Below are 57,671 nucleotides of genomic sequence, written 5' to 3' on the forward strand. Positions count from 1 at the left end.
GCTAATGTTTCAAGCGGCTCAATGGCTGCAAAAAGAATTCCGATCGCTTGTGATACTCCCGTTAAGAGAAGAAACATATGACAACCATAGAGATCATCCACCCTTAGATACAGCGCTGAAAGATCTTGTATTTAGGATAGAGCCGCCGTTGTTTCAGAGTGTTCTTGCCAAGCGCGTACAGCTTGCCTTAAGGGCTCTGGATGGTAACGGTGGGCAAAATATGCTGACTTATGAACTGCCAAATGGGTATACGGTTGAATATAGTAAGAATGATACCTCGTTTTATTTGACGTGTATCTTAAAGTCTATCTTTGAAAATGATAAATATGTGCGTAGGATTATAGTTGGGTTATCGGCTCGTAATATTAGGAGGGCGCTGGAGATATTTCTGGAGTTTTGCACAAGTGGGCATATTGCGGAAGATGAAATATTCAAGATTCGACAGTCACAAGGGATGCATACCTTACCGTTACATATTGTGTCCAGAGTTCTCTTGCGGATGAATAGAAGATATTATGATGGGGATCATTCGCATGTTAAAAATCTTTTTACTACTCTGTCCTTTGGTAAGAGAGGTAACTATTTCTCTCGGCTTATGATTCTTAGGTGGTTAAAGCAAAAGTTTCATAATATTGGTCCTTCCGGTGTTCAAGGATATTTTCCGGTGATCGAATTGAAGTCAGAGTTGATTCCGCTTGGGCTTGAATCTGATGTGATTATAAGAGACTTGGAGTTCTTGCTTGCTGGACACTGTGTTGTCTCCGAGGATTTCACAGTTTCAGAAATTACTGATAGCAACTTGATTAAGCTTGCGCCCGCAGGCTTCGTGCACTTAGATTTGTTGACTAATGTTAGTTATTTGGCTGCACTTGCTGAGGACACCTTGTACACTGAAGAGAAAACGGCCAGAGAAATAGCCGAGAGGATAAAGTCACTTGAGTTGCAGTACAATCAACGCACCGCATATCAGAATGCAGTAGATTTTTATAACTATATCAAAAAGCAGTACGAGTCTTTGTTGGCTAGTACTTCTAGTTATTTGGAAAATAGTAGTCTTGCTAGTCTGGCTTCTATATCGGAAATGGAGCCGAGCCTTAACGCTTTTAAAAGAAACGTTCTACCAGCTATTTGGCAAGATGCTGAGTTGCTGTATACGCCTGGAAAGCAATACACATGTGAGGTTGTAAGGTATGCGAAGAATGGTTTGATAGTTAAAATGAACTTAGGGATGACCGTGTATGTGCATCCCAATCAGTTGCCAAAGGACTTTGTTGAAAGAGATTACAAGCGTGGTGATAAGGTTGATTTTTTAATTAATTCCATAGACGTTTTTAGTCAAAAAATACGCTTGGATTCTGTAGATGTCTCTACTGGTTAATAGTTAGCTCTACGCTTTAATGAGATTTAAATTAGGAGAGGATTGTATCAGGGACGGTGGATCTGAGTCACAATCACCGTCTAGTACTAGCTAGTTTATGTTGAATGTTTTTTACTTTTTTATCCCTCTGTGACAAAAAATAAATTTATTTGGCATAGAGGGACTATTTTTAGTCTAAAGGCACAAAATTATCCAACGCCTGATTCACCGCCAGTTCCCCCAGCATCACCACCTGCGCAATGCCCAGCAGCGTCTTGCGAATCGGCCCCTCTACCAACGCCGCCACATCCCCCAACATCACTGTCGCTGAACCCAGTGATTCACTGGCGTTCGCCAGCAATTCCTCGGTGGCGATTTTGGGGTTGGCGAGGAACATGGCGTTGGGTGTGTAGGGCGTGGCCATGATCTGGCTGGCGGGGTTGAGGTAGTGGTCGAGGGCGCGTTCGGCGGCTTCGCTGAGTTTTCGGGAATCGGGGGATTCGTAGGGGGAGACCGTTTCGGTTTCGGGTGGGTTCGGTGTGACTTTGAACATGATGAAACTCCTGGGAAAGCGATTAAGGAGCCATCACGCTTCGCTACCAAACGAAGGGTGGCGGCCATGCACAGGTTGGTAGACCGGCCCAGGAGCCCGGCGCGCCCTAAGACGCCCTACGCATGACCACCATAAAACAGGGACGAGAAATCGACCTCTGCATAAGGGGAGCTATGCGACCTGGAAGTGCCGGGCTACCAAACCCGATCGCTGCTTTTCAGCGACCGACCCACGATAGAACCCGCACCCTGGGCGCACAAGCCGGCGGATTCTGGCGTAGTCGTAGGCAATGGCGCAAGGCGTTGTAGCCTGGGATGACGTAACACTGGGTGTCTTTAAACGGCTTTGGCAAAACCTTAAACACGAGCGAGAAACTGACCGATTCGCGGCTTGAGCATTTCGATCGCGGTGATACGATCGTGGCGCGCCACCCACACCAAAGAGCAGAATCGGTCACCATGAAACCCAGTTTCGAAAAGATCCCCACCGAAGCCACTGCTTCCTGGACGCTGCTGAACCGGCGTCTGCCGGAGGCGATTCCGTTCGAATGGCATCACCATCCCGAGTACGAGCTGACGCTGACGTTGAACAGTCGTGGCCATCGCTACATCGGCAATGACGTGGCGCCTTACGATGACGGCGATCTGATTCTGGTCGGGCCGAATGTGCCGCATAGCTGGTCGTCGGCGGAGCGGGTCGACCATGGGCAACCGCATGTAGCGCTGGTGATCTGGTTTTCGACGGAGTGGGCGGAGTCGTTGGTGACGTTGTTTCCGGAAATGGGATCGGTTCGGCAATTGCTCGCGGCGGCGCGGCAGGCGTTGAGTTTCAGTGCGGCGACGTCGCGGGAGACTAGGCCGCTGATTGAGGCGATGGTCGAGCAGGAGCCGGCCGAGCGTCTGATCGCGCTGTTGACCGTGTTGAGCAAACTGACGCGGGACGTCGATGCCAGGCGAATCCCCTCTGCGTCGAGCTCGCAGGCTGGCAGTCAGATTGTCGAAGACCCGCGAATTCATCGGGTTCTCGATTACGTGCACGGTCACTACACCGAGGCCATCAGCATTCCAGCGTTGGCCGAGATGGCCTGCGTCAGTGTGTCGGCGTTCCATCGGATGTTCCGCCGTCATACGCGCTGTACGGCGCTGGACTACATCGTACGGCTAAGGGTCGGACATGCCTGTGCGCTGTTGATGCAGGGGCACTCGACGGTTTCGCTGATCGCCGAGGCAGTGGGGTATTCGTCGCTGGCGCTGTTCAATCGCCAGTTCAAGGCGTTGAAGGGGCTGACGCCTTCGGAGTTTCGTCGTCAGCACGGTCATCACTTTCTGTAAGCGGCGCGCTGCTAAACGCCACAATCGTATTAGCCGACGCGGCAAATCAGGCTGCCGCCGCCACCCTCGGAAGTGATCCCATACCTGCACCAACAACAAGGTCTGCAGGTCCCCCGATGAGCAAATACCAGGCATTCGAGAGCGCAACGCTGCCGGAGAATTACCGCGACAGTGTCGTCAAAATGAAACGCATCTTGCGCGCGCAGATCGGCGATGTGCAGGGGCTGTTCGCCGAGGTCAGTGAGTTTATTGCCGGCGAGATTGCGTCGATCAAAGCGCAGGAGGCACAGACCGGGTCGGGCTGGCCGGTGCTGGAGTTCGCCGACATCGCCAGCGGCACAGTGACTGGCGAGCAGTTGGCGTTGATCAAGCGTCGCGGCTGCGTAGTGATCCGCAATCACTTCCCCCGCGAGCAGGTGCTGCAGTGGGATCAGGGGTTGCTGGATTACCTCGACAAGAATCGATTCGATGCGCTGTATCGCGGGCCGGTCGACCAGTTTTTTGGCAATCTGGAGGCGTCGCGGCCGGAGATTTTTCCGATCTACTGGTCGGCGTCGCAAATGCAGTTGCGCCAGCATGAGCGGATGGGCACGACGCAGGCGTTTCTCAATCGATTGTGGAAGACTCATTCGCACGGTCAGGACTGGTTCAATCCGGACATCAATGCGCTGTATCCGGATCGGGTGCGCCGGCGTCCGCCGGGTACACACTCAAAAGGCCTTGGGCCGCACACCGATTCCGGGGCGTTGGAGCGCTGGCTGCATCCGGCGTATCTGAAGGTCTTCGACAAAATCTACAGCAATGACTTCGCGGCCTACGACCCATGGGATGCGGCGTTTCGTACCGAGGTCGATGAGTACGCCTACAAGGACACGGTCAAGTGTTCGGCGTTTCGCACATTTCAGGGCTGGACTGCGCTGTCGGATATGCAGGCCGATCAAGGCGTGCTGCACACCTTGCCGATCCCCAAGGCTATGGCCTATCTGCTATTGCGGCCGCTGCTCGATGACGTGCCCGAAGATGAGTTGTGTGGTGTGGCGCCGGGCAAGGTGCTGCCGGTATCGAGGCAATGGCATCCGCTGTTGGTGGAGGGCTTGAGCCCGATTCCGGATGTGCAGGCCGGTGATTCGGTGTGGTGGCATTGCGATGTAATCCATAGCGTCGCGCCGGTGCAGAACCAGCAGGGCTGGGGCAACGTGATGTACGTGCCGGCGGCGCCGATGTGTCCGAAGAATCTGCGTTATGCGCGAGATGTGTTCAGGGCATTCGAGCAGGGCGCTTCGCCGGATGATTTTCCGCGTGAGGATTATGAGCGGTCGTGGGAGGAGCGTTTTAGTGTGGAGAGTCTGAACCCGCTGGGGCGTGCGGGGCTTGGGCTGGAGTGAGGGGGATTGCATCTTCGCTCGGCAAAGGCCGGGCGAAGATGCTTTGCGCCATCGCGATCAATAATCCCAGATTGCCGGAATCCAGCGGAATGCTTCGCCGTTGACGGAGACACGGCCAACCGAAGGGAAGGGCAGGTGCGTGGCGACAAACAGTTCGCCGCTGGCGGCGGCTTCCTGCAGCAGCCGTACGCGCACGCGCACCGCTTCTTCGGGGTCGTGCTCGAAGCCGTTGTGCCAGTCCGGGTGGTCGAAGGCTACCGGGAACAGGGCGTCGCCGGCAAAGGTAAGGCGTTCGGCGCCGGACGTCACGTAGACCACGCAATGACCCGGGGTGTGGCCGCCGGTGAGCCTGGCGACCACGCCGGGGGCCACTTGGTATTGGTCTTCGAAGATACGCAGCTTGCTTTGGTACTGGTCGATGAACGCGTTGGCGGTGGAGCGCAAGACGTCCGGCACCGGCGCGGGCATGTCGGTATAGGTGAAGTCCGGCGAGGTCCAGAAGTCGACTTCGGTGGCGGTGACGTGGATACGCACGTCGTCGCGCAGACGGTTTTTCACCGCGTCGACGAGCAGGCCGCCGATGTGGTCCATGTGCATGTGGGTGATCACGATATCGGTGACATCCGCGAGGTCGATCCCGGCCGCCGCGAGGCGTTTGGGAAACTGCCCGGCACGCGGGAAGCCGGGGAACTGGCCGCCGAGGCCGGCGTCGACGAGGATGACTTGCTCGCCGCTGCGCACCACCAGCACGTTGAGTGCCCAGTCGAACGCGTCGGGGCCCAGGTACATCTCTTTGAACCACGCAGCGCGGTCGGCGGGATCGGCGTTGGTCGACATGGTCTGGGTCGGCAGCGGCAGCACGCCGTCGCTGATGACCATGACGTCGATGTCACCGAGGCGCAGTGCATAGCGCGACGGCACCAGTTCTTCGGTCGGGGTTTGCAGGGTTGCGCGGTTGGCGGTGAAGGAATCCAGAGGCAAGGTCATGGTGTTCTCCTTTTTATCAGGCAAGGTAATCCGGGTTGAGATCAGGCCACGGGGATCATCGGGTCGGCAGCGGCGAGGGCGGTGCGCCGGTCAGCGGCTGGCGGGTAGATCCACACGCTGTTGATTTGTGTCTTCAGTTCCTTGGCTTCGGCTCGCACCAGTTTCAGTTGGCGGTCCCAGCCTTCGGTGTACACCGCGCCCCAGGCACCCAGGTCCAGGCAGGTCACGTACTTGGGCTGACGGTAAGTGGTTGGCGCCACACCCAGCAGATCGGCGACGGCATTGTTGCCGGCATGCCGACCGAGGCTGATGGCGTGCTGGCAGGACATTACCGAGAAGTTGCCGACGTCGTCGGTGGCGGCGCGGGCGACGTCGCCGGCCGCGAATACGTGATCAAGGCCTTGTACTTTGAGGTTGCCATCGACGTGCAGACGCCCCTGGCCATCGCGCTCGGCGGCGAGCTGTTCGGTCAGCGGGCTGGCGCGGAAACCCACGGTCCAGATCACCGTGTTGCTCTCGATGTGGCGACCGTCAGCGAGCGTGACGCCGTTGGCATCCACGGCGGCGACGGTCGCGTCGACGATCCATTCGATGCCCAGGTCTTTTGACGCCTCGATGATCGACGGACGAATGCCGTCGCCCATGGTCGCGGCGATGTCTTTGCTGCGATCAACGATGATCACCCGAACGTCTTGCTCCGCACCGAGAATGGCGCGCAGACGGCTGGGCATTTCGGTCGCGGTTTCGATACCGGTGAAGCCACCACCGGCGATTACCACGGTGTTGCGCGCAGCGCTGACAGGTTGCTTGGCCAGCGAGTGGAGATGGCGCTCGAGGCGGGCCGCCGATTCGATCTGGTCGACGTCGAACGCATGTTCTTTCAGGCCGGGTACCGGCGGACGGGCCAGTTGGCTGCCGCTGGCCAGCACCAGGCGATCGTAGGTCAGTTCACCGGGGCGGCCGGCCTCATCGCGATAACCGACACGCCGCGCCTGGCTGTCGACGCTTTCGGCGCTGCCTTTGATGAAGCGTACGCCCACGGCATCGAGCAGCGCATCCAGCGGCGCGCACATGCTCTGAACATCGGGCTCGTAGAAACGCGGACGAATGCGCAGTTCGGCTTGCGGGGCGAGCAGTGTGATCTGCACATCGTGGCGGTCATGCATATCCAGCAAGCGCGCGGCGCTCAACGTGCTCCACAACCCGCCGAACCCCGCACCGATCACCAATAATTGCTGTTTCATAATGTGCTCCCTGACGCAGATGGATGGATAAACCGAGTCGTGATTGCGACTCTGGCGTGACGATCACCGGCCGCCGCAAACTGCTTGCCGTACTGCATGGCGCTTAATCGCCCGCTGTCGAAAGCAATGCTATGGCGCAAAAGCTGCGGGCGCAGTTGTCCATCGGTGTATGCGGGTTACGCATGGGTCGAAGGGGGGTATACGAAGGTATCGGGCGGGTACGCCAAACTGTAGATACCGTCTTGCCCCTTACCGGGCAAGTGCCAATTTCGGGTCAAATGGTTGGCCCGATTTGAGCACTCCGTAAACGAAGTGCAGCAACTTGCGCATGGCTGCACAGATGATCTGTTTGGGCGCCTTGCCATTGGCCTTCAAGCGTTCCTTCATGGCGATGATCGCCTCGTTGTGCTTCAGCGCTACCAGGCCTGGCATGTACAGACCCGCGCGGACGCGAGCCGATCCGATCCTGGAAATCACTGTTCTGCCTTTGAGCTTTCCCGAGTCCTGCAGCTTTGGGTTCAACCCCGCAGCAGCGACCAGTTTGCGAGGGTCGTCATATTTGCGCAGGTCGCCCAGTTCGGCCAGCAGCCGCTCAAGGGTTTTCTGCCCGATACCGTCGATGGTCACGATCAAGTCGCGCATCTGGCGCATGTCCGGATCATCGTCGATGTGTTTCTTGATCGCTTTGTGCGTTTCAGCGATCTCTTTTTCGATGTGGCGCAGAACGGAGTTGATCGAGTCTTTGACCTTTTCGTCGGACACATCCAGACGATTGAGCTCCATCTGTTCCATTTCCTGAAGATCATCCAGCCGACGCACCATCGCCTTCAGTTGGCGGTATTTCAGTGGCTCCGGTGCCCAAAGCTGAAGCTTTTCAGCCTTTTCCCGAGCAAAATCAGCGATCAGTTTGGCGTCGCTTTTATCGGTTTTGATCCGGCGTAACTCGCTGTCGGCGTAAGCATGGGTCGTGGCCGGATTGACGACACAGACCCGGTAACCCTTGCTGTAGACGAACTCGGCAAGTTCCAGGTGATAGATGCTGGTGGCTTCCATCACGATCAAGGCTGTAGGCTCGACCTGCTTGTTCAACCAAGCTTCAAATTCTTTGAAACCCTTCGAGTTATTAGGCAGCTTGGCCTTGGTTTTGTGCTTGCCGTTCGGCAAGTGCGTGGCGATATCAAAGGTATTTTTAGCGACATCGACACCGACGAAACTGGACATGACTGTCTCTCCATTGATCCGTTTTCGATCATCACTGCACTCTGTCCAACCTTGCGAATGCGAGCTCTCGCCAGAGACGGGCCCAAGATACCGTTCGAACTATATGAGTGAGTGTGGAGGGCTGGAGCACGATCTACATCACAGGCAAAAAGCCTAAGGAGCTGCACGGCTTCCAAGTCCCTCCCTCGATGATCAGTCGAGAACTATCGCTCCTGACGGAGCGATAGTCGAGATACAAGGAGCTGCCGAAGGCTGCGATCTTTTGATCTTGTTTTTTGAAGATCAAAGTCAAAAGATCGCAGCCTTCGGCAGCTCCTACTTGGGAGGTGTTTGGTTCAGGGCGATCGCGATGTGCCTGAGCAGGTCTTCGGCGCGGAAGGGTTTGGCCAGGCAGGCGATGACGCCGGGGGGACGGTTCTTCATTTCATCGGGACAGGCGGTGACAAAAATCACTGGAATGCGCCAGCCTTGCGCGTGTAATGCGGCATGCATTTGCGGGCCGCTCATGCCCGGCATCTGGATATCGGAAATCAGACAGTGCGTCTGCGCCGGACCTTCCGACTCAAGGAAAGCCTGCCCTCCCGAATAGCCAAGCACTTGATAATCACTGGCGCGCAACAGGCTTTCCAGCGCACGGCGAATGGCCTCGTCGTCGTCAACCACGGCAATGACAACTTTATGTTGCATAGGGCTCCCTGGCCGGATGGGCACGCATGGCGACTCCTGTCGTTCTTGCACCATACGCCGTCGGCAGCGGCGCAAAACTATACCTAGGTATAGCGCGGCCAGCCCCTTTGCCAGTCAGTGCTGACGGCGTCAGCCTTCGCGGCTGAAGCGGCTGCGATAGTCACGCGGTGAAATCGACAGATGACGCTGGAAGCAGGTGCGCAAACGCTCTTCATCGCCGAAGCCACTGAGACGCGCGACCTGGTCGATGTTGTGCGTCGAGGTCTCCAGCAAACGCCTGGCTGCTTCGAGGCGAAACAGCTCGATGGCCCTGGAGGGCGTGTGACCGGTGCTCTGTTTGTAGACCCGGGTGAAATTGCGCAGGCTCATTTTGGCCTGTTCGGCGAGGCGTTCCACTGTCAGCTTCGGATCGCTTGAGTGATCCATCAGCCACAGGTGCAACGAGTCGAACTGCGGGCTGCCCTGCATCTGCGATTGCAGCAAGGTGCTGTATTGCGCCTGGCCACCGGGACGCTTGAGGTACACCACCAATTCGCGGGCGACCTGCAACGCCACCTCACGGCCGCAATCAGCCTCGACCAGTGCCAGAGCCAGATCGATTCCTGCCGTGACCCCGGCCGATGTCCACACCGCGCCCTGTTGAATGAAGATCGCATCGGCATCCACCTCGACCGCCGCAAAGCGCTCGCGCAACGTGTCGCACATGGCCCAATGCGTGGCGGCGCGGCGACCGTCGAGCAAACCGGCCTGAGCCAGCAGAAAGGCGCCGCTGCACACCGAAACCACACGTCGCGCGGCCTGGCTTTCATGCCGTAGCCACGCGGTGAGTCCGGCGTGATCGTCGAGGGTCTGGCAAATATCGGGCGCGCCGGGCACGACCAGGGTGTCCAGCGCGGCCATGTCGAGCTGGTGCAGCGCCCGGGTGTCCACGGCCAGGCCTTCGATGGTGTTGACCAGGCCGCCTTCAAGGCTGGCGGTGTGCAGTTGATAACCGGGTTGGCCGCGTTCGGCCAAGGCTTTGCTCGCCGCCCAGAACACGGTTTGCGCACCACTGAGGTCGAGCAGACTCATTCGCGGGTAGGCAATAAACACCACGTCGCGCGGCTCAGGCCTGGGCCAGGTGAGGGTTTGCAGAGAAACGCTGGACATGGAAATCGGGCCTGTTCAAACGGTGGCAGAGGGGCGGCGGTGTGGCCGATTTTCAGGGGTTTCTGGCCTGTCGGCAATGCGTCCCCACTGCTAGCCTGTGGCGCGACCGTTTGGCTGGCCTCTGGCTGCGTTCGCCATCATGGACTAGATTTATTCACCTGCACATCGCACGCGTTGCGATCTCGCCGAGGACTCACGATGACCCTGTGGTCGCATTCCAGCCCCAGCGCAACACCGCCCGCGTTGGGGGAGCCGGTGGTTTATGTGGTCGACGACGACGCGTCCATGCGTCAGGCCCTCGACGGTTTGCTGCGCTCGATCGGGCTGCAGGTGCAGACGTTCGAAACCTCCCGGGACTTCCTCACGTCGGCCAGACGTGACGCGCCCGGTTGCCTGGTGCTCGATGTGCGTTTGCGCGGTGAAAGCGGCCTGATCGTTCAGGAACAAATGGAGAAAAACGGTCTGCGCATTCCCGTGGTGTTTATGACCGGCCACGGCGACATTGCCATGACAGTCAAGGCGATGAAGGCCGGGGCGGTGGATTTTCTGGCCAAGCCTTTTCGTGATCAGGACATGCTCGATGCGGTGGCCAGCGCATTGGCCCGTGACAGTGCGCGACTGATCGCCGAACAATCCGGTGCGGCCCTGCGTCTGGCCTACGAGACACTGACGGTGCGTGAGCGCGAGGTGCTCGGTTTTGTCATCAGCGGGCTGATGAACAAGCAGATTGCCGCTCAACTCAACCTCAGCGAAGTGACGGTTAAAGTCCATCGCGGCCAGGTGATGAGGAAACTTGCCGCACGTTCGGTGGCCGATCTTGTGCGTATCGCCGAGGCGTTGGGCATCGAGCCGGCACGGCGCTCCAGTTGAGCTGAATACGCGGGGGAGATTCACCGCGTGGCAAAAACCCTTTGACGGTGTCGACCCGTATGGCCAGCAAACAGCAGATTTTGTGGAGTGACGGCGAGCGGGTGTTTTCCCGTGGGCGCGGTAAGGGTGAGGGCAGTCCCAGTGTGCTGGTGATGCGCCCGACCCTTGATCAGCCGTTGCCTGCAACCCTCGACCGATTGGCACACGAATACAGCCTCAAGGACTCTCTCGGCGATCAATGGGCGTTGTCGCCGCAAACCCTGGAGCGTGCCGGCGGGACAACGCGCCTGGTGTTCGACGACCCCGGCGGCGAGCCACTGTCACGCTTGCTCGTCGCACCGCTGGACACGGAAACCTGCCTGTCGCACGCGATCAACATCGCCGTCGCGCTCGGCCATGTGCATCAGTGCGGGCTGGTGCACAAGGATCTCAAGCCTCAGCATATTCTGGTCAATTGCCACGACGGTCAGGCGCGTCTGACTGGCTTCGGCCTGGCCTCGCGTCTGCCGCGCGAACGTCAGGCGCCTGCGCCGCCGGAAACCATCGCCGGCACACTGGCCTACATGGCGCCCGAACAGACCGGGCGAATGAATCGCTCGATCGACTCACGCAGCGATTTGTACGCCTTCGGCGTGACGTTGTATCAGATGCTCACCGGCTCGTTGCCGTTCAGCGCCAATGACCCGATGGAGTGGGTGCATTGCCACATTGCGCGGCTGCCGATGCCGGCCTGTGAACGGGTGGCCACGGTACCGGTGATGTTGTCGCGTGTGGTCATGAAGCTGCTCGCCAAGACGGCCGAAGCACGCTATCAAACGGCCGCCGGCGTCGAACATGATCTGCGCCGTTGTCTGGACGAGTGGCGGCGGACGCGGCAGATCCAGGTGTTCACGCTGAACGAGCAGGGCGCGAACGACCGCTTGTTGATCCCGGAGAAGCTCTACGGGCGTGAGCGCGAAGTGCAAACGCTGATCGACGCCTTTGCCCAGGTGGTAAAGACTTCTTCGCCGAGGCTGGTGCTGGTTTCGGGTTATTCGGGCATCGGCAAGTCCTCGGTGGTCAGTGAATTGCACAAAGTGTTGGTGCCGTCGCGGGGGCTGTTCGCTGCCGGTAAGTTCGATCAATACCAGCGCGACATCCCCTATGCGACGCTGGTTCAGGCTTTTCAGGGATTGGTGCGCACGCTGCTGGGCAAGCGGCGTGAGGTGCTGGCTGACTGGCGCGCGGCGTTGTTGCAAGCACTGTCACCGAACGCGCGGTTGATGACCGAGCTGATCCCGGAACTCAAACTGATCATTGGCGAACCGCCGCCGGTGCCGGAACTTGAGCCGCAGCAAGCGCAGCAGCGTTTCATGGCGGTGTTGCAACGCTTCATCGGCGTGTTCGCCCGGCCCGAGCACCCGCTGGCGTTGTTCCTTGATGACCTGCAATGGCTGGATGCGGCAACACTCGATCTGCTGGAAGACCTGCTGACTCGCTCGGACCTGGGGCACTTGTTGCTGGTGGGGGCTTACCGCGATAACGAGGTCGATGCCGATCACCCGCTCAACGGCAAGCTCCGGGCCATGCGCACTGCCGGCGTGCACATTGATGAGATCCGCCTGGCGGCGCTCGCCGGCGTGCACATCGAGCAACTGATTGCCGAATCCCTGCGCTGTCCTCCCGCAAGCATCGTTGCATTGGCACGGCTGGTGCTGGACAAGACCTACGGCAATCCCTTTTTCGTCATCCAGTTTCTGCACGCGCTGTTCGAGGAGCAGTTGCTGGTCTACGACCATCAGTTCAGCCGCTGGCGCTGGGATCTGGCACTGATCAACGCCAAGGGCTACACCGATAACGTGGTCGATCTGATGCTCGGCAAACTGGCGCGCCTGCCGCTGGACACTCGCCAGGCGCTGCAACAACTGGCCTGCCTGGGCAACGTGGCGCGGATCGACACGTTGGCGACCGTGCTCGACCTGTCGACGGTGCGCGTACGCGCGGTGCTGTGGCCGGCGGTGCGTCAGGAACTGATCGAGTTGCACGAAGGCACCTGTGCCTTCGCCCATGACCGCATTCATGAGGCCGCGTATTCGCTGATCGCCGACGCTGAACGCGCGCAACGGCATCTGCGCATCGGCCGCTTGCTCGCTCTGCAAACGCAACGCGAAGGGCGCGAAGAGGCGATCTTCGAAATCGTCGGCCAGCTCAATCGCGGCGCCAGCCTGATCAGCGCCCACGCCGAACGCGAACAGTTGGCCGAATTCAACCTGCTCGCAGGCCAGCGCGCCAAGGCGTCGACCGCTTACACGTCCGCGCTGACTTACCTGGGCGCGGGGGCGGCGATGCTTGGCGAGCAGGACGGTGACAGTCGCCATGAACTGGGGTTTGCCCTGGCGCTGAACCGCGCCGAGTGCGAGTTCCTCACCGGGCAACTGCCGCTGGCCGAGGCGCGTCTGGCCGCGCTGGCCGAGCGCGCCATAACCACCGTGGAACGGGCGGCAGTCACCTGTTTGCAGATGGATGTCTACTTGCTGCTCGATCGCAGTGATCGCGCAGTTAGCGTGTGCCTGGCGTATTTGCGTCAGGTCGGCATTGACTGGACGGCGCATCCGGACGATCAGCAAGTGCGTTTCGAGTACGAACAGATCTGGACGCAACTGGGTGAGCGCAGCATCGAGCAGTTGATCGACCTGCCACTGATGCAAGATCCGGCCGCGCTGGTCACGCTGGATGCGTTGAGCAAACTCTTCGCACCGGCGTTGCAGTCGGATGCCAATCTGGCCTGCCTGACCATCTGCAAGGCCGTCAGTCTGAGTCTGCAACACGGCAACTGCGATGCCTCCTGCATGCTCTACGCCAACGTGATGCGAGTCGCCGGCCCGCGCTTCGGCGACTATGCCGCCGGTTACCGCTTTGGCCGTTTGGGCTGCGATCTGGTCGACCGCCGTGGACTGACGCGATACGAAGCGCGTACCTACCTGTGCTTCTCGATTTTTGTGGTGCGCTGGATGCGACCGGTGCGTGAGTGCCGCGAATTGCTGCGCCGAGCACTCAGCGCCGGCAACCGCATCGGCGATTTGCCTTATGCGGCCTATGCCGGTAATAGCCTGATTTCCGATCTGTTGTTTATTGGCGAGCCGCTGGCGCAAGTGCAGGTTCAGGCCGAGACAGGGCTGGCTTATGCGCAGAAGATTCGCTTCGGTCTGGTGGTGAGTTTCATCAGTTGCCAACGCGCGCTGATTCGCATGCTGCGCGGGCAGACGCCGCAGTTTGGCTGTTTCAACGACGAGCACTTTGATGAGGCAAGTTTTGAGACGAACCTTGCCGCCCCGGATCTAGCGCTTGCTCGCGGCAAATATTGGGTGCGCAAGCTGCAGGCGCGCTATCTGGCCGGGGATTATCCGGCGGCGGACGCCTGCGCAGCGCAGGCAAAGGTTTTGTTGTGGGTGATCTCCTCGTTTTTTGAAGAGGCCGAATATCACTTTTACGCCGCGTTGACTCTGGCCGCTGCCGCCGAATCAGACCCTGATCAACGGCAACGCCTGAAGGAACACCTCGATCAACTGCAAGTCTGGGCGCAACAGTCTGCGCAGACTTTCGCCAGTCAGACGGCGCTGGTCGCTGCTGAAATCGCTCGGGTTGCAGGGCAGTCGATCGAAGCGCAATCATTGTACGAGCAGGCGATTCAACTGGCCCGGGACAGCGGTTTTGTGCATGTCGAAGCCTTGGCCAACGAACTCGCCGCGCGCTTTTACAGTGCCCGTGGTCTGGACAAGATCGCCCGTCTGTACCTGCAAGACGCGCGCTACGGTTATCGGCGTTGGGGCGCCGAGGGCAAGGTGCGACAACTGGAACGATGCCATCGCTATTTGCGCAATGAAGAGGCGTCGCCCAACCCGACCGCGACCATCATCACCCCGGTCGAGCATCTTGATCTGGCCACGGTGCTCAAGGTATCCCAAGCCGTTTCAAGCGAAATTGTCCTGAATCGATTGATCGAAATGGTCATGCGCACCGCCATCGAACAGGCTGGCGCCGAGCACGGTCTGCTGATTTTGATCGAAGACGAGACGCCCTATATTGCCGCGCGAACCAGTCTGGGCGCCGACCGCACGCAGTTGTGCAACGAGCCGGTGAGTACGACAGCGTTGGCCGAATCAGTGCTCTACCGGACCCTGCGCACCGGCGAAAGCCTGTGCCTGGACGATGCCGTCGCCGATCCGGCCATTGCCGCTGACCCGTATATTCATCAGCGCGGCGCGCGTTCGATCCTGTGCCTGCCATTGATGAATCAGGGGCGGATTGCCGGGGCGCTGTACCTGGAAAACAACCTGTCTGGCGGCGTGTTCAGCCCGGCACGTTTTGCCGTGCTGCGACTGGTGGCTTCACAGGCGGCGATCTCGCTGGACAACGCGCGGCTGTATCGCGACGTCGCCGAGCGTGAGGCGAAGATTCGGCGGCTGGTCGACGCCAACATCATTGGCATCATCGTCTGGAATATTGAAGGGGAGATTATTGAAGCCAACGACGCGTTTCTGCGCATGGTCGGTTACGAACGCGAAGATTTGCTCTCGCGCAGGGTGCATTGGCGGGACATGACTCCGCCGCCATTGCGCGAGGAAAGTGAAGTTGCGCTGGCGACCGCGATCCGCACCGGGCGCGCGCAGCCGTTCGAAAAGGAATACATCCGCAAGGACGGCAGCCGCCTGCCGGTGATCGTCGGTCTGGCCGCGTTCGAAGCCAGTCAGCAGCAGGGCGTGGCGTTCGTCCTCGACCTGAGCGAGCGTAAACAAGCTGAAGAACAAGTACGCGAGAGCGAACGCCGATATCGTCAGGTCCAGGCGGAACTGTCCCACGCCAACCGCGTGGCGACCATGGGCCAGTTGGCAGCGTCCATCGCCCACGAAGTCAACCAGCCGATCGCGGCCACCGTGACCAATGCCAACGCCGCGTTGCGCTGGCTCGGTGCGCAACCGGCGAACATCGACGAGGTTGAGCAGGGCCTCAGGCGCATCATCAACGATGGCAATCGCGCGGCCGAGGTGCTCGGACGCATCCGCGCACTGATCCGCAAGACGCCACCGCAACGCCAGGCGCTGAACCTCAACGCGGTAGTGGGCGAAATGGTCGGGTTCACGCGCAGTGAGGCGGCACGATGCGGGGCAGTGGTCAGCACACAATTGGCCAGCGACTTGCCTGCGGTATTGGCCGACCGGGTCGAATTGCAGCAGGTCCTGCTCAACCTGATCATCAATGCCCTGGAAGCAATGGAGGTGATGGAGGCGGGCGAGCGCAGACTGCTGATCAGCAGCGAATCCGTAGCAGAAGACGTTCGGATCATGGTCAGCGACTCCGGGCCGGGATTCGCCTGCGAGCGTGCAGAGGAAGTGTTCACTGCGTTCTACACCACCAAATCGACCGGGCTGGGCATGGGACTGTCGATCTGCCGCACCATCATCGAAGCCCATGGCGGACGCTTGTGGGCAGAGGCCAATTTGCCGTTGGGTGCGCGAGTGTTATTTACGCTGGCGGCGTGCAACCGCGTTGCAACCCTTCAGCGATCGTAGCCGGGGAGGCAGGTGACGGTCGTCTCGGGTTCTTTGTTGACTGGGCTGGCGCCTTCGCGAGCAAGCCCGCTCCCACATTGGGTTTTGCGGTGTTCGAGAATACTGTGGCGGACGCAAAACCTGTGGGAGCGGGCTTGCTCGCGAAGGGGAATCCACGCGATTCCCAGTACTTGGTCGAAACTTACCGTCCACTGCAATTGGCGTCGTCAGCGCCGAAAATCTAAACACCGCAACTGCGCAAAAAGTTGCGCAGTTGCTTCGCCAATTTCACCCGAGAATTCCCTTCAAGCCTCTCTAAACCAAGCCCTCCAGCCAAGTGCGCAAGAAGTTGCACAGTACTGCGCAACTTCTTGCGCACTTTTTTCTGTTTATCGAAGTTTAAAACGCCGGAACGCGAAGGTATTGCCGCCAACCCATTGATCCGAAATGGCTAGATGATGGCTGGCACGGAACTTGATATTCGAGCAGGTACCCGGGCAGGCAATGGTGCCTGTCGGTTGTGTTTTTTCAGGCAAGGAGAGCATCCCCATGGCAACACCAGCGTACATGTCCGTCACTGGCGAAAAACAAGGTCTGATCACTGCCGGCGCGTTCACCGCCGACTCCGTGGGCAACACCTTCCAGGAAGGCCACGAAGACCAGGTCATGGTTCAGGCCTTCACCCACGACGTGATCATCCCGCGTGACCCGCAATCCGGTCAGCCAACCGGTCAGCGTGTGCACAAGCCAGTGGTCATCACCAAGGTCTACGACAAGGCTTCGCCTCTGCTGCAAGCGGCGCTGACTTCCGGCGAGCGCATGAGCGAAATCGTTATCCAGTGGTACCGCACTTCGGCTCAAGGTACTCAAGAGCACTACTACACCACCAAACTGGAAGACGCGATCATCGTCGCCATCAACAACAAGATGCACAACTGCCAGGACCCGTCGAACGCCCACTTCACCCACCTGGAAGAAGTGCAGTTCACCTACCGCAAAATCACCTGGACCCACGAAGTCTCCGGTACTTCGGGCTCCGATGACTGGCGTGCTCCAGTCGTTTAATCGCGACTGATGGTTGTACCACCCCGGCCAGTGGGCTGGCCGGGGTGGCTTGTACCTACAGATTTTTTTGCGTGCGCCACGCTTCATGGAATGGCGTCAGTCGCAGCATTGCGCGAGGAACAAGGGATGTTCTCACCGGCCAATCAGCCTCATTTCAATCTGACCATCGATGGCGCGGACAGCGATTTCCAGGTGCTGTCGTTCACCGGGAAAGAGGCGCTCAACAGCCCCTTCGAGTTCGAGCTGGAACTGGTCAGTGAGAAGGCCTCGATCAACCTCGAAAGCCTGCTGCACAAACTTGCGTTCCTGCAGCTGTCGCCCAGCGGCACGGGGATTCACGGGCTGATCTACAGCATCGCCCAGGGCGAGGCCGGCAAGCGCCTGACCCGCTATAAAATCTCCCTGCGCCCGCAGCTGTCGTACCTCGCGCATCGGGTCAACCAGCGCATCTTCCAGCAGATGACCGTGCAGCAGATCATCAGCAAGGTCCTGGAAGAACACGGCATCCTCGCCAGCGACTATCACTTCCAGTTGAGCGCGATTTATCCCGAGCGCATTTACTGCGTGCAGTACGACGAAAGCGATCTGCATTTCGTTCAGCGCCTGTGCGAGGAGGAGGGGATTCACTACCACTTCCAGCACACGTCCAGCGGCCACAAACTGATGTTCGGCGATGACCAGACGGTGTTCCCGAAACTGGCGCCAGTGGCCTATCAGCAGGACTCCGGACTGGTCGCCGATCAACCGGTGGTCAAGCGTTTCGGCCTGCGTTTGGTCACGCGCACCAGCCGCACCACTCGGCGTGATTACGACTTCGTCAAACCGAAGATTGAGCTGGAAAGCGATGCCAAGAGCAGCGCCCAGCCGGATCTGGAAGATTACGATTACCCGGGGCGTTTCGTTGACCGCGAGCGCGGCAAGCATCTGGCCAATCGCGCACTGGAGCGCCATCGCAGCGACTATCGTCTGGCCGAGGGCAACAGCGATCAGCCGATTCTGGTCAGCGGGCATTTCCTCGCCCTGACCGAACACGCCAACCCGACGTGGAACGATCTGTGGCTGCTGACCGAAATCTTCCATGAAGGCAAGCAGCCGCAAGTGCTCGAAGAGTCGGTGACCAGCGACACCACCGACAACAAGGACGATTTCCACCAAGGCTACCGCAACCGCTTCAACGCGATTCCGTGGGACGTGCCGTACCGGCCGCCGCTCGATCACCCGAAACCGAAGGTCCTCGGCACTCAGAGCGCCGTGGTCTGCGGCCCTGAGGGCGAAGAGATCTACTGCGACCAGTACGGCCGGGTGAAGGTGCAGTTCTTCTGGGATCGCGAAGGCGAGCACGACGACAAGACCAGTTGCTGGATGCGTGTGGCCTCGAACTGGGCCGCGGAAACCTTTGGCGCGATCAACATTCCGCGGGTCGGCATGGAGGTGTTGATCACCTTCCTCGAAGGCGATCCCGATCAGCCGCTGATCACTGGTTGCCTGTACCACGGCGCGAATCTGCCGCCGTACAAACTGCCGGACTTCAAGACTCTGGCCACGGTCAAGAGCAAGGAATACAAGGGCAGCCGCGCCAACGAACTGCGCATCGACGACACCACCAGTGAGATCAGTATTGCGCTGCGCAGTGACCACGGCGCCAGTGCGATCAACCTCGGCTACCTGACCCATCCACGCCCGAGCGGCGGTCAGCCGCGTGGCGAAGGTTTCGAGTTGCGCACCGACCGCCATGGTGCGGTGCGTGCCGGCGCCGGCCTGCTGATCACCACCGAGCCGCGCCCGAACGAGTCCAAGCACCACAAAGACCTGCCGGAAACCGCCGAGCGCCTCGCCACCGCGAGCGATCAGCAGGACGGTTTCGCCACTCAGGCCAAAGAGCTTCAGGCCCAGGAGGCTGGTGATCAGGACGATGTGGCCAAAGCCTTGCACGCGCAACATCAAGGCGTGCTCGGCAGTGGCCCGGCGAATATGACCGCCAATGAATTTCCGGAATTCACCGAGCCGCATCTGGTGCTCGCCAGCCCCGCCGGTATCGCCCTGACCACGCCGCGCTCCAGCCACATCGCCACCGGCGAACACCTGGCGCTGAGCAGCACCGGGCACACCAGTTTTTCCATTGGCAAACGCCTGCTGGCCAGTGCCAGCCGTGGCATGCGTCTGTTCGTGCAAAGCATGGGCTGGCGCCTGGTCGCGGCCTCCGGCGACATCGACGTCAAGGCCTTGAAGGACAGCATCAACCTGCTGGCCAAACTCAACATCACCGCCAACGCCGACCGCATCACTATCACCGCCAAGACCGAACTGGTGATCCAGGGCGGCGGCAGCGCGACCACCTACAACGCTGGTGGCATCACCCACGCCACCACCGGCCCGTACACCGCGCACGCGGCGAACTTTGCCTACACCGGGGCGAAAAGTCTGGCCGGGGTATTCCCGGAACCGCCGAAACCGGGCAAAGGCAATCTGGAGCTGTTCAACCAGTACGCCGGGCGTCAGGGCATCAAGGAAGGCGATTACGAAGTCATCGACGCCCTCGGCAAAAGCATCAAGGGCAAGCTCGACGCCAAGGGTTTCGCCAGCGTTTCTGGCGCTGCACCAGGCCCCGCGCGTGTGTTGTTCGGCAAGGATCCGGCGGACACCTGGAGTGAGGGCAGCTACATCGGCAAAGCGGAGTGGCCGCTGAAACCGCCAGCCGCAGAAGACGTGCCGAGCCAGGTGCAGGCGATGGTTGCGCAGGTTCTGCCGAACAAGAACTGGGACATGCTGGAGAAGGGCAAGGAACTGGCGCAGAGCGGCATGGGCGCCATGCAGACCGCACAGGGCGCGATGCAGACGGCGCAGCAGGTGAAAGGGGCGGTGCAGGGCGGGGTGGCCGGGTTGCCGAAACTTGCCAGTGCGGCGCTGCCGAGTGCATTGAGCATCCTCGGCGCAGCGAGCAAGGCAGGGAAACTGCCAAGCCTCCCGGCCCCGTCCTTGCCCAAACCATCGCTTAAGACGCCTGGCCTGCTGAATGGGGAGGTGCTCTCATGACTGAGGCAGCCGTTGCCAAGAAGCGCGAGCCGCAGGTCGCTATCGTTCCGCTCAACACGCTGGACGTGCAGGACGTAGGTCGTGGTGCCGCCCGGTTTGATGCCTGGCTGCGATCCATCAGCGGTGGTGTCGTCACGCTCGATCGAATCAAAGGAGTTGCCGGGTCGCTGCCGGTTGTCGGCAACATCATGGCGCTGGTCGATGCGCTGGGCGATATCGTCACGCTTACCAGAAGCAAGCAGCGGGAGTTGCTTGATTGGGTCAGCCTGGGGATCAACCTGATCGGTGTTTTACCTGCGCCTCCGACCATGGCGGCTGCTCGTATGAGTTTGCGTCCGACCTTGTTTCTGGTACGTCAGGAATTGCGTAACAGCGTCAAGATGCTGTTGGGCGATTCAATGATCGAAGTGCTGGTCGGGCATTTGAACGCGACAATCGTCGGCACGATCGATGACTTCGTGAAACAGGCTCAAGGCAAACTCTCGGGCATTCTCGCCGATGCAGGAAAACTGGGCGAAAGCGCAGTCACCGAAATTGCCAAGGGTCTTGAGGCCGTTGTAAATGGCAAGCTTGATTCAAAAGGCGATGCGCGCGCGGCTGGACAAAAGATCACGGCGGCGGGCAATCAACTGCTCAGCGATCCCAAAGCGGCGATCAGTAATATCTTCGGGGCGGCATTCAGTGCCTACAAAGCCGTGGGTAAAGGGGTTGCCAACAGCGCGGCGAAGAATCTTCTGCCGGATCAGGCCAAAAAACTGGTGATGACGCACACCGGCTCATTGAGAGCGATGGGGCCTGAGATCAAAACCCAATTGAGCAAATTGGGTGACCCGGGAACGCGTCACACGATTGGTTGGTTGTTGCAAATGCTCAGCGGTGCTGTGTTGACGTGGCGCAAGCGTCGTGGGCATGGACAGAGTGCCAGCGTTAAACCCAACGCCACCAGTAAGGCTCAGAACAAGGCAGGTGAAGGACGACTCGAGGCCAGCAGCCATCAGGCTCCTGCGAACGCCAACGCCAATGGCAAAAAAAATGGTGCTTGTGCGGGTACTTGCAACAGCATCAGTTTTGCGTTGGGATCCGAGTCACTGAGCCATACCGATTTCATCCTGCCGGGTCCATTTCCTATCGAGTGGGTGCGCACCTACAGCTCCCGGTTCGATGCTTTTGACAATGGCGAATCAGGGGCACGGTGGGTAACGGAGTTTACGACCCGATTCGACTGCAAGGACGATGGACTGGTTTTTTTTGGAGCCGATGGTCGTAGCATCGACTTCCCCCTGCCCAAGCCAGGCCTCTTTCACTATGACCCCGTTGAAAATCTCACTCTGGTTCGTTCCGCTGAGGATCAACTGCTCGTTTGCTTCGGTTTCGAGCGCAAGGAAACCTATGTCCGTCGTGGTCGTTCCTTTTGGCTGACGGATGTCAAAATGCGCAGTGGTGCCGGGCTGATGCTGCATTACGAGCATCGTCATGGGGACGCCCTCGTATTATCCGACCTGATCACCTATCAAGGTGACGTCACGCAAGTTCACTTGCACATCGGAACGCTGCTTGATGATCAAGGACGCTTGAGCGGTCTCTGGGAGATTCGTGACGGCGCGCCTGTACGGCAATTGTGCCATTACCAATACGACATCCATGGCAACTTGATCCAGGCGCAGGATGAAAACGGTGCTGCCTGGAGTTATCAGTATCAGCATCACCTCCTGACTAGGTATACCGATCGCACCGGCCGCGGGTTGAATCTGCAGTGGGATGGTCACACATCGCACGCCAGGGCTGTGCGCGAGTGGGCGGATGACGGCAGTTTCGATACTCGCCTTGAATGGGACGAAAATATCCGCCTGACTTACGTGACTGATGCCCATGGCAACGAGACTTGGCATTACTACGACATCAAGGGCTATACCTACCGGATTCGCTATGCCGATGAACGTTCAGAGTGGTTCTTTCGCGATGATGCGAAGAACGTGATTCGTCACGTTCATACAGATGGCACCACCGATCGCTACAGCTATGACGAGCGCGGTAATTTGCTCGAGCACATCAGTCCCGACGGCAGTGTCGCTCACTACGCCTACGATGATCTCAACCAACTGATCAAGGTAAGTGATGCAGAAGGCGGTCAGTGGCAACGAGCTTACGATGACGCCGGCAATCTGGTGGAGTCGGTCGATCCGCTTGGCAACACGACGGAGTACGCCTATGACAAAGCAGGTCAGTTGATCGCTATCAAGGATGCAACAGGCAACGAGAAAACGCTTGAGTACAACGTTGCCGGTCAGCTTCTCAAATATACCGATTGCTCCGGCAAGACCAGCGAATGGGAATACAACGATCGCGGTCAGATGATCTGCTTTACCGATGCAGCGGGGCAAAGCACCGAGTATCAGTACAAGGCCGGGCATGTCGCCTTGATAACGCATCCGGATAAAACCGAGGAGCGATTCGAGCGTGATGCCGAAGGGCGTCTGCTCGCTCATGTTGACGGTCTGGATCGCTGTACGACGTGGAGCTATAACGCGGCCGGTCTGGTTGCCGAGCGAGTAGACGCCTGCGAGCAAACGCTTCGTTACCGTTGGGACCTGCTAGGCCGTTTGATAGCACTCGAAAACGAAAATGAGCAGCGCACCCGGTTTCACTATGATCCTGTCGGAAGATTGCTCGAGGAAAAAGGCTTCGACGGTCTTGCCACACGCTATCAATACGACGCTGAGAGCGGGCGGTTGGCGAGCGCCATCAGCGGTGAGCGCATCATTTCGATGGCGTTTGACCCAATGGGGCGGCTTGTTGAACGCCATGCGAGCCTGGGCAATGCGACTCAAAGCGAATCCTTTGCGTATGACGGTAATGGCAACATGGTTTTGGCCACGAACGACCAGAGCCGGTTGCTGTGGTTCTATGATTCGGCCGGTAATCTGATCAGAGAGCACCAGCATTATCAGGATCTGGATGCACCGCTCGTTGCCATCTGGAGGCATGAGTACGATGCCCTCAATCAGTGTGTCGCCACGACTCGTCCGGATGGCCATCGGGTTAGCTGGTTGACGTACGGCAGTGGGCATTTGCTCGCGTTAAAACTGGATGATCACGAACTGGTCGGCTATGAGCGAGATGATTTACATCGCGAAGTCGCTCGTTATCAAGGGAATCGCCTGCGCCAGACGCAAAAGTGGGATCCGGCAGGGCGGCTACAGGAGCAACTGCTCGGTCGAAGCGACGACAATTCGACGTTGCTCAAACGCCAGTACCAATATGATGCGGTCGGCCAGTTGACCGAGCTGAACGATACTCGTCGCGGACCGCTTACCTACCGTTATGATCCGGTCGGGCGACTGATCAGCGCAGCAAGTCGCCTCGGCGTTGAAAACTTCGCGTTCGATCCTGCCAGCAACCTGCTCGACGAGAAGGTGACAGAAGTGCGCCGGCCTCTTGATCAGGCCCCGGCACGTAGTCGGTTGGTAGACAATCTTTTACGTGAATACGTCGGTACTCATTACGAGTACGACGATCGTGGCAACCAGACATTGCGTTGGCACAATGGTCAACGCAGTCGATTGCAATGGGACCTGTTCGATAGGTTGGTGCATTTTGAGGATGATCGTCTTTCGGTCAGATTCGCCTACGATGCCTTGGGTCGCCGGCTGTATAAGCACTCGACAGCCCATTATGTGAACCGTCCTGAAGCAGGTTCGCACTGGAATAAAAATGAGCAGGGGCGCATTCAGCGCTTGCTTGGCTGTGGCTTGACCTTGTACGGGTGGGACGGGGACAACCTTTCCTGGGAAAGCAGTCCAGCCCCTATTGATGGGGGGACAGGTCGCACCGTCCATTACGTTTATGAACCCGGCACATTCGTACCGGTGGCTCAAGCCCTCACACACGCCTCGATTGATCTGTTGAGTCAGCCTGAATATGTCGGCGGCGACAATCTTGAAGATGATCCGCTGTGGAGTCACGCTCCTGAAGCACAACCGTTCGATGCCCTGGCCTGGTATCAGTGTGACCATTTAGGCACACCATTGGAACTTACCGATCAAGACGGTGAGATCGCCTGGAGCGCTCAATACAAAGCGTGGGGGCAGGTGAAAGAACAGACATCAGCCTCGGCAGTGCGGCGCGGGCTGACTAATCCAATTCGTTTCCAGGGTCAGTACCACGATCACGAAACAGACTTGCACTACAACCGCTACAGGTACTACGACCCCCATGTAGGTCGCTTCATCTCGAAAGACCCGATAGGTCTGATGGGCGGTATCAACCTTCATCAATACGCGCCTAACCCGACGCAGTGGGTGGATCCTTTAGGTCTGGTCAGAAAACCGCCATCCAAGCGCGCGCTGAAGGACGGTGCTGGAGCCTCCGCTAAAGACATCGCTGCGAGCAAGGTCGGCGGCGGTAGTCGGAAAGGACAAGCGGCATGTCGCAAAAAACTTATTGCCAAAAGCAAACCGGTGGGTGTGTACAAGTGCTGGCGGTGCGGGCATACCTCTAGCAATCCTGATGACATGCACTTGGGGCATAAAAATGTGGCGACCTCGAATGGCGGCAACCTGGCCGATGTCAACGTAGATCTTGAGGGCGCATCGTGTAACCTGAGTGCTGGAAACAGCGGTTACGTGAAAGAAGGGATGTCGTGTGTCGAACGTGGAAGTTGTGGAGCGCCATATGGACGATAAAGAATTGCCTGTTCTGATTGAGGTGTTTGTATCAGATGACGATGGCCCTGTATTCGAGGAGCTCCCTGCAATCGCGATGGGGCAGGATACTTATCAGCTGCTGTCCTCACCTGGTCTTGCGTTGAATTTGGCTCGAGGTGACATCATCTCGATAAAAAACAAAAACACTCACGCTGAAGTCCTGAAGCGCGGAGGAAATTTTTGTATTCATATTTACGCCGACTACATCCCCGAGGACGTCATTGCACAACTGGAAACTGATGTCGGCAATGAACTGGGTGGAACGCTGGATGGCGTTTTCGAAGGCAACCTGTCACTGGCTGTGCCGTCAAGCAATGGCATGGACAGCATCAATGCGTTTTTTGATCGGTTCCGCGAGAAAACCGGACTCGAATGGTATTACGCCAATATCTATAAAAACATTGATGATGAAGATGATGAAACGCTGCTCAATTGGTGGCTGCAGAGCTGACTGACAGGCCAGCGGACGGCAAGGTCACGAGACCAGGATCAAGTCAAAGGAGTGACAACATGAAAGACGCCATTCGCTTGGGCGACTCCACCACCCACGGTGGCAAGGTGCTCGAAGCCTTCTCCCAGACCGATCTCAATGGCAAGCCTGTTGCCGGGGTCGGTCACAAGGTCAGCTGTCCACTGTGCAAAGGGGTTTTCCCGATTGCAGAGGGCAGCAGCACCTACACCGTTGATGGCACGCCCATCGCTCTGGACGGTATGAAAACCGCTTGCGGTGCTGCGCTGATTGCAAGCGGCCCGAAAGGGGCTGTGATCAGTTGAATCAACATGTACCGCATCGGCATATGCCGGGCATCACCTGATGTTTGTTGCATGAGTGTTGGCAGGCCCAGGCCATCAATCATTTCTTTAAAGTCTTGAACTATCTTACGGATGAGATGCAGTCATGACGACTGAAACGCCTGTCGCGAAAGTACGTGAACCTCAAGTGGCGATCGTTCCGCTCAACACCATTGACATTAAGGATGTCGGACGCGGTGCAGCCAGATTCGATGCCTGGCTGCAATCGATCAGTGGTGGAGTAGTCACTCTTGAGCGCGTCAAGAACGTTGCCGGAGCGTTGCCGGTGGTGGGCAACATCATGGCCTTGGTGGATGCGCTCGGAGACATTGTTGTCCTTGCCAAAAGCAAGCAACGCCAGATTCTGGACTGGGTCAGCCTGGGTATCAATCTGATCGGTGTTTTACCGGCCCCACCCACAATGGCCTCGGCGCGTATGACCTTGCGTCCGACCCTGTCACTGGTGCGTCAAGAGCTTCGTAACAGCGCCAAGATGCTGCTGGGCGATTCGCTGATCGAAGTCCTGATCGGACATTTGAATGCCACCATTGTCGGTACGATCGATGACTTTGTAGAGCAGGCCAAGCCGAAGCTGGCTGAAATACTCGACAACGGCGGCAAGCTTGGCCAGAACGCGGTCAACGAAATCGCCAAGGGACTGGAAACGGTCGTCAACGGCAAGCTCGATGCAAAAGGCGACATGAAGTCGGCGAGTGCCAAGATGAGTGCGGCCGGAGGTCAGTTGTTGCATGACCCCAAGGCAGCTATCAGTAATATTTTCGGCGCAGCGTTCAGCGCCTACAAGGCTGCCGGTAAAGGTGTTGCCAACAGTGCGGCAAAGAACCTGTTGCCGGACAGTGCCAAGGCTTTGGTGCTGAGCAATACCGGCATGCTTCGTACTATGGGTGTGGAGTTGCGCACTCAAATGAACAAGCTGGGTGATCCCGCTGTTCAGCATTCAATCGGTTGGCTGCTGCAGATGCTGGCAGGTTCTGTTATGACCTGGCGCAAGCGTCGAGCACATGGTCAAGGGGCCAGCGTCAAGCCGGATACTACTTCAAAGACTCAGCACAGGGCTGGAGAGGGGCGGCTTGAAGCCAGCAGCCAACAAGCGCCAGCGACGCATAACTGCAAAACATGTAAAAACGGCGTCATGCCGGGCACGGTGCATAGCATCAGTTTTGCCCTGGGCTCTGAATCGCTGAGCCATATGGATTTCAACCTGCCTGGTGCATTCCCTCTCGAGTGGACACGCACCTACTGTTCGCGTCTGGATGCGTATGACGCCAGCGAGATGGGCGCCCGCTGGATTACGTCGTTGACTACCCGTTTTGACTGTGTTGGCGGGAGTCTGGTGTTCCATGACGCTGATGGTCGCAGCCACGACTATGTGCTGCCCGAGACAGGGCAGACTCACTACGATGCCATTGAAAACATGACGCTGGTACGGGTGACCGATGACCAGCTTCTGTTGTGCAGAGGGTTTGAACGCAAGGAAACCTATCTGCGTCGTGGACAACGTTTCGTGCTGGTCGGCGTGGTTTTGCGCAACGGTGCGGGAATCATGCTGCACTACGAGCATCGCCACGAAGGAATGCCGGTGCTGTCCGACCTGATTACCTATCAGGGTGATATGGCCGACGTCAGATATCACCTCGGCACCCTGCTTGATGAGCACGGTCGCGTGAAGGGGCTTTGGCTGATCAGCGACGGTGTTCCTCAGCGTCAACTGTGTGCCTATCACTACGACAATGTCGGTGATTTGATTCAGGCTCAGGACGAGAACGGGGCGGCCTGGAGCTATGAGTACCAGCATCATCTGATCCGTCGTTACACCGATCGGACCGGACGGGGCATGAATCTGGAATGGCAGGGCACAGGCGCTGATGCCCGGGCCGTTCGCGAGTGGGCGGACGACGGCAGTTTCGACACGCGCCTTGAGTGGGACGAGAATATTCGCCTGACCTATGTCACCGATGCGTACGGTAACGAAACCTGGCACTACTACGACATTCTTGGTTATACGTACCGCATTCGCCATCCGGATGAACGTTCCGAATGGTTGTTCCGTGACGAAGCGAAAAACCTGATTCGACACGTACACGCTGACGGCACAACTGATCGCTTCATCTACGACGCGCGTGGCAACGTCGTCGAACATTTGCGTGCCGACGACAGCGTGCTGCATTTTGCCTACGACGATCTGGATCAACTGATCAAGATCAGCGATGCAGAAGGGGGGCAGTGGCAGCGTGCTTATGACGATCATGGCAACCTTGTGGAAGCAGTCGATCCCCTTGGTAACGTAACGGAGTTCGCCTACAGCCTGGCAGGGTTGCCGACAGCGATCAAAGACGCCGACGGCAATGAGAAGAAGCTCGACTACAACGATGCCGGTCAACTGATCGAGTATGTCGACTGCTCAGGAAAGACCAGTGCCTGGGAGTACAACGAACTTGGACAGATGATCTGTTTTACCGACGCGGTCGGCCAGAGTACCGAGTACGGGCATCGACTGGGCCAGCTGGCCTGGATCAGGCACCCGGACAAGACCGAGGAGTATTTTGAACGAGACGCTGAAGCCCGGTTGCTCGCGCACACGGATCGTCTTGGCCGCTGCACTACCTGGAAATATACGGCTGCGGGTCTTGTAGCCGAGCGCATCGATGCTGATGAGCATACATTGGTCTACCGCTGGGATCGTCTCGGGCGCTTGCAGGCGCTGGACAACGAAAACGAGAGCCGGGCGCATTTCCTCTACGACCCGATAGGTCGCCTGCTGGAAGAAAAGAGCTTTGATGGTCGTATCACCCGCTATCGGTATGATTCTGATACGGGCCATTTGAGTCATATCGTCAACGGCGAGCGTGTGATTTGCGTGAACTTTGATGCCATGGGACGCCTGATTGAGCGACGCGCCAGTCATGGTGAGAAATCGCAAAGCGAGCGCTTCATTTATGACGGCAACGGTAACCTGATTGAAGCCGCCAACGCAGACAGTCGTTTACAGTGGTTTCACGACCTGGCCGGCAATGTGCTGCGCGAGCATCAGCATTACCTTGGGCTGGACCAGTCCCCGGTAGTTGGCGTGTGGCAGCACGAGTACGATGTGCTCAACAATCGGGTCGCGACAGTTCGTCCGGACGGGCACCGTGTCAGCTGGCTCACCTATGGCAGTGGTCATTTGTTGGGGCTACGCCTGGACGAGCACGAGCTGATTGGCCTGGAGCGCGACGACCTTCATCGTGAGATTGTCCGGCATCAGGGCAACCACCTGCAGCAGACGCAAAAGTGGGATTCTGCCGGTCGTTTGCAGGAGCAGGTGCTGGGGCGCAGTGAGGACGGTGCGACGCTTGTCAAACGGACATATCAATACGATGCCGCGGGTCAACTGACTGCGGTCAACGATACCCGAAGAGGCCCGATTTCATACCGTTACGATCCTCTCGGTCGACTGTTGGAAGCGGCGACACGACAGGTGGTTGAAACATTCACCTTTGACCCGGCCAGTAATCTGCTTGATGAAAAGGCGAGTGAAATTCGACGACCACTGGATCGGTCTCCGCGCCAGGAGAGGCAGGTAGACAACCTGCTACACGAGTACGAAGGTAATCAGTTCACATACGATGAGCGCGGCAACCTGATCGAGCATCTGCAAAACAATCAGCGGAGCTTCCTGCAATGGGATCTGTTTGACCGTTTGGTGCGATTTGAAGATCAACGCTTGTCGGTTGAATTCGCCTATGACGCTCTTGGACGTCGTCTTCACAAAAACTCTGTCGCCCATTCCAAGGGGCGTCCCGAGGCGGGGTCGCACTGGAACCGGAACGAGCATGCACGCATACAGCGAGAGTACGGCTGTGGCTTCACGCTCTACGGCTGGGACGGTAACCGACTTGCCTGGGAAAGCAGTGCCGCGCAACTGGATGGCGGTGCCGGACGCACGGTGCACTACATTTTCGAGCCCGGTAGTTTCATTCCTGTAGCACAGGCCATACGACATGCCCCGATTACACTGACGAATCAGCCTGAGTATCAGGGAGAGTACAGCCTTGATGACGATCCGTTGTGGAATCGCAAGGTCACGGTTCAGCCAATTGACGTTTTGCTCTGGTATCAGTGCGATCACCTGGGTACGCCTCAGGAACTGACCGACTCTGAGGGGCAGTTGGTCTGGACGGCTCAGTACAAGGCATGGGGGGCGATATCGGAGCAGCAATCGCAATCGGCCCGACAAAGTGATGTGAGAAATCCTATAAGATTTCCGGGGCAGTACCATGATCATGAGACCGGGCTGCATTACAACCGGCATCGTTACTATGACCCGGCGGTGGGGCGATTCGTCAGCCAGGATCCGATCGGTTACGCGGGCGGTCTGAATCTCTACACCTATGGTCCGAACCCTACAGGGTGGGTGGATCCGATGGGCCTGACGGGGGTCGATGTCTATCGGGCCATGAAAACCGACGAAAAAGGAAAGCCCATTGCTGACTCGACCGCGCGTGGCCTAGGGGTACGTCCTGTCGATATTCCAGTTGATAAAGATGGGAACGTTCATCCCAATACCGGTGGGATGTCCGTAGCGCCGGATACTCCGCAAAACCTGCCGGATCATCGGCGCCCCTCTACGTTACCCGGCGGAACCGGCAAAGACAGCGCCTGCAAATTGAATACCGCTTCACTTCCGGAAAGTCTTCGTTACGTGCAAGACAAAAAAACTCACGGAACCATTCAGCCTAGTAAGGCCATGCCACTTTCTGATTACCAGAAGGCACTAGGGTCGACGGCTGAGCATTGGGAGAAACAATGATGAAAACGCTTGATAAACCGTTGGACGATGAACTGTCCGGCGCATTGAGGAGGGGGGATGATCTTCTTTCGATACGGGAAATCCTGCTGAAGTATCGAGATAAGGGTTTTTCGGCTATATCGGTTAATGAACTGTTGGGGTCAATGCGCGGTGATGCCGATGAAGAGTTGGAGGATCGGATTCTGGAGGTGATGGATATCGTTACCGGGTTTTGTGCGCCAGCTCTGGAAGTCTGGTAAGCGGCGGGTTTGGAATTGAGAAGTTTCACTGGAAATCTGGGGAATGAGCATGAAAAACACTGCTGTGATCCTTGCACTGACCGCCACTTTCGGCCTCTCCACCCTGGCCCGTGCAGAAGCACCAGATCCCGCTACCCTGAAAGGCATGTACGACACCGGTCGCAACATGTCGGGCCTGATCAAGCATTGCGTCGACAAGGGCTACCTGAAAGCGGACAGCACGGAATACGCCAACAAGATGGTGGCGTTCGTTGCGAATATGCCGGGCGCGTTCGACAAGGCTGATGGCGACAAGAACGAAAGTCTCGGTCGCAAAGGCGAAGTGTTGGCCGACGGTCAATACAAGAGCCTGAAAAGCAACCTGCCGCCGGACCTGAGCCTCGAACAATGGTGCAAGCAAGCGGATCAAGGGATGCGTGAAGGGCTCAAGCAAATCGGCTTGTAAACCACATCGAAGAGAACGCTCGCCATGAGACCTGAAAAACCACCCACCGACGCCTCGGCATTCATCGACGCACGAATCGCTGAACTGGACGATTGGCGTGGCGTCATGCTCAGCGATATTCGCAAGGTCATTCATCAGGCCGATCCCGAGGTGGTGGAGGAGTGGAAGTGGCGCGGTGTTCCGGTGTGGGCACGGGGCGGGATCATTTGTACCGGGGAGACCTACAAGGCGGCAGTCAAAATGACCTTCGCCAAGGGCGCGGCGCTGGCCGATCCTGCGCGGTTGTTCAACGCCAGCCTTGAGGGCAACACCCGCCGGGCGATTGATTTTCATGAGGGCGACCAGGTCGATGAGCCGGCCTTGAAAGCACTGGTTCGCGAGGCGATTGCGCTGAATCTATCGAGGTGAATTGTGGCGTTTGCCTTGGCTCAGAAATAACTGGCTGTTTTAAAACAAATTTTTTTGCACTCAGGGCTTCCCAGATCAAAAAAAGCTTGGTAAATTGCGGCCCATTCTCGCAGAGCTTGTTACAGAGCTTGAGATACAGGGGCGTCGCCAAGCGGTAAGGCAGCAGGTTTTGATCCTGCCATGCGTTGGTTCGAATCCAGCCGCCCCTGCCATATTCAGAAAAAACGCCAGTCCGAAAGGGCTGGCGTTTTTTTATGCGCGCGATTTGTGGCTGGGGCTGACAGTTGCCTGAGCCAAAGCGGGGGACTGTTGTAAACTCCCCGGCGAAAAGTCCCGGTGCGTTGCTGGCCGGCGCCCCTCAATCTCTCCAGACAAGAGACTTTCATGGCTAATCAAGACCTCAGCTTCACCCCTGATCCGGATGCAGATTCGATTTCCAGCGACGTTGTCGGCTTCAACGGCATTCTGGTTTCGACCCAGATCCCGACCCGCGCCGACGGCAGCCTGGAGCTGGGCGATATCACCCTGCAAAGCGAATGCACCCTGCAGGCGCTGAAAGTGGCGCTGGAGCGGGCGGGCAGTTCGATGGATCGCGTGATGCACCTGACCATCTACCTCACCGACATGGCCGATCGCGCGGCTTTCAACGAAGTCTACAAGCGCTTCTTCGCCAGGCCATGGCCGGTGCGTGCGGCGGTGGGCGTGGCGTCGCTGGCGGTGGAAGGCATGCGCGTGGAAGTCACCGCAATGGCCGCCAAGGCCTGACCGCCCCCTGTAGGAGTGAGCCTGCTCGCGATAGCGGTAAATCAGCCACCATCAACGTTGACTGTGCCACCATCATCGCGAGCAGGCTCACTCCTACGGGAGACTCTCGTGTCGGATTGGAGCGAGGTCATCTGCCACTTGGCAGCACAGGCGTGCCGCTCGGGCGTTTCGCGGCTACAATGCGCGCCTTAACCGTGACAGCCTGACTAAAAAAACTATGTCCTTGCCCAAGCATCATCTGGAATTGCTCAGCCCCGCCCGTGACGTGGCGATTGCCCGCGAGGCGATCCTGCACGGCGCCGACGCCGTGTACATCGGTGGCCCGAGCTTCGGCGCGCGCCATAACGCCTGCAACGAGGTGAGCGAAATCGCCGAGCTGGTGGAATTTGCCCGCCGTTATCACGCGCGCATTTTCACCACCATCAACACCATCCTGCACGACAACGAACTGGAGCCGGCGCGCAAGCTGATCCACCAGTTGTACGACGCCGGTGTCGACGCGCTGATCGTCCAGGATCTGGGCGTGATGGAACTGGACATCCCGCCGATCGAACTGCATGCCAGTACCCAGACCGACATCCGCACCCTTGAGCGGGCGAAGTTCCTCGATCAGGCCGGTTTCTCGCAACTGGTACTGGCCCGTGAGCTGAACCTCAAAGAAATTCGCGCCATCGCCGACGAAACCGATGCCGCGATCGAATTCTTCATTCACGGCGCACTGTGCGTGGCGTTCTCCGGGCAGTGCAACATCTCTCACGCGCAGACCGGGCGCAGCGCCAACCGTGGCGACTGCTCCCAGGCCTGCCGTTTGCCGTACACCCTCAAAGACGAAAAGGGTGGGGTGATCGCCTACGAAAAACACCTGCTGTCGATGAAGGACAACAACCAGAGCGCCAACATCCGCGCGCTGGTCGAAGCCGGTGTGCGTTCGTTCAAGATCGAAGGTCGCTACAAGGACATGGGCTATGTGAAGAACATCACTGCCTACTACCGCCAGCGCCTCGACGACGTGCTCGAAGACCGCCCGGACCTGGCCCGCGCTTCCAGCGGCCGCACCGCGCACTTCTTCCTGCCGGACCCGGAAAAGACCTTCCACCGTGGCAGCACCGACTACTTCGTCACCGATCGCAAGATCGATATCGGCGCGTTCGACTCGCCGACCTTCACCGGCCTGCCAGTGGGCACCGTCGAGAAAGTCGGCAAGCGTGACATGCAGGTGGTGACGCAGGAGCCGCTGTCCAACGGCGACGGCCTCAATGTGCTGGTCAAGCGTGAAGTCGTGGGTTTCCGCGCCAACATCGCCGAGCCCAAAGGCGAGTTCGAAGAAGACGGCGAGAAGCGCTATCGCTACCGCGTCGAGCCGAACGAAATGCCCGAAGGCCTGTACAAGCTGCGGCCGAACCATCCGCTCAATCGCAACCTCGACCACAACTGGCAACAGGCGCTGCAGAAGACCTCTGCCGAGCGTCGTGTCGCATTGAGCTGGGTTGCACGCCTGCGTGAAGAGCAGCTGGAAGTGACTGCGACCAGTGAAGAGGGCATCAGCGCCAGCGTGACTCTGAACGGCCCGTTCGGTGTTGCCAACAAGCCGGAACAGGCGCTGGAGCAATTGCAGGATCTGCTCGGCCAGCTCGGTACCACCCAGTACCACGCCACCGACATCAAGCTCGATGCGCCGCAGGCGTTTTTCATTCCGAACTCGCAGCTCAAGGCCTTGCGCCGTGAAGTCATCGAAGCCCTGACCGCCGCCCGCGTCGCCGCGCACCCGCGTGGCAGCCGCAAGGCCGAAACCACGCCGCCGCCGGTGTACCCGGAGTCGCACCTGTCGTTCCTGGCCAACGTCTACAACCAGAAGGCCCGCGACTTCTACCACCGTCATGGCGTGAAGCTGATCGATGCGGCGTACGAGGCGCACGAAGAGGCCGGTGAAGTGCCGGTGATGATCACCAAGCACTGCCTGCGTTTCTCGTTCAACCTGTGCCCGAAACAGGCGAAAGGCGTGACCGGCGTGCGCACCAAAGTCGCGCCGATGCAGCTGATTCACGGCGACGAAGTGCTGACCCTGAAGTTCGACTGCAAGCCGTGCGAGATGCACATCATCGGCAAGATGAAAGGCCACATCCTCAACATGCCGCAACCGGGCAGCGTGGTTGGCCACATCAGTCCGGAAGACCTGCTGAAAACCATCCCGCGCGCGCCACACTGAGTGACGGGCGGGCGTGGCGCTACGGTGTCACGCCTGCGCGGGCTCGCGCTCCGCGAGGTCTTCGAGCAAGTCGGCTGACGGCACAAAGAACAGCCCCCCGGTGACTGCCGTGCTGAAGTCCAGCAAACGGTCGTAGTTGCCGACGGGGTTACCGACAAACATGTTCTCCAGCATCTGCTCGATCGGTTCCGGCGAGCGCGCGTAACCAATGAAATAGGTGCCGAACTCGCCAGCCCCCGGACGACCGAACGGCATGTTGTCGCGCAGAATCTTCTGCTCCTGACCGTCCTTGGTGATGGTGGTCAGGGCGCTGTGGGAATTGCTCGGCTTGACCTCTTCACCGAGTTCGATGTCGGCCAGCTTGGTGCGGCCGATCACCTTCTCCTGAGCCTCGACGCTCAACGCATTCCACGCCTCCATCTTGTGCAGGTACTTCTGCACCAGCACATAACTGCCGGATTCGAATGCCGGGTCTTCGTTGCCGATCAGGGTGAAGTGGTCTGCCTTGCGGCCCACCGGGTTCTCGGTGCCATCGACGAAACCGATGATGCTGCGCATGTCGAAGTAGCGGAACCCCTGCACCTCATCCACCACGGTGATCGCGCCATTGAGCGCGCTGCACAGCTGGGTCGCCAGTTCGAAACACAGGTCCATCTGATCGGCACGGATGTGCAGCAGGATGTCGCCGGGGGTGGCTACGGCGCGGCGGCCCTCGACGCCGAACTCGCGGAACGGATGCAGCGAGGCTGGGCGCGGGCTGCCGAACAGGGCGTCCCAGGCGTTGGCGCTGAACCCGCAGACACACGACAAGTTACCGCTGGGCACGCGTTTGCCAACCGAACGGGTGAGGGCGGCGATGTCGCCGCACCAGCCGCGCACCTGACTGGCGGCGTCGCTGCCGGGCAGCAGCGTGGCGACGATGAAGATCGCGCTGCTGGTGATCGGGTTGCAGATCGCTTGTGGCTCGGGTGTCTGGGTATCCATTGATGAAGTCATAGTCGGTTCCATATGCGCGGGGCCAAGGTCGGCGCTCAGTATGAAACCAAAAACGTTTCATCGGTATCTCAGAAACGACCCAGTCGATAGGCATCCATCGTCGGCACGCCGGAATGGGTCGAGGGAGACGCCAACTGAGCAATCATCTCGGCAGTCACCGCCGCCTGCGTCAGCCCCAGATGCTGATGCCCGAACGCGAGCAGCACCTTGCCGTCGCAGACCTTGTCGATGACCGGCAACGAATCCGGTAGCGACGGACGAAAACCCATCCACGGCGTCGCGTCCTCCACATTCAAATCATGGCGGAACAAGCCCTTGCTCAAGTGATGCAATTGCCAGGCGCGCTCCATGAACGGCGGGCGCTGCAGGCCGGCGAACTCCACCGTACCGGCCAGGCGCAGGCCGCCGGTCATTGGCGTCATGATGAACTTGCGCTCCAGCGAGGTGACGGCGAACGGCAGGCGTCCGTGCTCGTGCGGCAACATCAGGTGATAGCCGCGCTCGGTGTCCAGCGGCACGCGTTTACCGGTCAGCGCAGTGGTGAGCTTCGCCGAGTGCGCGCCACAGGCGATCAGCACCTGCCGCGCGGTGACGCGGCCCTGATCTGTGAGCAACGACACGCCATGCTCCTGCAACTGGCCGCCCTGAACTTCCTGCTGGAAGAACTGCACGCCGGCCGTTTTGGCGGCGCTCACCAGTTCACACACCACTTGATACGGATCGAGAAAATGCCCGGTGCGCGGGTAGAACAATCCGCCATGAATCTGTTCACTGAGCTGCGGCGCGCGCTTCCTTACGGCGTTGGCCGACCACAACTCCACCGGCACCTGCTGCTGACGCATGCGCGCCTGCAAGGCATCGATGGCTGGCCGCGACTCGGCGCGCTCGAACACCAGCAGCGAGCCATCCTCCTTGAGCAGGTCGGGGCGGGCGATGCTGTGCAGCAGGCGCTTCCAGGCGTCGAGGCTGCTTTCATTCAGCGCGCGCAAACCGGCCACGGTGCGCTGAAACGGCGCGGGGCGCAGGTTCAGCAGCAGGCGGGTGAACCACGGCACGGCGCGTGGCAGATACTTCCAGTCCAGGCGCAGTGGTCCCATCGGGTCCATCAGCATCGCCGGCAGACGCTTGAGGATCGACGCATCGGCAATCGGGAACACCTGCTCGGTGGCCAGATGCCCGGCGTTGCCGAACGAGGCGCCATGACCGGGTGGCTGGCGGTCGATGACCACCACCCGTTTACCCTGACGCGCCAGTTGCAGGGCGCAGGCGACACCGATGATGCCGGCGCCGATCACCGCGATATCGGCGTTGTCCGCTGTGAGGTTGTCGGGCATGTTCAGGCTTCCCTCTGGCCGTCGAGCAAGCGCCGTAATTGCAGCGGATTCGCCTGTTTCAGCGGCTGCGGCAGCAGGCTGTCGGGAAAATCCTGATAACACACCGGACGCAGGAAACGCAGGATCGCCGCCGTGCCGACCGAGGTGCTGCGCGAATCCGACGTGGCCGGGAACGGCCCGCCATGCACCATCGCATCGCACACTTCGACCCCGGTCGGCCAGCCGTTGACCAGTAGGCGTCCGGCCTTGCGCTCCAGTGTTGGCAACAAGGCCCGGGCGTGATCCAGATCGGCGTCATCCAGGTGCAGGGTGGCGGTCAATTGGCCTTCGAGGTGCTCGCAGACCTGACGGATTTCATCGTCGTTGGCACATCGCACGATCAGCGACGCCGAGCCGAATATTTCACCTTGCAGACGCACATCAGCGAGGAAGTCCTGCGCCTGAGTGACGAACAACTGCGCCTGACACTGGTTCGGCCCTTCAGTCGCGAGACCGCTCGCCACGCGTTGCGCCTGAGGATGTTCGGCCAACGCGGCGACCGCGCTTGAATAGGCCCGGAAAATCCCCGGCGTAAGCATGGTCTGCGCCGGGCTGCGCTGGACCCCTTCGGCGGCAGCGGCGATGAAACTGTCCAGTGCCGTCCCCTGGCGAGCAATGACCAGCCCGGGATTGGTGCAGAACTGCCCGGCGCCCTGAGTCAGCGAGGCGACAAAGCCCTGCGCCAACGCTTCGCCCCGTGCGGCGAGCGCTGCGGGAAACAGCAGCACCGGATTGATCGAACTCATTTCCGCATACACCGGAATCGGTTCCGGCCGCGCTTGCGCCGCTCGGCTCAGGGCGAGGCCGCCACTGCGCGAGCCGGTGAAGCCCACCGCCTTGATGCGCCAATCGCTGACCAACGCAATGCCGACCTCATTGCCGGAACCGAACAGCAGCGAAAACACGCCCTCAGGCAATGCACACTTTTTCACCGCGCGACTCAGCGCTTGGCCGACCAGTTCACTGGTGCCGGGATGCGCGCTGTGTGCCTTGACGATCACCGGGCAACCGGCGGCCAGCGCCGAAGCGCTGTCGCCGCCCGCCACGGAGAACGCCAGCGGAAAGTTGCTGGCGCCGAACACGGCCACTGGCCCCAGCGCGATCTGCCGCTGGCGCAGATCCGCACGCGCAGCGGGTTGACGCTCAGGCTGAGCATTGTCGATCCGCACATCCAGCCATTCGCCGGCACGTACGGTGCGGGCAAAGGTGCGCAATTGCCCGCAGGTGCGCCCGCGTTCGCCTTGAATACGTGCGCGTGGCAGGCCGCTTTCGGCCACGGCACGGTCGATCAGCGCATCGCCAAGGGCTTCGATCTCATTGGCGATGGTTTCGAGAAATTCGGCGCGAGCCTCCAGGGACGTCTCGCGATAACGATCAAAAGCCTGCCACGCCAGTGCGCAGGCCTGTTCGACATGCTCGCTGCTGCCCCCGGCGTAGGCCGGTTGCAGCGCCGCGTCGGTGGCGGGATTGATCGCGCGGATCGCTTCACGGCTGCCGGCAACGGCTCGGCCGCCGATCAACATGTGGCCTGTCAGAGTCATGACGCTTCCTTGAAAAAAAGAGGTGAAGCCCCGGCATCTCGCCGGGGCAGGAGCAGGGGCAGGGGTTGCGGTCAGGCGAGGTTCTGTTCGGCAGACCAGTTTTTGTACCACTGACGGAACAGCGCGTACTGGGTCTCGGCGTAACGGCGCTGGGCATCGCTGAGGGCGTCGGTTTCGTTGAAGTGCAGGGCGTATTCGCGGTCGCCGTTGAGCACCATCAGGTGCTTGTAATACAGCACCAGATCGCAACCTTCATCGAACGACGACAGCACCGCCAGCGCCGCTTCCAGTTCGCGGGCAAGACGTCGGGCCTTGGCATCGCCCTTGGCTGCTTGCTTGCTCAGCGCCACCAATTGCAGCACTTCGCGCGGCAGGGCGTTGCCGATGCCGGTGATCGCGCCGGTGGCGTTGCAGTTGACGAAGCCGTGCACCACTTGCGTATCGACACCGACCATCAGGGTCACGGCATCGTCCTGCGAGGTGATGTTTTCGGCGGCGTAGCGCAAGTCGGCGCCACCGCCGAACTCCTTGAAGCCGATCAGGTTCGGGTGTTCGCGGCGCAGTTCGAAGAACAGGTCGGCGCGGGTGGCGAAGCCGTAGTAGGGGCTGTTGTAGATCACCGCCGGCAAGTTCGGCGCGGCGTTGAGGATCGCGGCGAAGTGGGCTTTTTGCGCGGTGGCCGAAGCACCACGGGACAAGACACGTGGAATCACCATCAGGCCATGGGCGCCGACTTTCGCCGCATGCGCGGCATGGGACACCGCTTCACGGCTGTTGACCGCGCCAGTGCCGACAATGGTCGGCACCCCGGCGGCGACCAGACGCGCCACGCCTTCCTGACGCTCAGCCTCGGTCAGCAGCGGCCAGTCGCCCATCGAGCCGCAGTAAACCACCGCGCTCATGCCGATATCGATCAGCTCGCGACCCTTGGCCACCAGTGCGTCGAAGTCAGGTTTGCGCGCGGCGGTGCACGGGGTCATCAGCGCGGGAATGCAGCCAGTGAAGATGTTATCGCTCATTGTTGTAGCTCCTCGGGACATTCATTCAGATCGGTAGAAAGCGGGGCACTCAGATGCCCCAGGCGAAAGGATCCTGCTCGTCGATCAGCAGGGTGGCGTCGGCGGTCATGTAGGCGCGGCCGGTGATGAACGGGCGCACGCGCTCGCCGTGCCATTCGAAGCGGCCTTCGAACTGGCTGCCGGTGATGCTGGCCTGAGTCCAGACCTGGCCTTCGGCGAGTTTGCCGTCAGCGGCCAGGCAGGCGAGTTTGGCGCTGGTGCCGGTGCCGCAGGGCGAGCGGTCGTAGGCTTTGCCCGGGCACATGACGAAGTTGCGGCTGTCGGCGTGGGCGTCGTCGGCAAACAGTTCGACGTGGTCGATCAGCGCGCCGTCCTCGCCATGGATGCCCTGGGCCTCGAGAGCCTTGAGCATCGCCCAGGTGTAATCGGTCAGGGCGTCGACGTTGCTCATCTGCAGGTCCTGGCCGTGCTCGGAAACCAGGAAAAACCAGTTGCCGCCCCAGGCGATATCGCCGGACACGCGACCGTAACCGGGCACATCCACCGGCACCTGTTTGCGGTAGCGCCAGGCCGGGACGTTGCCCAGGGTCACCGCGCCGTCTTCGTGCAGCGTGGCGCTGACCGGGCCGACCGGGGTGTCGATCTTGTGCACGCCCGGTTCGATCAGCCCCAGGTAATGCAGCGAGTTGACCAGGCCGATGGTGCCGTGGCCGCACATGCCGAGGTAGCCGGCGTTGTTGAAGAAAATCACCCCGCAGGTGGCATCCGGCGACACCGGCGCGCAGTACAGCGCACCGACCAGCACGTCGTTGCCACGGGGCTCCAGCAGGCAGGCGCGGCGCCATTGATCGTGGCCCTCGCGCAAGGCATCGCGCTTCTCGGCCATGCTGTTGCCGGGCAGCTCGGGGAAGCCTTTCATCACCAGGCGCGTGGGTTCACCGCCAGTGTGGGAATCGATGATGTGCAGTCGTTTCATGGTTCGTCCCTTGAGTGAAGGTCAGGCGTGAGCAGGGCGCTGGCCCGTTGCCGAATGGGTGGAGGATTCAGCGGCTTCGCTTTCGTCGTCCTCGGTTTCCAGACGAATCAGGCGTGCCGGCACGCCGGTGGCCGCGCCCCAGTAGTAGATGGCCAGCGCGCAGACCGCGACGATCACCGTGTCGAACGGATGGCTGAGCACGCCGATGCCGCCGAAACTGCCGAGCTTGGAGAGGACGATGGTCACCGCGTAGAAGCCGATCAGCCACGCCGAAGAGCGCACTTGCTGGCCAAGATTGAGGTGCGCGGTCGGCACCATGCGCCCGCACAGCAGGTAGATGACAAACATCAGGATTTGCAGGCCGAGCAACCACGACACGGTGCCCCAGCCCGACCAGTAGACAATCAGCGCGGCGATGATGAACGACAGCGGCCCAAGCACGCTCATGCCCTTGACCCGGAACGGACGCGGCATGTCCGGCGCATTGCGACGCAGTGCGGCCACCGTCACCGGCGCCACCGCATAGCTCAATACCAGCGCGGCGGAGACCACGTTGATCAGCGCTTCCCACGACGGGAACGGCAGGGTCCAGAACACCGACAGGCCAAAGGTCAGCCACAGCGCCGGGCGCGGGATGCCGGATTTTTCGTCGATGCGGGTGAAAATCTTGAAGAACGTCCCGGTCTGCGCCCAGCCGTAGATCACCCGTGGCGTGGCGTTCATGTAGATATTGCCGCAGCCGCTGGGCGAGATCACCGCATCGGCCACCACCAGATACGCCAGCCAGCCGACACCCAGTGCCAGAGCGATGTCGCGGTACGGCAGGGCCAGTTCCTTGGCGACGCCGGCCCAGCCATTGGCGAGCATTTCGGTCGGGATGCCGCCGAGGAAAGCGGTTTGCAGCAGCACGTAGATTGCGGTGGACAGCAGCACCGACAGGATCAGCGCAATCGGGATCGTGCGTTGCGGGTTCTTCACTTCACTGGCCACGGAAATGATCGGCGTCAGGCCCAGATACGCGAAGATCACCCCGCCGGCCGACACGGCCATTTCAATGCCGGACAGGCCGAACGGCGCAAAGCCGTGCACTTCGAAATTCGCCGGTTTGAAGAAGCTGAACAGCACGCCGATCACCAGCAGCGGCACGATGAACTTGAACACGCTGACCAAATTGTTGGCCATGGCGAAGGTCTTCACGCTGCGGTAATTGAGCAGGAAAAACAGGCACAACAGCCCGAACTGTACGAACCAGCCCAGCACGGTCGGGTCGCTGGAGCCGACCTTGGTCAACTCGGGAAACCACGCCGCCGCATATTGCCGCGAGGCGACCACTTCGATCGCCACCAGGCTGGAAAACGCGATCAGCGTAATGAAGCCCATCAAGTAGCCGAGCAGCGGGCCGTGGGAGTAAACCGGGTAACGCACCACACCGCCGGCACGGGGCAACGCGGCGCCCAATTCGCAGTAGACGATGCCCAGCAGCAATACGGCGAAACCACCGAGCAGCCAGGAAAAGATCCCCGCCGGGCCGGCGATGGCCGATACGTGACTGGCGGCGAACAACCAGCCCGAACCGAAGATCGCCCCCAGTCCGATGAACGTGAGGTCTATCAGTGAAAGTTGTTTCTTGAACTTGCCTTGGCCTGTCATAGCGTCGCCTTCTTGTTGGTTGTTGGAGGGGCGTGCAGTGGCGCTACAGTGAACTCATCAGGCATGGGCGATTGATGTTTTTTGCCGGTGACGATGACGAAATCAGCACAATGGCCCACGGCAAAGGCCCGGCTCGACAGGCATGTCAGCCATGGGGCAATCTGCGTGCAAGTGATAAAACCGAGTGGGGAGTGAAAGGCATGCCGCAGAACGCGTTTGCGATCCTGAGCCAGCACAACGAAGCGAGCCGACCGCACAGCCTTGACGATCTGCTCGCCGGCGTGGCGCTGCTGTTGCCGATGCTCGATGTGATTCCCAACGCGGCGATCTTCATCAAGGATCCGCAGGCGCGCTACGTCATGGCCAACCAGACGCTGGTGCAGCGCTGCGGTTTGAAGGACCTGCGACCGTTATTGGGCAAGACCAGCGCCGAGGTGTTTCCGGCGCAATTGGGCCCGGGCTACACCGAGCAGGATCGACGGGTGCTGGAAGAAGGGTTTGTGCTGGAAGATCAGCTGGAGCTGCATCTGTACGGCAGCCGCGAACCGGGCTGGTGCCTGACCCATAAGCGTCCGCTGTACGACCGCGACAACCGGATCATCGGCCTGGCGGGAATTTCCGTCGACCTGCAAACCGCCAGCGAAACCCATCCGGCGTATCAGCGACTGGCGGCGGTAGACGAGTACATCCGGGCGAACTTCAATCAGCGCGTCAGCCTGAGCGAACTGACGCGCATCGCCGGAATTTCAGTGGCGCAACTGGAGCGCTACTGCAAGCGCGTGTTCCACCTGACGCCGCGGCAGATGATCCAGAAGGTGCGTCTTGAGCATGCGCATCGGCTGTTGCACGGCGAGTTGCCGATCACCGAAGTGGCGCTGCAGTGCGGTTATACCGACCACAGCGCGTTCACCCGGCAGTTCAAGGCTTCGACCGGATTCACCCCGCGCCAGTATCGCTTGGCGACAACGCCCTGAGGCTTGCGCGTCAGGCCTTGACCCAGCGCTGCCGGCTCCACGCACTCAGCGAATCCACGCCCAGCACCAGAATCAGCATCGCCAGAATCACCGTGCTCGCCTGCGCTTCCTGAAACAGGCTGAGGCTGACATACAGCATCTGCCCCAAACCCCCGGCACCGACGAAGCCCAGCACGCTGGCCATGCGAATGTTGTTTTCCCAGCGATACAGGCAATACGCGAGCAATTGCGGAGCGAGGTTGGGCAGGGTGCCGTAGCAGAACGCGAGCACCGGGTTGCCGCCCTGCAAGCGGATCGCTTCGGCCGGTTCCGGCGGGGTATTTTCCAGCGCTTCGGCGAACAACCGGCCGAGCACGCCGGTGGTGTGCAGGGCCAGCGCCAGGGTGCCGGCATTCGGGCCGAGGCCGGCGGCGAGCACCATCAGTGCCGCCCACACCAGTTCCGGAATCGCTCGCAGGCCGTTGAGCAGCAGGCGCGAAGCGCTTTGCAGCGGCCAGCCGAAGCGTCCGGCGGCGGGCAGCGCGAGGAGGATGCCGAACACCGCTGCGAGCAGGGTGCCGAGGGCCGACATGGCGAGGGTTTCCAGCGCGCCCTTGAGGATCGCCCGCAAGTGCGTGGCGCTCAGGTCCGGGCTGAGAAAGCGCTGCGCGTAGGCACCCATCTGCTTGAGGCTGGTGGCGCTGCCGAGTTCACCGAGGTCGAGTTCGAGGTAGCCGAACGAGGCGATGACCGCGACGCCAATCGCGACGATCAGCAACAGATTGATCAGGCGATTCATGTCAGCCTCCAGCGCAGCAGGCGGCTGAGTTGATCGGCACCGAGCACCAGAATCAGGAAGGTCAGCAACATGCTTGCCACTTCACCGCCGGCGAACATGCGCAGCGACAGATCGATCTGCTGGCCGAGGCCGCCGGCGCCGACAAACCCCATCACCACTGACGCACGAATCGCGCACTCCCAGCGATACACCGTGTACGACAGCAACTCCGCCGCGACATTCGGCAGAATCCCGTAGGCGAACGCCGCGAGCCGTCCGCTGCCGGCCTGCATCAAGGCATGCGCCGGACGCTGGTCGGTGGACTCGAAAATCTCCGCGTAGACCTTGCCGAGCATGCCGCTGTAGGTGATGGCGATCGCCAGTACACCGGCCGCCGGGCCGAGGCCCACGGCCCGTACAAACAGCAGCGCCCAGACGATCTCGGGCACGCTGCGCAAGAAGATCAGCAGCCCGCGCACCGGCCAGCGCAGCAAGCTTCCGACCCGACTGGGAATGCCGCTGCGGGACGCCGCCGACAACGACAGTGCGCGACTGGCAATCAGGCTCGCCGGCACCGCCAGCAGCAGCGCCAGAGCCATACCGGCGGTGGCGATGGCCAGGGTTTGCAGGGTCGCCTTGAGCAGTAACTGGAGAAAATCGTGGTCATGCGCGGGTGGCCAGAACCCGGAGATGAAACGACCCATTTCGGTCTGGCTGTCGCTGTGCAGCAGCACGCCAAGGTCCAGTTCGCTGAGCTGGATCCCCGGCCACAGCAGGGCAAGTGCCAGCAGGGTCAGCAACAATCGCGGCGCGGCGGCCGGGTCGCGTGAATCGGCCCTCAGCATCGCGGGATCTGCACAATCAGCGGCGCACTGGGCGTCGTCGGGCTTTGCAATTGCTCGTTGGCGTACAGCGTATCGAACATCTCGCGGCTGACCTGTTCGGCCGGGCTGTCGAACAGGATCTGGCCGTCGCGCAAACCGATGATGCGCGGAAAGTGCGCCAGCGCCAGTTCCACCGCATGCAGGCTCGCCACCAGCGTGACGTTATGTGCCCGGGCGTGCTGCGAGAGGATCGACAGTGTGTGCCCGGCGAGTACCGGGTCCATCGCCGACACCGGTTCGTCCGCCAGCAGAATCTCCGGTGCCTGATACAGCACCCGGGCAATGCCCACGCGCTGCAATTGGCCGCCGGACAATTGCTGGCAGTAAGCGAAGAGTTTGTCGCTCAGATCCAGGCGGGCGAGGGCCGCACGGGCGCCGGGAATATCCGTGGGATGCAGCAGATTAAGCAGGCTTTTGCCCAAACTCCACTGGCCGAGTTTGCCGGCCAGCACCGCCGTCACCACGCGCTGGCGCGGCGGCAGCGGTGGGGCTTGATGCACCAGGCCAATACGTGCGCGCAGGCGTTGCCGTTGACCGGCGGAGAGGTGCCAAGGGCGTTCGCCCAGCACCTCGATTTCACCGCTGCTGGGGCGCAATGCGGTGGCCAGCAAGTTCAACAGACTGGATTTGCCGGCCCCGGACGGGCCGATGATCGCCACCTGTTCGCCCGCACCAATCTGCAGGTCGACGCCACGCAGCGCATCGACTCCGTTGGCGTGGTGCAGACGGGCTTGTGTGAGGCTCAGGGTCATTTCAACAGTTCGGCAGCGCGAGCAGCTTCCTCGATGCCCTTGTAGTTCTCGGGTTTGGTGTCGATGAAGCGGCTGGCCGCCTGCAGATCAAGAATCTTCTTCTGCTCCGGGTTGGCCGGGTCGAGGTCGAGGAAGGCTTTCTTGATCTTCGCCGCCAGTGCCGGGTCGAGGGTGCCGCGCACGGTCCAGTTGTAATCGAAGTAGGCCGGGGTGGTGGCGAAAACCTTGACCTTGCTGGTGTCGACCTTGCCGGCGTCCACCAGTTTTTGCCAGACGCTGGCGTTCAGCACACCGGCATCGACCTTGCCCGCCTGAACCCAGGCGACAGTGGCGTCATGGGCGCCGGAATAGGCAACGCGACTGAAATAGGCTTCCGGCTTGATGTTGTCGTTCTTCAGCATGAAGTAGCGCGGCATCAAGCTGCCGGAGGTGGACGACACCGAACCGAAGGCAAAGGTCTTGCCCTTGAGGTCGGCCAGGCTCTTCACGTTCGGGTCGGCGGTGATGAATTTGCTGGTGAACTGCGCGTCCTGCTCGCGCTGCACCAGCGGGATCACCGGGGTGGTGGCGTCGGTCTTCAGGCGTGCCTGAACAAAGGTGAAACCGCCCAGCCAGGCCATGTCGAGGCGGTCGGTCGCCAGTGCTTCAACCACCGCCGGATAGTCGGCCACGGGAACGAACTGCACTTTCATGCCCAACTGCTGCTCCAGATACGCACCGAGCGGCTCGAACTTGCGCAGCAATTCGGTCGGGGCTTCATCGGGAATCGCGCTGACCCGCAACACATCGGCGGCATGCGCCACCAGAGCGGAAAAAGACAGGGCCAGACCAGCAGTCAGTGCCAGGGTTCGTTTGAGCATGGAAATCTCCGTTTCATGAGCGTCGCATTCTAAGCGCCACCGGGCGCGGTGTCGCGCCCGGGCGCTCAATCAGGTTAGACGAAACGGCGAGGTTATACGCAGCCGCGCTGTCAAAGGCCAGCAGCGGTGTCCGACGATGTTTTACCCCGGATTACGATCATGGGGTTTCCGGGAGTTTGGCAATCACCTTGATCTCGAACTGAAACCCGGCCAGCCAGGTCACGCCGACCGCAGTTATCGTCGGATACGGTGCGCTGCCCCAGAACTCCGGCACCACTTCCCAGATGGTTTCGAAGGTCGCTTGCGGATCAATCATGAACACCGTGACGTCCACCGCGTCGGCGAAGCTGCAACCGGCGGCACCGAGGATCGCATTGAGGTTGTTGAAGGCCAGGCGCACCTGGTCCTGCAGATCCGGCTCGGGCGAGCCGTCTTCACGGCTGCCGACCTGTCCCGAGACGAACAGAAAGCCGTTGGAACGAATCGCCGGCGAATAGCGATGGCGCTCGTAAAGCGCATGGCGGGCTGGTGGGAAAACGACGTCGCGCTGGGTCATGGGTATCTCCATCATTGTTTGGTGGTTGTTGATGGAGTGACTGTAGGGACTTGCGCAGTGGCGATAAACGCGCAAGCTTGGCGTTCACTGTTTGCAGATTCCAAACAATCGGAGGGCGAGAAGTGGATCGTTTCGATGCAATGCAGGCGTTCGCCCGGGTGGTCGAGGCGGGCAGTTTCACCAAGGCGGCCGAGACCTTGCACATGAGCAAGACCACCGTCACTCAGCTCGTCCAGCAGTTGGAAGCCCGGCTGCGGGTCAAGTTGCTCAATCGCACCACACGCAAGGTCAACGTCACTGCCGATGGCGCGATCTATTACGAGCGAGTCATCAAGCTGTTGGCCGATATGGACGACGCTGAAACCAGTCTGTCCGGCGCCTCGGCATTGCCCAGAGGACGCTTGCGCGTAGATGTGCCGAGTCCGCTGGCGAGGCTGATTCTGGTGCCGGCATTGCCTGAGTTTCATGCGCGTTATCCGGACATTCAGATCGATATGGGTGTCAGCGACCGCATCGTCGACATCATCGATGAAAACGTTGACTGCGTGGTGCGCGGCGGCGAATTGCTCGATCAGTCGCTGATGGCGCGGCGGGTGGCCGATCTTCAACTCGGGGTCTTCGCTGCGCCGAGTTACCTGGCCCGCGCCGGCACGCCGCAGCATCCACGCGAGCTGGAAGACTCGCATCATCGGGTGGTCGGCTTTCTCTGGGCGCGCACCGGCAAACCGGTGCCTTACGCCTTGCACAATGGCAGCGAGCACCTGCAGATCAAAGGCCGCCACGTGCTCGCCGTCGACGACGGTAACGCCTACCTTGCGGCAGGGCTGGCCGGCATGGGTGTGCTGTGGCTGCCCAGGTACATGTCGCATGCGCATCAGGCCCGGGGCGAGTTGGTGCCGCTGTTCGAGGACTGGCAACTTGAGCCGATGCCGCTCTATGTGGCGTACCCGCCGAACCGGCATGTGAGCCTGAAACTGCGGGTGTTCGTTGACTGGATCGTGGAGCTGATGGCTCAGCATGCGCCGGTCATTGAGCATCGAGGTTAGTGATCAGCCACTCGCAGAAACTGCGCGCCAGCGGATCATTCTCGCTGTCGCGATGGGTCAACAGCGCCCAGTTCGGCCCACGAATAGTTTGCTCCACCAAGGGCTGCAACAGCCCGTTTTCCTGCGCCTGACGGCTGAGCAACTGACTGACCAGTGCTATCCCCAGCCCCGCCGCAGCGGCATCGAGCAGCAGGCCTGGATCGGAAAAATTCAGCCCCTGATCCTGCTGCCCGACATCGACGCCGGCCTCCACCGCCCAGTGGCTCCAATCCATTTCCCGCTCACCGTGAAGGGTGGTGCGCTGCGCAGCGGGCTGCGCCAAAACGCTGGGATGACACGCCGGAAACAGGCGGTCGGCATGCAGCACCTTGAAGCTGCATTCAGCCTGGGAGCTGATGTCGTCGCGCACCGCCAGGTCGATGGTTTGCGTGGCCATGTCCGGCACTTCATCGGTGCTGAAAATCCACAGATCGACTTGCGGATGCTGGCGCCGAAAATCTGCCAGACGCGGCAGCAGCCAGTGCCGGGCGAACGCTGGCGTGGTGTTGAGCACCAGTTGATTGGGCTTCTGATATTGCCCCAGACGGCGGATACCGACCGCCAGTTGCTGCAGCATCGCCTGGGTGGTGCTGAGCAGATCGTGGCCGGCATCGGTCAACGCCACGCTGCGGCCGCTGCGAAAGAACAGCGGTTGTTCGAGGTACGCCTCGAGGCTGCGGATCTGCTGGCTGATCGCCGATTGGGTGAGGCTCAACTCATCGGCCGCCTTGTGAAAACTGCCGAGGCGCGCAGCCGCTTCGAAGCCGCGCAGGGAACTGAGCGGCGGCCAGTGCTTGAGCATATCGATAAGTTCCTCTAATCAGTTGTGCGCTAAATCCATCGTTTGTTGACGCGATTTGCGCGCCGTAGCATTCACCTCACGCCAAATCCCGGCAATTTCCATCGAACACAATGGCTTAATCGAGAGGTACTTGTCATGCCGCGCAACGAGAATAACAACAACGCTTGGATGATGCCTGCCGAATGGGTGACGCACGCGGCGACGTGGATGGTCTGGCCGCATAACCAGGCGCTGTGGGAGTCGGGGTGGCGCGTGACTTTGCCTCTGGTGCAGGAAGATTTCGCCCGAGTCGCCAACGCCATCGCGCGCTTCGAACCGGTGAAAATGGTCGTGGACCCTTCGGCGCTAGCGAGCGCCAAAGCCCTGTGCGGGCCGAACATCGAGCTGATCCCGCTGGCGGTCAACGACAGCTGGTGCCGCGACTCCGGCCCGAGCTTTGTCTGCCACCCGCAACAAGGGCTGGCCGGTGTCAGTTGGCGCTTCAACGCCTGGGGCGGCAAGTCGGCGCATGAGCTGGACGAAAGCCTCGCGCGGCGCGCACTCAATCATCTGGGGCTGGAATGCTTCGGCACGCCGTTGAGCAACGAGGGCGGGGCGATTCATGTCGACGGCGAGGGCACGCTGATCACCACCGAGTCGGTGCTGCTCAACCCCAATCGCAACCCGGGCATTGGCAAGGCCGAAATGGAGGAGATTTTCAGCCGTTTGCTCGGCGTGAAGAAAACCATCTGGCTGCCGGGCGATCCGGGTTACGTCACCGGCGACATGACTGACGGCCACGTCGATGGCGTCTGCGCCTTCGCCCGTGCCGGGGTATTGCTGGTGGATGCGACGCATGACCAAAGCTCGGTGTACGCCGAAGTGGTGCGCGAAAACCGTCGTGCACTGGAACTGGCCACCGACGCACAGGGCCGCAAATTCGAGCTGATCGAACTCTACGAAGCCAGCGAAGCGGTGGACAGCGACGCCGAAGTGTTCTGCGCCTCGTACACCAATTTCTACATCGCCAACGGCGCGATCATCATGCCGGCCTACGGCATCGAGGCCGACGAGGCGGCGGCCAAAGTGCTGGCGCAGGCATTCCCCGGACGCGAAGTGGTGCCGGTGCGTATCAATCATCTGGCCCATGGCGGCGGCGGGGTGCATTGCATCACCCAGCAGCAACCCGCCTGGCCGGTGGAGGGTTGAGCGATGAGCAATCTGACCATCGCCACCACTCAGATGCCGTGCACCTGGGACCTGCCGCGCAACCTCGATCAGGCCGAGCAACTGGTGCGTGAGGCCGCCGCGAAGGGCGCGCAGGTGATCCTGTTGCAGGAGCTGTTCGCCACGCCGTATTTCTGCATCGAGCAGAGCCACAAACATCTGGCGCTGGCCGAGGAGTATCGCGAAAGCCGCGTGCTGCAGCGTTTCGCTGCGCTGGCCAAAGAGCTGGGCGTGGTGCTGCCGCTGAGCTGGTTCGAGAGGGCCGGCAACGCCTTCTTCAATTCGTTGAGTGTGGCCGATGCCGACGGGCGTCTGTCGGGGGTGTATCGCAAGACCCACATCCCCAACGCCATCGGCTATCAGGAGAAGGAATATTTCAGCCCCGGCGATAGCGGTTTCCGCGTGTGGGACACCGCGTTCGGCCGCCTCGGCGTGGGTATCTGCTGGGATCAGTGGTTTCCCGAGACTGCGCGTTGCCTGGCGTTGATGGGCGCTGAAGTGCTGCTGTTTCCCACGGCTATCGGCTCCGAGCCGGGCTGCGCGGCGCTGGATTCTCGCGACCACTGGCAGATGACCATGCGCGGCCATGCCGCCGCCAATCTGCTGCCGGTGGTGGCGGCCAACCGGGTCGGGCGCGAAGTGGCGAGCACCGATCCGTCGCTGCAGATGAGCTTCTACGGTTCGTCGTTCATCAGCGATCACAAGGGCAAGTTGCTGGCCGAAGCCGATCGCGACAGCACGGGCGTGCTGGTGCACAGCCTCGATCTCGATGCGATGCGCGAAGAGCGCCTGAGCTGGGGCATCTACCGCGACCGCAGGCCGGACATGTACGGCGCGCTGCTCAGTCAGGATGGTCGCAATCTTCATGCACGCTGGAACGCTCAAGGGGTTTGATATGGCTAAGCATCACAAACGACTGGTCGGCGTTCTGAGCCTGGCGCTGACCTGCGTGATTCCGTCGCTGCACGCCGAGGACAAAACCATGCGGCTGTACAACTGGGCCGATTATTTTGCCGAAGACACCCTGAGCCGCTTTACCGCGGAAACGGGGATCAAGGTGATTTACGACGTCATGGACGGCAGCGAAACGCTCGAAGCGAAGATGCTTTCAGGTGGCAGCGGCTATGACCTGATTTTCCCCGGCGACACCGTCGCCGAGCGCCTGATGCGCGCCGGCAGCCTGATGCCGCTGGACCCATCGAAGCTCACGGCGCTGGCCGACATCGAACCCGGTTTGCAGAAGCTGCGCAGCCATTACGAACACTCCAGCCAGGCCACCGTGCCTTACACCTGGGGCACCATCGGCCTGACCTACAACGCGGCGCAGATCAAGCAACGCATGGCCGACGCGCCGGTCAACAGCCTGGACATGCTGTTCAAACCGGAGCTGGCGGCGAAGTTTGCCGACTGCGGCATTTCGCTGATCGACTCGCCGGACGAAGTGCTGGCAGTGGTGCTCAATTATCTGGGGCGCGATCCGCGTAGCGCGAAACCGGTGGATCTGGCGGCGGCCAGTGAGGTGCTGATGAAGTTGCGGCCTTATGTGCGTAAGTTTCAGTCGCAACCGGTGACCGATCTGGTCAACGGCAACCTGTGCCTGTCGCTGGGCTACAGCGGCGACATGACCCAGGCCCAACGCACCTCGGACAGTGCCGGCAAGACCACCCGGTTCGAGTACCGCATCCCTCGCGAAGGCACCACGGTGTGGATGGACACCATGGCGATTCCCGTCGATGCGAAACACCCGGAATACGCCTACGCGTTCATCAATTTCGTGATGCGCCCGCAGAACATGGCGGCGATCAGTAACTTCACCGGTTACCCGACTTCCAACGCCAAGGCGCGGGACAGCGTCGATGCGGCGATGCGCAACAACCCGGACATCTACCTCGACGAGGCGACCTATGCTCGATTGATCCCGGGCAAGGACATTCCTCAGGCTGATATGCGCGCCCGCATGCGCACCTGGACCAAATTCAAAACCGCCACTCAGCCATGATCCAATGGCCGGCGCCCGGTCGCCGGCCCTTTTCAGGAAAACCAGATATGTCGACGCGTCGCGAATTCATCAAACAGGTATCGGTCGCCGCAGGTGTCAGCGCAGCCATGGGCCTTGGCCTGGCGCCGGGCAAACTGCTGGCGGCCAGCGCGGGAGATTGGTTCATGCCCGACGAGGGCGACCCGCACGAGCGCGCCTTCATTGCTTTCGGCGCACAGGATGCGATCTGGGAAGATTTCACCGCGGATGTGCAGGCAGCGCTGGGCCGGATCGCCCGCACCATTGCCGTTTATGAACCGGTCACGGTGTTGTGTCGCAGTGGCGAACGCAGCCTCGCCGAAGAGTATTGCGGCACCCGCAACGTCACCTACGTGACCGCCGCGCTCGACGACATCTGGATGCGTGACATCGGTGCCAATTTTGTCATCGACGACAAGGGCGGGCTCGGCGCGGTCGACTTCAATTTCAACGGTTGGGGCGACAAACAGCGGCACAGCAAGGATGCGAAAATCGCTGCACGAGTGGCCGCCGACGCCCAGGCGACGTACCTGCGCAGTGAACTGGTGGGCGAGGGTGGCGGCATTGAAGTCGACGGCCACGGAACCGGGATCATGACCGAAAGCAGCTGGATCAACAGCAACCGCAATCCCGGCTGGAGCAAGGCCGATGTCGAGGCTGAATTGAAGGAACGTCTGGGCCTGCGCAAAATCATCTGGCTGCCGGGGATCAAGGGCAAGGACATCACCGACGCCCACGTTGATTTCTATGCGCGGTTCATCAAGCCCGGTGTGGTCATTGCCAACCTCGACAACGACCCTGAATCCTACGATCACCAGGTCACGCTGGCGCACCTGGAAATCCTCAGGAAAGCCACCGACGCTGATGGTCGCAAACTGCAGATCCACACGATTTCGCCGCCGCTCAAGCCGCGCAAGAGCAAGTTCAACCAGAACAACCCGGATTTCGCTGCGGGTTACATCAACTATTTCGTGATCAACGGCGCGATCATCGCTCCGGAGTTCGGCGACAAGAAGGCGGATAAAAAGGCTTATGACCTGCTGTCGAAGCTGTACCCGGAGCGCAAAGTCGAGCTGCTGAACATCGATGTGATCGCTGCCGGCGGCGGCGGGATTCACTGCGTGACCAGTCATCAGCCACAAGCGTGATTGACTCTTTGGCCCTTCAAGCCAACTATCGGCGCATAACAACATGACCGATGGGCCAGACCTTGATCGAACGACGTCAATTCAGCGGAGGCATGAAGGGTAAAAACCTCCGCTATCTGAATGAGCAATCCGCCGAGACCCGCATCACCCGCACCGGTTTCCTGTTGCTGGAGCACTTTTCACTGCCGGCCTTCACCCAGGCGCTGGACACCATCATCACCGCCAACCTGTTGCGCGCCGGACTGTTCAGCTCGCGCACGTTCGGTTTGGGTGAGGGTGAGGTGATCAGCGATCTGGGGCTGGTGATTCGCCCGGATGCGCGGATTGATCCGGCCAGTCTTGCGGATCTGGACTTGCTGGTGGTGTGCGGCGGCTACCGCACTGAGCTGAAGGCCAGCGAAGAGTTGATCAGCCTGCTGCGCGCGGCAGCGGAACGCGGGGTCAGTCTGGCCGGTTTGTGGAACGGTGCGTGGTTTCTCGGCCGCGCCGGGCTGCTCGATGGCTTTCGTTGCGCGATCCACCCGGAACATCGTCCGGCGCTGACGGAAATTGCCAAAGCCACCCAGGTCAGCAGTGAACCTTATGTCATTGATCGCGACCGGCTCACCGCGTCGAGTCCGTCCGGAGCTTTCCATATGGCGCTGGATTGGATCAAGAGCCTGCACGGCAAGGCGCTGGTCGAAGGCATCGAGGACATTCTGGCGTTCGAGGAGTCGCGGTATCGGCGGATCAAACCGGATGAAAACCTCTGCGTCAGCGCACCGTTGCGCGAGGTGGTCAAGCTGATGGACGCCAACCTCGAAGAGCCGCTGGAGCTGGAGCAACTGGCGGTGTACGCCGGTCGCTCGCGGCGACAGCTGGAGCGCTTGTTCAAGGAGCAGCTCGGCACCACGCCGCAGCGTTATTATCTGGAACTGCGCATCACCGAAGCCCGGCGCCTGTTGCAGCACACCGAGCTGTCGCAGATGGATGTGCTGGTCGCCTGCGGTTTCGTTTCGCCGAGCCATTTCAGCAAGTGCTACAGCGCGTTTTTCGGTTATCGCCCGTCCAGGGAAAAACGCCTGGTCAAATAGACCGAGGCGTTTTCTGCCTTCGACCTCAGAGGTGATCGGCGTCGATCACTGCCTGAGCAAACGCCTGCGGATCTTCCTGGGGCAGGTTGTGGCCGATGCCGCCGTTGACCAGGCGGAACTGGTACTTGCCGGTGAACCGCTTGGCGTAATCCTCAGGCGCCGGGTGCGGCGCGCCGTTGGCGTCACCCTCAAGGGTGATGGTCGGCACGCTGATCGACGGGGCGCTGGCGAGTTTCTGCTCCAGCGCCGCGTATTGCGCTTCGCCCTGCACCAGGCCCAGACGCCAGCGGTAGTTGAACACGGTGATCTCGACGTGATCGGGGTTTTCCAGCGCTTTGGCGCTGCGGTCGAACGTGGCGTCATCGAACGCCCACTTCGGCGAGGCGAGCTGCCAGATCAGCTTGGCGAAGTCGTGAGTGTTTTTCCGGTAGCCGTCGCGGCCACGTTCGGTGGCGAAGTAGAACTGATACCACCACTGCAATTCGGCCTTGGGCGGCAACGGATTCTGCCCGGCAGCCTGATTGCCGATCAGGTAGCCGCTGACCGACACCAATGCCTTGACCCGTTCCGGCCATAGCGCCGAGACGATGTCTGCCGAGCGTGCGCCCCAGTCGTAACCACCGAGCACCGCTTGCTTGATGTTCAGGGCATCCATGAAGTCGATCACGTCGCTGGCCAGCGCCGCAGGCTGACCGTTACGCAGTGTCTTGTCCGAGAGGAAATGCGTGTCGCCATACCCCCGCGCATACGGCATCAGCACCCGATACCCCTTGGCGGCGAGCAGCGGCGCGACCTCGTCATAGCTATGAATGTCGTACGGCCAGCCGTGCAGCAGAATCACCACCGGCCCCTGCGCCGGACCGGTTTCGGCGTAGGCCACATCCAGCAGCCCGGCCTTTACATGCTTGAGCGGGCCGAACGGCGAGGGCGCGGAATAGCTGACGCTGTGCTCGTCGGTTGCCGGTTGCGCGGCGGCGGCGGTTGGCATTTGCGTCGCCGCCATTGCGCCGAACAGCGCCACGGCGAGGATGTTCATACGGTTGAATGCTGCGTTTTTCATGCTGAAGTCTCCTTGGCAAGCCTGTTGGGGGCAGGTGCGGGCCGAGCCCGGCAAACCTTGCAGGCATTTGAACGCCGGGACGTATCTGGCCCATGTCGAAAAAGCGCGGTGATTCAAGTTCATGTATCGCCGCGGCGTCTGTACACACTGTGATACACAGCCGGTGTGCTTTGTATGGCCGTGTATCCAGCATTGCGCGCGATACACGGCGAGACCAAACCCGGGTTTTTCGACACATCGCCGCTACACACGGCAGTCACAGTGCAGGCCTTCACACCATGACTGTCGAGAGGGTAATTGCATGCAACGCACACTGATTCTGGCCACTGTTGCCGCACTGGTTTCATTCACCGGCCTGGCGCAGGCGGCAGACGCTCAAGCCATGAGCTGGCAGCAGGGCCTGAGCCGTACCGACCTGATTCGTCAGGACCTGGGCGCCGCGGATCGCGAGGTGATACAGGCGCGGATCGATTTCGAACCGGGTGTCACCGCGCCGCGGCATGCGCATCCCGGTGTCGAGGTGGCGCATGTGCTCAGCGGCACGCTGGAGTATCAGCTGGAGGGACGTCCGGCGGTCACGCTAAAGGCCGGGGACTCGCTGTTCATCCCGGCTGGCGTGGCCCATGTGGCGAAGAACGTCGGCCAGGACAAAGGCGTGGAACTGGCGACCTATGTGGTGAAAAAAGGCCAGCCACTGCTGGAGCTGAAGCCGTGATCGGGCTTATCTGGCGCGCAGCAACTTGCGGTAATCCACCGGTGAAATCCCGCGTGCCTGACGGAAGGAATGGCTGAAAGAACTGGCCTGCGAGTAACCCAGCATCAGGGCGATGTTCATGATGCTGGTCTCGGTGCGGCGCAGGTAATGGTCGGCCAGTTCCATGCGCATGGTTTCCAGCACCTGATTGAAGTTTTCCCCTTCGGCGGCCAGTTTGCGCTGCAAGGTGCGCGGCGAAATCGCCAACTGCCGGGCCAGACTTTTCAGGCTGAAATCACCGGTCGGCAACTGTTCGGTGAGCAGTGCGCGCAATCGATCCGTCACCGAAAGCGCCGGGTACGACAGGCACAACTGCCAGTCGGCCTCCAGCAACATGCTGCGATGCATGCGCGGGTCGGCGCCCTGGATTCGTGCCGAGAGTGTCGACTCGGCGAACACCAGCGCATTGCATCCGGCCTCGAACTGCACCGGACAGCCAAAAAAGTCTTCGTACAGCGCCGGCTCACCCAGCGCCGGATGCATCATCCGGACTTCGAGCATCGGCTGATGACTTGCGATCAACCAGCGGCCGAACGCTGCCCAGCCGACCATCAGCGCTTCCTGATGCAGGGCGCAGTAAGGTTCCAGTTCACTGATGCGCTGATCTTCGAGAGTCACGCGGCCGTCGCCGATAACAATCCGGGTCTGGCTGGACGGACTGTCGTAAACGATCTTGCCGAACCGCAGAATCATGTTCAGCGATTCGCCGAGCGTCGCGCTGGTCATCAGCACATAACCCAGCACGCCGTAGGTGCCCGGGCGTACGGCGGCGCCGACCAGCAGGCCGAAATGCGGCAGGTTGCTGCTGAGCGCCGCCAGCTCCAGCAAGCTACGCAGCTGGCGCATGGGGATGCGCACAATCGAGTCGGACAACTGCTCGCGTGAAAGTCCGGTTTGCCGCAACAGCCAGTCGCCATCGCAGCCGTGTTGCTCGGCGACGTCAAGGACGTGGTTAACGAAGGCAGCGCTGGAGGTGGCGGGTCGCATGGGGGGAGGGGAAGTCCGGTAATCCGGTGATCTTGCTTTTCCGAAAGGTGAAGAAAGCGACGTCGCCAAGGCGCGCGGCGTCAATAGACCCTACATGCGCCCGATCACCGGAATACCGGTGCCGGTGACCGCTGAAGCCTGTTCCGAAATCAGAAACAGGATGACCGCCGCCAGTTGCGCAGGTGTCACCCAGCGCTGGTGCTCGGCATCGGGCATGGCCTCACGGTTTTGCGGGGTGTCGAGCACGCTCGGCAGCACGGCATTGACGGTGATACTCATGTCCTTGAGCTCTTCGGCGAGGCTTTCGGTCAGGCGCAAAACGCTGGATTTCGACGCGGCGTAAGCGCCCATGCCCAGCCCGGCCTTTGCCGCCATGCTCGATCCGATATTGACGATGCGCCCGGCCGAGGATTGCAGCAGCAA

At 60.3% G+C, this 57,671-nt stretch carries 45 protein-coding genes and 1 tRNA gene (2 of these 46 cut by a window edge); 25 read left to right on the plus strand and 21 right to left on the minus strand.

The window, feature by feature from the left end:
* Positions 1 to 1,378: the 3' portion of a type I restriction endonuclease gene (locus tag AC1RBR_RS11915; protein ID WP_492564520.1), read on the plus strand. Its footprint begins 1,301 nt before the window's first position; the window shows 1,378 of its 2,679 coding nt (coding positions 1,302-2,679); the start codon falls outside the window, past its left edge; its stop codon occupies positions 1,376 to 1,378.
* A 169-nt stretch (positions 1,379 to 1,547) separates the two neighbouring features.
* Here AC1RBR_RS11915 and AC1RBR_RS11920 read toward each other — a convergent pair whose 3' ends face one another.
* A complete protein-coding gene (locus AC1RBR_RS11920; protein WP_492564522.1) occupies positions 1,548 to 1,910 on the minus strand; it encodes a DUF6124 family protein in 363 nt (120 codons plus the stop codon).
* 458 nt (positions 1,911 to 2,368) lie between these two features.
* On the opposite strand from AC1RBR_RS11920, the gene AC1RBR_RS11925 reads away from it, so the two are divergent.
* Together AC1RBR_RS11925 and AC1RBR_RS11930 are read left to right on the plus strand one after the other, a co-directional pair.
* Positions 2,369 to 3,241, plus strand: coding sequence for a helix-turn-helix domain-containing protein (locus AC1RBR_RS11925; RefSeq protein ID WP_492564524.1), 873 nt, complete (start codon positions 2,369 to 2,371; stop codon positions 3,239 to 3,241).
* A gap of 116 nt (positions 3,242 to 3,357) precedes the next feature.
* Entirely contained in the window at positions 3,358 to 4,626 is a 1,269-nt protein-coding gene (locus AC1RBR_RS11930; protein ID WP_492564525.1) for a DUF1479 domain-containing protein, read from the plus strand.
* A 57-nt stretch (positions 4,627 to 4,683) separates the two neighbouring features.
* On the opposite strand, the gene AC1RBR_RS11935 is transcribed toward AC1RBR_RS11930, so the two are convergent.
* From AC1RBR_RS11935 to AC1RBR_RS11955, 5 genes are all read right to left on the minus strand, one after another.
* Positions 4,684 to 5,613 carry an MBL fold metallo-hydrolase gene (locus tag AC1RBR_RS11935; protein WP_007969052.1) on the minus strand — a complete coding sequence of 310 codons (930 nt, stop codon included), beginning with the start codon at positions 5,611 to 5,613 and terminating at the stop codon, positions 4,684 to 4,686.
* A gap of 41 nt (positions 5,614 to 5,654) precedes the next feature.
* A complete protein-coding gene (locus AC1RBR_RS11940) occupies positions 5,655 to 6,857 on the minus strand; it encodes an NAD(P)/FAD-dependent oxidoreductase (protein ID WP_492564528.1) in 1,203 nt (400 codons plus the stop codon).
* Positions 6,858 to 7,106: 249 nt separating this feature from the next.
* Positions 7,107 to 8,078 (minus strand): IS110 family RNA-guided transposase, encoded by a 972-nt coding sequence (locus AC1RBR_RS11945; RefSeq protein WP_492563214.1) that lies wholly within the window; start codon positions 8,076 to 8,078, stop codon positions 7,107 to 7,109.
* A 315-nt stretch (positions 8,079 to 8,393) separates the two neighbouring features.
* Positions 8,394 to 8,765: a response regulator transcription factor gene (locus tag AC1RBR_RS11950; protein WP_492564529.1), complete on the minus strand. Its 372-nt coding sequence runs from the start codon at positions 8,763 to 8,765 to the stop codon at positions 8,394 to 8,396.
* A 129-nt stretch (positions 8,766 to 8,894) separates the two neighbouring features.
* A complete protein-coding gene (locus AC1RBR_RS11955; protein ID WP_492564531.1) occupies positions 8,895 to 9,914 on the minus strand; it encodes a GlxA family transcriptional regulator in 1,020 nt (339 codons plus the stop codon).
* Positions 9,915 to 10,112: 198 nt separating this feature from the next.
* On the opposite strand from AC1RBR_RS11955, the gene AC1RBR_RS11960 reads away from it, so the two are divergent.
* The 14 genes from AC1RBR_RS11960 (at position 10,113) to AC1RBR_RS12025 (ending at position 34,778) form a co-directional block, all read left to right on the plus strand.
* Complete coding sequence (locus AC1RBR_RS11960; RefSeq protein WP_492564532.1) at positions 10,113 to 10,784, plus strand: response regulator transcription factor; 672 nt, start codon at positions 10,113 to 10,115, stop codon at positions 10,782 to 10,784.
* Between the two features lie 59 nt (positions 10,785 to 10,843).
* Positions 10,844 to 16,333 (plus strand): trifunctional serine/threonine-protein kinase/ATP-binding protein/sensor histidine kinase, encoded by a 5,490-nt coding sequence (locus tag AC1RBR_RS11965; RefSeq protein WP_492564534.1) that lies wholly within the window; start codon positions 10,844 to 10,846, stop codon positions 16,331 to 16,333.
* Between the two features lie 528 nt (positions 16,334 to 16,861).
* On the plus strand, positions 16,862 to 17,377 hold the full coding sequence (locus tag AC1RBR_RS11970) for an Hcp family type VI secretion system effector (protein WP_027613808.1): 516 nt from the start codon (positions 16,862 to 16,864) through the stop codon (positions 17,375 to 17,377).
* Between the two features lie 126 nt (positions 17,378 to 17,503).
* Complete coding sequence (locus AC1RBR_RS11975) at positions 17,504 to 20,410, plus strand: type VI secretion system Vgr family protein (RefSeq protein WP_492564535.1); 2,907 nt, start codon at positions 17,504 to 17,506, stop codon at positions 20,408 to 20,410.
* Complete coding sequence (locus AC1RBR_RS11980) at positions 20,407 to 25,092, plus strand: RHS repeat-associated core domain-containing protein (RefSeq protein WP_492564537.1); 4,686 nt, start codon at positions 20,407 to 20,409, stop codon at positions 25,090 to 25,092. Before AC1RBR_RS11975 ends, AC1RBR_RS11980 begins: the two co-directional genes overlap by 4 nt.
* A complete protein-coding gene (locus AC1RBR_RS11985; protein ID WP_027613810.1) occupies positions 25,082 to 25,564 on the plus strand; it encodes a DUF4265 domain-containing protein in 483 nt (160 codons plus the stop codon). The genes AC1RBR_RS11980 and AC1RBR_RS11985 overlap by 11 nt, the downstream gene beginning before the upstream one ends.
* Before the next feature lie 59 nt (positions 25,565 to 25,623).
* Entirely contained in the window at positions 25,624 to 25,887 is a 264-nt protein-coding gene (locus tag AC1RBR_RS11990) for a PAAR domain-containing protein (RefSeq protein WP_007969244.1), read from the plus strand.
* 124 nt (positions 25,888 to 26,011) lie between these two features.
* Complete coding sequence (locus tag AC1RBR_RS11995) at positions 26,012 to 30,715, plus strand: RHS repeat-associated core domain-containing protein (RefSeq protein ID WP_492564540.1); 4,704 nt, start codon at positions 26,012 to 26,014, stop codon at positions 30,713 to 30,715.
* The gene (locus tag AC1RBR_RS12000) at positions 30,715 to 30,954 is read left to right on the plus strand and encodes a hypothetical protein (RefSeq protein ID WP_238547102.1); all 240 of its coding nucleotides are present in this window, start codon (positions 30,715 to 30,717) and stop codon (positions 30,952 to 30,954) included. Before AC1RBR_RS11995 ends, AC1RBR_RS12000 begins: the two co-directional genes overlap by 1 nt.
* Before the next feature lie 49 nt (positions 30,955 to 31,003).
* Positions 31,004 to 31,399 (plus strand): hypothetical protein, encoded by a 396-nt coding sequence (locus AC1RBR_RS12005; protein ID WP_492564542.1) that lies wholly within the window; start codon positions 31,004 to 31,006, stop codon positions 31,397 to 31,399.
* A 24-nt stretch (positions 31,400 to 31,423) separates the two neighbouring features.
* The gene (locus AC1RBR_RS12010; protein ID WP_492564544.1) at positions 31,424 to 31,807 is read left to right on the plus strand and encodes a DUF1801 domain-containing protein; all 384 of its coding nucleotides are present in this window, start codon (positions 31,424 to 31,426) and stop codon (positions 31,805 to 31,807) included.
* Positions 31,808 to 31,944: 137 nt separating this feature from the next.
* A tRNA-Gln gene (locus AC1RBR_RS12015) sits at positions 31,945 to 32,019 on the plus strand.
* Positions 32,020 to 32,191: 172 nt separating this feature from the next.
* Positions 32,192 to 32,572 carry a RidA family protein gene (locus AC1RBR_RS12020; protein ID WP_492564546.1) on the plus strand — a complete coding sequence of 127 codons (381 nt, stop codon included), beginning with the start codon at positions 32,192 to 32,194 and terminating at the stop codon, positions 32,570 to 32,572.
* Positions 32,573 to 32,789: 217 nt separating this feature from the next.
* Positions 32,790 to 34,778, plus strand: coding sequence for a peptidase U32 family protein (locus AC1RBR_RS12025; protein ID WP_003224378.1), 1,989 nt, complete (start codon positions 32,790 to 32,792; stop codon positions 34,776 to 34,778).
* A 27-nt stretch (positions 34,779 to 34,805) separates the two neighbouring features.
* On the opposite strand, the gene AC1RBR_RS12030 is transcribed toward AC1RBR_RS12025, so the two are convergent.
* The 6 genes from AC1RBR_RS12030 to AC1RBR_RS12055 all read right to left on the minus strand — a co-directional run bounded on the left by AC1RBR_RS12030 (position 34,806) and on the right by AC1RBR_RS12055 (position 42,333).
* Positions 34,806 to 35,774 carry a Dyp-type peroxidase gene (locus AC1RBR_RS12030; RefSeq protein WP_492564548.1) on the minus strand — a complete coding sequence of 323 codons (969 nt, stop codon included), beginning with the start codon at positions 35,772 to 35,774 and terminating at the stop codon, positions 34,806 to 34,808.
* Between the two features lie 68 nt (positions 35,775 to 35,842).
* Positions 35,843 to 37,108: an NAD(P)/FAD-dependent oxidoreductase gene (locus AC1RBR_RS12035; RefSeq protein WP_492564550.1), complete on the minus strand. Its 1,266-nt coding sequence runs from the start codon at positions 37,106 to 37,108 to the stop codon at positions 35,843 to 35,845.
* A gap of 2 nt (positions 37,109 to 37,110) precedes the next feature.
* Positions 37,111 to 38,688: an aldehyde dehydrogenase (NADP(+)) gene (locus AC1RBR_RS12040; RefSeq protein WP_492564552.1), complete on the minus strand. Its 1,578-nt coding sequence runs from the start codon at positions 38,686 to 38,688 to the stop codon at positions 37,111 to 37,113.
* A gap of 71 nt (positions 38,689 to 38,759) precedes the next feature.
* Positions 38,760 to 39,707: a dihydrodipicolinate synthase family protein gene (locus AC1RBR_RS12045; protein ID WP_027613817.1), complete on the minus strand. Its 948-nt coding sequence runs from the start codon at positions 39,705 to 39,707 to the stop codon at positions 38,760 to 38,762.
* A 49-nt stretch (positions 39,708 to 39,756) separates the two neighbouring features.
* Positions 39,757 to 40,683, minus strand: a complete 927-nt coding sequence (locus tag AC1RBR_RS12050; RefSeq protein WP_492564554.1) for a 4-hydroxyproline epimerase — start codon at positions 40,681 to 40,683, stop codon at positions 39,757 to 39,759.
* A 21-nt stretch (positions 40,684 to 40,704) separates the two neighbouring features.
* Entirely contained in the window at positions 40,705 to 42,333 is a 1,629-nt protein-coding gene (locus AC1RBR_RS12055) for an APC family permease (protein WP_492564556.1), read from the minus strand.
* Between the two features lie 200 nt (positions 42,334 to 42,533).
* Here AC1RBR_RS12055 and AC1RBR_RS12060 point away from each other — a divergent pair, with 200 nt between their 5' ends.
* On the plus strand, positions 42,534 to 43,307 hold the full coding sequence (locus AC1RBR_RS12060; protein ID WP_492567229.1) for a helix-turn-helix domain-containing protein: 774 nt from the start codon (positions 42,534 to 42,536) through the stop codon (positions 43,305 to 43,307).
* A gap of 10 nt (positions 43,308 to 43,317) precedes the next feature.
* Here the strand turns inward: AC1RBR_RS12060 and phnE are convergent, their stop codons facing one another.
* The 5 genes from phnE to AC1RBR_RS12085 form a co-directional block, all read right to left on the minus strand.
* Entirely contained in the window at positions 43,318 to 44,085 is a 768-nt protein-coding gene (gene phnE / locus AC1RBR_RS12065) for a phosphonate ABC transporter, permease protein PhnE (RefSeq protein ID WP_492564558.1), read from the minus strand.
* On the minus strand, positions 44,082 to 44,909 hold the full coding sequence (locus AC1RBR_RS12070; RefSeq protein WP_330207475.1) for a PhnE/PtxC family ABC transporter permease: 828 nt from the start codon (positions 44,907 to 44,909) through the stop codon (positions 44,082 to 44,084). Before AC1RBR_RS12070 ends, phnE begins: the two co-directional genes overlap by 4 nt.
* Positions 44,903 to 45,700: a phosphonate ABC transporter ATP-binding protein gene (locus AC1RBR_RS12075; protein WP_492564560.1), complete on the minus strand. Its 798-nt coding sequence runs from the start codon at positions 45,698 to 45,700 to the stop codon at positions 44,903 to 44,905. The genes AC1RBR_RS12070 and AC1RBR_RS12075 overlap by 7 nt, the downstream gene beginning before the upstream one ends.
* On the minus strand, positions 45,697 to 46,560 hold the full coding sequence (locus AC1RBR_RS12080; protein ID WP_095135363.1) for a putative selenate ABC transporter substrate-binding protein: 864 nt from the start codon (positions 46,558 to 46,560) through the stop codon (positions 45,697 to 45,699). Before AC1RBR_RS12080 ends, AC1RBR_RS12075 begins: the two co-directional genes overlap by 4 nt.
* A 157-nt stretch (positions 46,561 to 46,717) precedes the next feature.
* On the minus strand, positions 46,718 to 47,116 hold the full coding sequence (locus AC1RBR_RS12085) for a RidA family protein (RefSeq protein WP_492564562.1): 399 nt from the start codon (positions 47,114 to 47,116) through the stop codon (positions 46,718 to 46,720).
* A 122-nt stretch (positions 47,117 to 47,238) separates the two neighbouring features.
* Here AC1RBR_RS12085 and AC1RBR_RS12090 point away from each other — a divergent pair, with 122 nt between their 5' ends.
* Complete coding sequence (locus AC1RBR_RS12090; protein WP_492564564.1) at positions 47,239 to 48,162, plus strand: LysR family transcriptional regulator; 924 nt, start codon at positions 47,239 to 47,241, stop codon at positions 48,160 to 48,162.
* Here the strand turns inward: AC1RBR_RS12090 and AC1RBR_RS12095 are convergent.
* Positions 48,143 to 49,003: a LysR substrate-binding domain-containing protein gene (locus AC1RBR_RS12095; RefSeq protein WP_492564566.1), complete on the minus strand. Its 861-nt coding sequence runs from the start codon at positions 49,001 to 49,003 to the stop codon at positions 48,143 to 48,145. The two genes, AC1RBR_RS12090 and AC1RBR_RS12095, sit on opposite strands and share 20 nt — an antisense overlap.
* Positions 49,004 to 49,138: 135 nt before the next feature.
* Between AC1RBR_RS12095 and AC1RBR_RS12100 the strand changes: the two genes are divergently transcribed.
* Genes AC1RBR_RS12100 through AC1RBR_RS12120 form a run of 5 tightly spaced genes read left to right on the plus strand, consistent with a single transcriptional unit; the run spans position 49,139 to position 54,447 of the window.
* Positions 49,139 to 50,191, plus strand: coding sequence for an agmatine deiminase family protein (locus tag AC1RBR_RS12100; RefSeq protein ID WP_492564567.1), 1,053 nt, complete (start codon positions 49,139 to 49,141; stop codon positions 50,189 to 50,191).
* 3 nt (positions 50,192 to 50,194) lie between these two features.
* On the plus strand, positions 50,195 to 51,103 hold the full coding sequence (gene aguB, locus AC1RBR_RS12105) for an N-carbamoylputrescine amidase (protein ID WP_492564569.1): 909 nt from the start codon (positions 50,195 to 50,197) through the stop codon (positions 51,101 to 51,103).
* Between the two features lies 1 nt (position 51,104).
* Complete coding sequence (locus AC1RBR_RS12110) at positions 51,105 to 52,208, plus strand: extracellular solute-binding protein (protein ID WP_492564571.1); 1,104 nt, start codon at positions 51,105 to 51,107, stop codon at positions 52,206 to 52,208.
* A gap of 47 nt (positions 52,209 to 52,255) precedes the next feature.
* Positions 52,256 to 53,374, plus strand: a complete 1,119-nt coding sequence (locus tag AC1RBR_RS12115; RefSeq protein WP_492564573.1) for an agmatine deiminase family protein — start codon at positions 52,256 to 52,258, stop codon at positions 53,372 to 53,374.
* 50 nt (positions 53,375 to 53,424) lie between these two features.
* Positions 53,425 to 54,447, plus strand: a complete 1,023-nt coding sequence (locus AC1RBR_RS12120; protein WP_492564575.1) for a GlxA family transcriptional regulator — start codon at positions 53,425 to 53,427, stop codon at positions 54,445 to 54,447.
* Between the two features lie 25 nt (positions 54,448 to 54,472).
* Here the strand turns inward: AC1RBR_RS12120 and AC1RBR_RS12125 are convergent, their stop codons facing one another.
* Positions 54,473 to 55,507, minus strand: a complete 1,035-nt coding sequence (locus AC1RBR_RS12125; protein WP_492564577.1) for an alpha/beta fold hydrolase — start codon at positions 55,505 to 55,507, stop codon at positions 54,473 to 54,475.
* A 301-nt stretch (positions 55,508 to 55,808) separates the two neighbouring features.
* Between AC1RBR_RS12125 and AC1RBR_RS12130 the strand changes: the two genes are divergently transcribed.
* The gene (locus AC1RBR_RS12130) at positions 55,809 to 56,222 is read left to right on the plus strand and encodes a cupin domain-containing protein (RefSeq protein WP_492564578.1); all 414 of its coding nucleotides are present in this window, start codon (positions 55,809 to 55,811) and stop codon (positions 56,220 to 56,222) included.
* Between the two features lie 6 nt (positions 56,223 to 56,228).
* Here the strand turns inward: AC1RBR_RS12130 and AC1RBR_RS12135 are convergent, their stop codons facing one another.
* Positions 56,229 to 57,248 carry an AraC family transcriptional regulator gene (locus AC1RBR_RS12135; protein WP_492564580.1) on the minus strand — a complete coding sequence of 340 codons (1,020 nt, stop codon included), beginning with the start codon at positions 57,246 to 57,248 and terminating at the stop codon, positions 56,229 to 56,231.
* 90 nt (positions 57,249 to 57,338) lie between these two features.
* Positions 57,339 to 57,671 carry the end of an SDR family NAD(P)-dependent oxidoreductase gene (locus tag AC1RBR_RS12140; RefSeq protein WP_027613831.1) on the minus strand. The gene runs 363 nt beyond the window's last position, so the window shows 333 of its 696 coding nt (coding positions 364-696); its start codon lies off the right edge, out of view; it ends in the stop codon at positions 57,339 to 57,341.

The sequence above is a fragment of the Pseudomonas sp. GW823-FHT01D03 genome (genome assembly GCF_058798255.1).

What these genes read in the sequence shown, in the direction of transcription:
- AC1RBR_RS11920 (WP_492564522.1), bottom strand. Translation starts at nt 1,910, where the DNA reads ATGTTCAAAGTCACACCGAACCCACCCGAAACCGAAACGGTCTCCCCC.
- AC1RBR_RS11925 (WP_492564524.1), top strand. Translation starts at nt 2,369, where the DNA reads ATGAAACCCAGTTTCGAAAAGATCCCCACCGAAGCCACTGCTTCCTGG.
- AC1RBR_RS11930 (WP_492564525.1), top strand. Translation starts at nt 3,358, where the DNA reads ATGAGCAAATACCAGGCATTCGAGAGCGCAACGCTGCCGGAGAATTAC.
- AC1RBR_RS11935 (WP_007969052.1), bottom strand. Translation starts at nt 5,613, where the DNA reads ATGACCTTGCCTCTGGATTCCTTCACCGCCAACCGCGCAACCCTGCAA.
- AC1RBR_RS11940 (WP_492564528.1), bottom strand. Translation starts at nt 6,857, where the DNA reads ATGAAACAGCAATTATTGGTGATCGGTGCGGGGTTCGGCGGGTTGTGG.
- AC1RBR_RS11945 (WP_492563214.1), bottom strand. Translation starts at nt 8,078, where the DNA reads ATGTCCAGTTTCGTCGGTGTCGATGTCGCTAAAAATACCTTTGATATC.
- AC1RBR_RS11950 (WP_492564529.1), bottom strand. Translation starts at nt 8,765, where the DNA reads ATGCAACATAAAGTTGTCATTGCCGTGGTTGACGACGACGAGGCCATT.
- AC1RBR_RS11955 (WP_492564531.1), bottom strand. Translation starts at nt 9,914, where the DNA reads ATGTCCAGCGTTTCTCTGCAAACCCTCACCTGGCCCAGGCCTGAGCCG.
- AC1RBR_RS11960 (WP_492564532.1), top strand. Translation starts at nt 10,113, where the DNA reads ATGACCCTGTGGTCGCATTCCAGCCCCAGCGCAACACCGCCCGCGTTG.
- AC1RBR_RS11965 (WP_492564534.1), top strand. Translation starts at nt 10,844, where the DNA reads ATGGCCAGCAAACAGCAGATTTTGTGGAGTGACGGCGAGCGGGTGTTT.
- AC1RBR_RS11970 (WP_027613808.1), top strand. Translation starts at nt 16,862, where the DNA reads ATGGCAACACCAGCGTACATGTCCGTCACTGGCGAAAAACAAGGTCTG.
- AC1RBR_RS11975 (WP_492564535.1), top strand. Translation starts at nt 17,504, where the DNA reads ATGTTCTCACCGGCCAATCAGCCTCATTTCAATCTGACCATCGATGGC.
- AC1RBR_RS11980 (WP_492564537.1), top strand. Translation starts at nt 20,407, where the DNA reads ATGACTGAGGCAGCCGTTGCCAAGAAGCGCGAGCCGCAGGTCGCTATC.
- AC1RBR_RS11985 (WP_027613810.1), top strand. Translation starts at nt 25,082, where the DNA reads ATGGACGATAAAGAATTGCCTGTTCTGATTGAGGTGTTTGTATCAGAT.
- AC1RBR_RS11990 (WP_007969244.1), top strand. Translation starts at nt 25,624, where the DNA reads ATGAAAGACGCCATTCGCTTGGGCGACTCCACCACCCACGGTGGCAAG.
- AC1RBR_RS11995 (WP_492564540.1), top strand. Translation starts at nt 26,012, where the DNA reads ATGACGACTGAAACGCCTGTCGCGAAAGTACGTGAACCTCAAGTGGCG.
- AC1RBR_RS12000 (WP_238547102.1), top strand. Translation starts at nt 30,715, where the DNA reads ATGAAAACGCTTGATAAACCGTTGGACGATGAACTGTCCGGCGCATTG.
- AC1RBR_RS12005 (WP_492564542.1), top strand. Translation starts at nt 31,004, where the DNA reads ATGAAAAACACTGCTGTGATCCTTGCACTGACCGCCACTTTCGGCCTC.
- AC1RBR_RS12010 (WP_492564544.1), top strand. Translation starts at nt 31,424, where the DNA reads ATGAGACCTGAAAAACCACCCACCGACGCCTCGGCATTCATCGACGCA.
- AC1RBR_RS12020 (WP_492564546.1), top strand. Translation starts at nt 32,192, where the DNA reads ATGGCTAATCAAGACCTCAGCTTCACCCCTGATCCGGATGCAGATTCG.
- AC1RBR_RS12025 (WP_003224378.1), top strand. Translation starts at nt 32,790, where the DNA reads ATGTCCTTGCCCAAGCATCATCTGGAATTGCTCAGCCCCGCCCGTGAC.
- AC1RBR_RS12030 (WP_492564548.1), bottom strand. Translation starts at nt 35,774, where the DNA reads ATGACTTCATCAATGGATACCCAGACACCCGAGCCACAAGCGATCTGC.
- AC1RBR_RS12035 (WP_492564550.1), bottom strand. Translation starts at nt 37,108, where the DNA reads ATGCCCGACAACCTCACAGCGGACAACGCCGATATCGCGGTGATCGGC.
- AC1RBR_RS12040 (WP_492564552.1), bottom strand. Translation starts at nt 38,688, where the DNA reads ATGACTCTGACAGGCCACATGTTGATCGGCGGCCGAGCCGTTGCCGGC.
- AC1RBR_RS12045 (WP_027613817.1), bottom strand. Translation starts at nt 39,707, where the DNA reads ATGAGCGATAACATCTTCACTGGCTGCATTCCCGCGCTGATGACCCCG.
- AC1RBR_RS12050 (WP_492564554.1), bottom strand. Translation starts at nt 40,683, where the DNA reads ATGAAACGACTGCACATCATCGATTCCCACACTGGCGGTGAACCCACG.
- AC1RBR_RS12055 (WP_492564556.1), bottom strand. Translation starts at nt 42,333, where the DNA reads ATGACAGGCCAAGGCAAGTTCAAGAAACAACTTTCACTGATAGACCTC.
- AC1RBR_RS12060 (WP_492567229.1), top strand. Translation starts at nt 42,534, where the DNA reads ATGCCGCAGAACGCGTTTGCGATCCTGAGCCAGCACAACGAAGCGAGC.
- phnE (WP_492564558.1), bottom strand. Translation starts at nt 44,085, where the DNA reads ATGAATCGCCTGATCAATCTGTTGCTGATCGTCGCGATTGGCGTCGCG.
- AC1RBR_RS12070 (WP_330207475.1), bottom strand. Translation starts at nt 44,909, where the DNA reads ATGCTGAGGGCCGATTCACGCGACCCGGCCGCCGCGCCGCGATTGTTG.
- AC1RBR_RS12075 (WP_492564560.1), bottom strand. Translation starts at nt 45,700, where the DNA reads ATGACCCTGAGCCTCACACAAGCCCGTCTGCACCACGCCAACGGAGTC.
- AC1RBR_RS12080 (WP_095135363.1), bottom strand. Translation starts at nt 46,560, where the DNA reads ATGCTCAAACGAACCCTGGCACTGACTGCTGGTCTGGCCCTGTCTTTT.
- AC1RBR_RS12085 (WP_492564562.1), bottom strand. Translation starts at nt 47,116, where the DNA reads ATGACCCAGCGCGACGTCGTTTTCCCACCAGCCCGCCATGCGCTTTAC.
- AC1RBR_RS12095 (WP_492564566.1), bottom strand. Translation starts at nt 49,003, where the DNA reads ATGCTCAAGCACTGGCCGCCGCTCAGTTCCCTGCGCGGCTTCGAAGCG.
- AC1RBR_RS12100 (WP_492564567.1), top strand. Translation starts at nt 49,139, where the DNA reads ATGCCGCGCAACGAGAATAACAACAACGCTTGGATGATGCCTGCCGAA.
- aguB (WP_492564569.1), top strand. Translation starts at nt 50,195, where the DNA reads ATGAGCAATCTGACCATCGCCACCACTCAGATGCCGTGCACCTGGGAC.
- AC1RBR_RS12110 (WP_492564571.1), top strand. Translation starts at nt 51,105, where the DNA reads ATGGCTAAGCATCACAAACGACTGGTCGGCGTTCTGAGCCTGGCGCTG.
- AC1RBR_RS12115 (WP_492564573.1), top strand. Translation starts at nt 52,256, where the DNA reads ATGTCGACGCGTCGCGAATTCATCAAACAGGTATCGGTCGCCGCAGGT.
- AC1RBR_RS12120 (WP_492564575.1), top strand. Translation starts at nt 53,425, where the DNA reads ATGGGCCAGACCTTGATCGAACGACGTCAATTCAGCGGAGGCATGAAG.
- AC1RBR_RS12125 (WP_492564577.1), bottom strand. Translation starts at nt 55,507, where the DNA reads ATGAAAAACGCAGCATTCAACCGTATGAACATCCTCGCCGTGGCGCTG.
- AC1RBR_RS12130 (WP_492564578.1), top strand. Translation starts at nt 55,809, where the DNA reads ATGCAACGCACACTGATTCTGGCCACTGTTGCCGCACTGGTTTCATTC.
- AC1RBR_RS12135 (WP_492564580.1), bottom strand. Translation starts at nt 57,248, where the DNA reads ATGCGACCCGCCACCTCCAGCGCTGCCTTCGTTAACCACGTCCTTGAC.